We start from the raw sequence: 45,890 nt of genomic DNA, 5'->3' as shown, positions 1-45,890 counted from the left end.
TGGGTTGAAGGAGATGGGTCCCAATGTCATGCACTGCGTCGGGCGCTACCGAGCCGCCGGGTTGCCCATCTCCTACCCATTTCTAAAAATAGACTAATGAAGGGGTGATTTTCGTCCTTTTTAAATATAGGACCGAGCCGATCTGTTGGGGCTTGAGCGTAGCGAAAGACCAGCCTTCCCCCTTGAAAAAATGCCCGCTTACGCGGGCGTGACAACCTTGTTGTTGATTGTGCTCAAAGCGACCCTGTAAGGGGTGCGACCTCATACCTCGAAGGACCGAAGGTCCGTGCTCATCGCTCTTACAGCGTTGCTTGGAACTGGTGGAATTTTTCCAAGAGTTCGGCGTAGGTCTTGGTGGATTCGAGTTGCGGGAACTGGGCTACGATGGAGTCCGGGGCGCAGAAGAAGCAGCCCTTGTCGGCCTGCTTGAGCATGCCCGTGTCGTTGAAGGAATCGCCGCTGGCGAACACCTTGAAGTTGAGGTCTTGCAGGTGCTTCACGACTTTTGTCTTCTGGTCGTTGAGGCGCAGGTGGTAACCCTTGATCATGTCGTTTTCGACTTCCAGGTTATGGCAGAAGATAGTCGGGAATCCGAGATTCTTCATGATGGGGTAGGCGAATTCCTGGAACGTGTCCGAAAGAATAATCACCTGGGCTTCGTCGCGGAGTTTGTCCATAAAGTCGCGGGCACCGTCGAGAAGTCCGAGGTTTGCAATCACGTTCTGGATGTCCGAAAGCTTGATGTTTTCGCGTTCGAGAATCTTGATGCGGCCCTTCATGAGCACGTCGTAGTCGGGAATGTCGCGTGTAGTCAGGCGCAGGTCCTTGATGCCGGTCTTCTCGGCGACGGCGATCCAGATTTCAGGGGCGAGGACACCTTCAAGGTCCAGGGTAACGACACATTGCTTGGTAAACATAGGGCTATTTCTTTCGTTCGTTGATGATGGAGCGCAAATCCGCAATCGTAATCTGGTACGGGGTGCGGCAGAAGTCGCAAATCACTTCGAGGTCCTTGCCTTCTTTTTCGAGGTCCTGCAAGTCCTTGAGCGGGAGTGTTGCAAGCGTTGCCACGGTGCGTTCGTGGCTGCAGGGGCAGTAGGCCTTGGGGTCGATTTCTTTGACGATGTCGATTTCGTAGGGGCCGCGCAGCTGGTCCAACAGTTCGTCGAGGTCAAAGCCTTCGGGCGTGTTCATGTCGCAGAACTTCGGCAAGTTCTGGATGATGACCTCGATCAGGTTGATGTCCTTGTCTTCGAGGTCGGGGAAGGCTTCGATGTAGAAACCGGCGGCGTAGTCGAGCTTACTCGGGTCTTCTTTGTTGAAAGCGGCTTCGATACCTACGGCCGAGCGGATCTGTTCGGACTGCAAAAGGTAGGTGGCGAGGTTCTGGCCCATGGATACGGCGGGAGCCTCGATAATGCTTTCATGGACGCGCTTGCCCTGTTCGTTCAGCTTGACGACGCGGACGCTTTGCGGAATGAGGACGGGCTCGTTACCGCCAACCGCCTGGAGTTCCGGCTGCGGAATCATGGCGCGCACCAGGCCCTGCGGCGTGGAGTCCGACTGCACCAGCGTGATTTCGCCTGAAAAACGGGTAGTAAAGCTCACGGTGCCCGGGAACTTGAGCGAGGCGCTCAAGAAAATGCTTGCGATGGAGTTTTCGGCGAGGAGCTTGAGGGCGAAACCCTGTGCGTTATGCTTTTTGCCGATTTCGTTCATCGTCGCGGTCAAGTCGACGACAATCAGGCGGAAGGGCGTCTTCTTGCCCGTAGCGCGGATAATGCGGTCCTTGAAATTCATGGCCCAAATTTAGAAAAAAAAGACCCGTTATGTAACACGTCATTCCTGGCTGGACCCGGAATCTTTGCTATCTCGCCACAACCTGCTCACGAATCTTTTCGCAGATTTCGCGACCCGCTACTTGAGCGAGGCATTCGAAGGCGAATTCTTCGGCGGAGCCGGCACCGCAGCTGGTAATCACGTTGCCGTCGACCACCACGCGGTCGGTGAGGAACTGCTTGCAGACGAGGTCTACTTCGCAGCCCGGGAAACAGGTGCACTTGCGGTCTTTCAGGAGGCCTGCCTTCGAAAGCACCAGCGGTGCCGCGCAAATGGCGAATAGCCATTTGCCCTGGGCGTCAAACTGCTTGATGGTTGCTTCGACGGCAGCGCTTGCCGCAAGGTTCTTGACGCCCAGCCCCCCACCGGGGAGCATCACCGCGTCAAACTGCGCAAGGTCTGCATCCTTCAGCAGAATGTCAGCTTGAATGCGGAGCCCGAGCTTACCCGTTACGGACAAACTGTCGCTAATGGATGCGAGCGTCACATTGAGGCCGCCGCGCTGCCAGTAATCGAACGGGGTAACGAATTCGGTCTCTTCGAAACCATCTGCCATCAAGAAAAGAATCTGCATAAAACCTCCGTGAAAGGATGTTCAAAAGGTAATAAAAAAACGAACGGATTGTTTGCGGTGGGTGGGGGTGGTCGTCTATTAAAGAAAATTTCGCATTTTGCGTTACGCATTTTGCGAAATTTAGTTATATTTAGGGTATGAATACGAATCCGTTCTTTCTTTATGGGTACAATGGTCCCGAATACTTTTGCGACCGTGTCGAAGAAACCAAGTATATCCTCTCGGCTCTCAGCAACGGGCGTAATATTACGCTGCTTTCCCCGCGTCGTATGGGAAAAACGGGGCTGATTTTCCATATTTTCAATGCCATCCAGAAAGAAGACAAAAAGGCGGCCTGCTTTTATATTGACATTTTTCCGACAAGATCGCTGGAAGATTTCGTCTATAATTTGGGCAAGGCTGTTGTCGGCAAGCTAGATTCTGTCGGAAAGAAGACTGCAAAGACCGCATTGTCGCTTTTTAAAAGTTTTAAGGTCGTATTATCTACGGATCCCGTGACGGGGAATCCGCAACCGTCCATTGAATTTGCCCCGCAAGAAACAAAAAATACGCTTGCGGAAATTTTTGCTTATCTTAAGCAGTCTAACCGTGAATGTTACATTGCCATTGATGAATTCCAGCAGATTGCGGAATATAAGGACGAAGGCGTAGAGGCTTTGCTTCGTTCGTATATCCAGTTCTGCCCGAATGTCCATTTTATTTTCTCCGGTAGTAAACAGTACCTGATGACGGAAATATTCGGGTCGGTATCGCATCCGTTTTATCGTAGTACCGAAATCTTCAATTTGACGGCAATCGCCGAAGAACATTACTATGCATTCGCCAAGAAATGGATGGCAAAAAATTCTATCAAGCTGCCCCAAGAAATCTTTGCTGGTCTCTACAGCAAATTTGATGGTCATACTTGGTACATGCAGCGCGTATTGAACCGTCTTTATGAAATGGCTCCGTCTGCGGTAGAAATTTCAGACGTGGAGCAATGTGTCGCTGCCATTATAGAATCTGAGAAAGAAATTTACCAGAGGCTTTTGGCAACTCTTACTCGGAACCAAAGCCAGTTGCTGATTGCTATCGCCAAGGAAGGTTGTGCGACGGCGATAAATTCTTCGGCATTTGTGCAGAAATACCGCCTAAAAAATGCAAGCAGCATCAGCCGCGCGATTGATTCGCTTCTTTCGCAAGAATTCGTGATGAAAAACCAAGACGGCTACATTGTCTATGACCGTTTTATGGCTTTGTATCTGAAGGGGTTGTAGCTAAAAAACAATCTCGTTTTTAGATCTATCTTTTTTCATGTACTTTTGCCGATACTGTATTTGCGACTGGACTTTAGGGAACTTTTCAAGGTCTCCTTGGAATACTTGCTTTGGAACATCCATATCGAAATAATACAGTCGATAATCATCAAGTTCATCAAAGTAAACGGCAGCAAAGAAATTCATTCCGCCATAGCTGACAAGAATATCAGGGCATTCCTTTTGATTTAGTGCAGTAACTGGGTGTCCTCCGCTAAGTTGGTTGTAATCATAGTAACAGTCTAAGGCCTTTTTATTATTTGCGGCAATTCTTACTAGGTGAAAGACAAACGCATCTGCACAGGCAAAATTTCTTTCCATCGGACCATATACAGAACCAATGTACGGACATTTGTATTTACCGTCAACAACCATAGGTATGGTCTTGATAGGCGTTATCGTACTTGTTTCCGATGAAGTTTGAAGGTAAATTAGAATATCCTTTTTTGAGAAGGGTGGCTTAACAACAATAGCCCAAAGAGGAATTGCTAGTAGGAAAATAGTTGTTAATATTTTCATTGCGAGTACCTGTACCTATAATTTAAGCGGACAAACTTAGAGCAAAAAACAAGATGAAAAATGGCAAAATGAAAATCCACACGCCCCTAAAGTACAATGCAAGGTCGGCGTCGCTCATGGTTGAATGGTCTATCAGTGAAATCACCAAATACCAAAGCCCGATATTCGCCCAAATAGAATGACCTCCAGCCCAAATAACGCGAAGCAACACAAAACCGAGTACAAAGCCTACGAGAGTCGGGGCCACTGCGGTCAGTGCGTGCTGCACAGCCTGAATGAACCAGGGACCGCGTGAACGGTAACTGATGTGTCCGATGTGACCTTCGCCACTTTCAAACATGCAGATTTCGTGTACTTCTGCTCCTGTGATTACGGCGAAGCAAAGGTGTGCCATTTCATGGATGAACGTTCCTGGGAAAGTGACGAAATTTACAAAGAAATAGGCAAAGTCTCGATTTATTGTTTTCAAAACGGCGATTTGCAAACGTTCGAGAGCAAAAAGCAAATACCCTGCAACGATAGGAGCAAGTATCACAAACACTGTCAATATGGCGCTGATTCCAGCCAAGGCTCCGATTCCGTTTCCCCAACCAAACCAGACAATTATTTGTTGCATCGTCAAGAAAGTCAAAGAAGTAGATCTCCTTTACTTGCATAGAACAAAAATATTCCGGAGCCGACTCTGACTTTTATATACAATTGTTGCTATTAAAGCGATTATCGCGATAAGGGATAAAACACCACATCCAGCATCTTGTTTTATACCAAATACTATAAAAAGAAGACTCAAAAGAAGGAATGGAATGCCGAATATGTATGCTCCGGCAGCTAAGGCAAAGCCCGCAAATAATCCTAATAATAAAGCTAAAACAGCTAAAACAACCGCTTTAGTTTGCTTTTTATCTTTTCGAGCCTCCTGATTTATAGTTGACAAAACCTTTGGATTATTTGAACATTTGGGACAAAGAAGGTAACCATATTTGTAACGCCATCCTTCAGAAATTGCGGAACTAACAGTATTCCAACAGCCGTTGCGATACTCTTCTGTTATGAATTTTATTCCTGTTCTATTGCAAAAACTGCATTCGATATTTTCTTTCCTTTCTCTTGACATAAGACAATCTCCTTGTGGTTAATAACTTTGTTTTTAATGGAATTAACAGCGATGCTATTTGGGGTCAATTATGCTTGAAAAAAATTTCTCAATCTGTTTTGATAATCTTGGACCAAATTTTTTAACGTGTTTTTTAGTTATTCCGTTTTCGCAATAATCACAAGAATCTTTATCGTAATGACATTTTATTTCTATAGATCCTTTGAGTTTGTTGTGTTTTAGCAAACAAAGTTCTGTTATCAAGGCGATTGAATTTGGATCATTTTTCGTTGCAATTTTTAATTCATAGAAATTCGGATTCTGTTGTTTAAATATTTTGTTTAATTCTACGCGAAGTTTATTAAAAAAAATGTAAACATCATTATTCTTCACGTCATATTTCTTTTTAAGGCGTTCATTTTTCTTTTGCATTTGTTTTTCTTTCATATCGTTTTTGATTTTGTCATTTTTTTCATTAGTTAAAGCTTGTTCTAGAGAACAACTCGTGTTTTTCTTTACATTCACTGCAAACTCCTTTTTTCATATTTGACATATGAACAAACCTGTTTACAAACATTCACGAGTTTGTAAAATCCCACGGATCCTTATTTTGGTCAAAACCGCAATGCTTGCAAAATTTTGCGTTGACAGGAATTTGTTCTAGACACCGAACACATTCTTTTGTTTTTGATGTTGATTTTCCACATGCTTCACAGAACGAAGCATCTGCATCAATTTCTGTACCGCAATACATACATTTGGGCATATTTATGCCTCCTTATTTTATCCCCGCAGGTTGTTGCACACTATGCCGTGCGGGTTTCAGCACAGTGTGTTTTGCGTATGCAAAGTCTTTCGCCAGATTTGCATCTGGTGTCAGCCCTTGCCGAGCAAAGAATCTTGCCAAATTTTGTGAGAATACAAAAAAGGCGTAAGTCGTTGCATTTATCTGGATGAGGCTCTCGAATGCCTTTAGACGATAAACGCAAACGACCCACGCCCCAAACGGGCGACAGAACTGTTTTGTTAAAACAGTTTGTCGAAATACACCTAAACAAGCCGCTTTAGGCAGCTGTTAAAAATGCATCTACGTGAGCGTTCGCCCTGTCCTCGTCTAAGGAAATTTTCGAGATTTCATCCAGAGAACAAGAGCTAAAACTCTCTATTTTCAAGAGTAAAATAACATATTTTTAAGAAGATGGGGACCTTTTTTGCAAAAAAAATTGAAGTTTTATGCTCCAACTTGGAGTATTGCACGCTTTTTTGTATATTTCCCCTTAGTCGGAGACTCCGATGCATTAGTATATCCCCCGACAGGGGCCCGTTCAGGGAAATGCGTTCCATAGGAAAGGCTATGGAAAAATCTAAAGTAATAGATTCCGGTTCAGAGACCGGAATGACGAAAATGACGCCGAAACCGCTGGTTTCGACTGGAGAAATTGTGCTTTACCAGCCGGAAGGTGAGGTTAAGTTGGAAGTTCGTGTTGAAAATGAGACTGTGTGGCTCACGCAGGCTCAAATGGGGATTCTATTCGAAAGAGAGCGTTCCGTTATCGCCAAGCATATCGGAAATGTTTTCAAAGAAAAGGAACTCGACGAAAAAAGTAATGTGCAAATTTTGCACAATACTCTTTCAAAGTATAAACCGACATCTATTTATTCGCTTGATGTAATCATTTCCGTTGGCTACCGGGTAAAATCGCTCCGGGGAACCCAGTTTCGTCGTTGGGCGAATCAGGTGCTTAAGGAATACATGCTCAAAGGCTATGCCGTAAATCAGCGTAAGGTTGCAACCGATTTGCAAATTGCTGATCGTTTACACGAGCAAAAACAGTTGATTGAAAATCAAAGCGCAGAAATTAAGAATGTCCGAAAGTCGATGGCTGAACAGAATGCACGGCTTTCTGCAGTTGAACAGCATATTGACTTCTTCGTTCATGCAAGCCAAGCTCCTACGGGAGGCGTTATCGCACCAAATACAAGGTTCGATGGGTTCATTCTGATTGGAGACCTTGTGAAAACAGCCAAACGTTCTGTCGTATTCATTGATCCATTCGCCACGGTAGAGGTGTTGAAATTTGCGGCTATGCGGGCGAAGGGTGTTTCCGCGACCATTTTCTCTCCCCGAATCACCTCCGAGTTTAAGGCGGCTGTTGACTTGCACAACAGGCAATATCCTGGACTGGAACTCAAGACCATGCGGATGATTCACGATCGGTTTCTGCTCGTTGACGATACGGTTTATCATTTCGGCGCATCGTTCAAAGATATGGGCGCAGAGTTTTCTGCGTATAGTGTATTGAACTTTGTGACGCCGGAAGAAGTTATAGAAAAGGTGAAAGAAAGTACTAAAGGACAGGCGAAAATCACTCTTTTGTAAATCATTGTAAAATTTCTCGGAAACAAGGTTAAAAATGTCCGAATTTAGCGTGTATAGTATATGGAACCCCAAAACGCTAAAAGGACAATTATGAAAAATTCTAAACGGATTGATTCCGGTTCAATGACTGGAATGACGAAATTTGAACAAAATCCACTGGTTGCGACGGGTGTTGAAAAAATGATTTTTGTCATTCGGGATAAGCAAGTGCTACTCGACCGTGATTTGGCGACACTCTATGGGGTAGAAACAAAGCGAATCAATGAACAGGTAAAGCGTAATATTGATCGTTTTCCCGAAGATTTTTGCTTTCAATTGGATGAATCGGAATTTCGCGAACTGGTCGCAAATTGCGACCGGTTCAAAAAATTAAAGCATTCCTCGTCCAGGTCATACGCATTCACTGAACAAGGGGTGGCAATGTTATCATCCGTTTTGAAAAGTGAATCTGCCATTCGTGTAAATATTGCAATTATGCGAGCATTTGTGCAACTTCGTCATCTTATGATGAACAATGTAGGCTTGATTAGTCGTATTGCCAATTTGGAAAGCAAAGAAATTGAACATGATGTGCGCTTGCTTGAGCATGACTGCAAAATTGATGCTCTTTTTGAGGCTATGGATCGCAACGAACTCAAAACAAAAGGCATCTTTTATGAGAGCCAAGAATTTGAGGCCTATGCGTTTGCATGTGGATTGATACATCAAGCCAAGAAGCGAATAGTCCTAGTGGACAATTATGTAGATGAAACTACACTTCTGATGATGCAAAAGAGAAACAAGGGTGTTTCGGTAACGATTTACACCTATGATAAGAGCAAAATTTTTGAGTTGGATTTGCTGAAATACAACGAACAGTATGCCGACTATCCGATAGAAATTCTCCCCAGTTATGGGATGCACGACAGGTTTTTGTTTATCGATGATGTCGCGTACCATTTTGGAGCATCGCTAAAAGATCTTGGGAAAAAGACATTCTTTTTCAGCCGTGAAGATTTTACGTTGGAAGAGGTTCTGAAACAAAGTAATCAACACTCTGCTGAAATCACAGAATGTAATCAACAAACGGAATTTTAAGAATCGTTACCCGACGCTGTGTTCGAGCTTCAGCGTCAGCAGTTGCCTTGCTTCGGTGGCGAATTCGCCGGGGAGTTCCTTGAACACGTCCTTACAGAAACCGCCGACCATGGCCTGGATGGCGTCTTCGCGCTTGATGCCGCGGCTTTCGAAGTAGAACAACTGGTCTTCGCTAATGCGGCTGGTGGTGGCTTCGTGTTCGGTGGTGGAGCTCGCGTTTGCGACAGTGATATAGGGGAACGTGTGAGCAGCACTCTTGTCGCCCACCAGCATGCTGTCGCACTGGGTGTAGTTCCGGGCTCCCGTGGCCGACTTGCGGATGCTCACTTCGCCACGGTAAGCGTTGCTGCTGTAGTCCGCACTGATGCCCTTGCTGATAATCGTGCTCTTGGTGTTCTTGCCGATGTGGATCATCTTGGTGCCGGTATCGGCCTGCATGTGCCCGTTGGTAAGGGCCACGCTGTAGAATTCTCCGACGGAGTTGTCGCCCAGAAGCACGCAGCTCGGGTACTTCCACGTGATTGCGGAACCGGTTTCGACCTGCGTCCAGCTGATGCGGCTGTTCTTGCCCGCGCATTTGCCGCGCTTCGTGACGAAGTTGTACACGCCGCCGGCGCCCGTTTCGCGGTCGCCCGCGTACCAGTTCTGCACGGTGGAATACTTGATGCTTGCGTTGTCCTTCGCCACAAGTTCTACAATCGCACTGTGCAGCTGCTTGCTGCTGAATTCCGGCGCGGTGCAGCCTTCGAGGTAGCTCACGCTGGCGCCTTCGTCGGCGATGATCAAGGTGCGTTCGAACTGGCCTGCTTCCTTGTTGTTGATGCGGAAGTAGGTGGAAAGATCCATCGGGCACTTGACTCCGGGCGGAATATAGACGAAGCTTCCGTCGCCAAAGACTGCGCTGTTCAAAGCCGCAAAATAGTTGTCGCCTGCGGGCACCACGCTTCCCAGGTATTCCTCGATGAGTTCGGGGTATTCCTTGATGGCGTCACTGATGCTGCAGAACAAAATGCCCATTTCCATGAGCTTGCGCTTGTGGCTGGTGTAAATGCTGACCGAGTCAAAGACCGCGTCCACGGCTACGTTCGCCAGGCGCTTTTGTTCGTCCAGTGGGATGCCCAGCTTTTCGAAGGTGGCCAAAAGCTCAGGGTCCACGTCTTCAATCTTTTCGTGGCTTTTCTTGGTCTTCGGGGCGGAGTAGTAGACGATGTCCTGCAGGTCCACCGGTGCAAAATGCAACTCGCCCCAGTTGGGCTGCTCCATGGTCTGGAGTTTTTCATACGCTTTCAGTCGGAAATCGAGCATGAACTGCGGTTCGCCGCGGAGCTTGGAGGCTCTCCGGATGACATCTTCGTTCAGACCTTTCTCGAAGGCCTCGTTTTCGATATCCGTGACAAATCCGTATTTATAATTTTCGCTCATTTTACACCTTTTTGCGCGAGCAAAGATAGAATTTTTTGCTGAATCCCGCTACCTGATGCGCGATACCTATCTATATTTTTAGCCATGAATAGCAATCGAGAAAGTTTTGCATCCCGTTTAGGTTTTATCCTTATATCGGCAGGCTGCGCCATTGGCCTGGGTAACGTGTGGCGGTTCCCGTTTATTACCGGGCAGTACGGCGGTGCCGCTTTTGTGGTCATCTACCTGTTTTTCCTACTCGTATTCGGGCTTCCGATTCTAATGGCGGAATTTGCGGTGGGCCGTGCCACACAGCGAAGCGTCGGCCGAGCCTTTGAACGCCTAGAACCAAAGAAAACCAAATGGCATTTGGCCAAGTGGCCCATGATTGCGGGTAACTATCTGCTCATGATGTTTTACACCACGGTCTGCGGCTGGATGCTTTACTATTTCTACCGCATGGTGGTGGGAGACTTTGAAAATGTGACGCCTGCGCAGGTGGGCGCCATGTTTGGGGAGACTTTGGCTAGCCCCGCGATACAGGTGGGTTGGATGATTGCGACGACCGTTATTGGTTTTGGCATTGTGTCGCTTGGTCTTCAGAAGGGCGTTGAACGCATCACCAAGTGGATGATGTCGTCGCTATTCGTCATTATGATTCTGCTTGCAATCCGTGCCGTGACGCTTCCCGGTGCCGACGAAGGCCTGCGCTTTTACCTGTTGCCCAATTTCAATAACCTTGTGAAAAATGGCATCGGGGAATCTCTCTTTGCTGCGTTGGGACAAAGCTTCTTTACGCTGAGCCTTGGCATTGGTGCCATGACCATTTTTGGTAGCTACATCAAGAAAAATCACTCAATTGCAAAAGAGGCTGCAAATATTTGCGCGTTGGATACGGGCGTTGCCTTGCTTGCGGGGCTTATCATCATCCCGAGCTGCTTTGCCTTTGGACTTGAACCGAATGCTGGACCGGGCTTGATTTTTGTGACGCTTCCGAACGTGTTCTCGCAGATGCCTGCGGGTAGACTTTGCGGAGCGGCTTTTTTCCTGTTCCTTTCTTTTGCGGCGCTTTCGACCGTGGTGGCCGTGTTCGAGAACATTACCACCTTCTGGCGTGATGCCCGCCGCTTTGACCGCAAGCAAGTCGTGTGGGTGAATGCGGTGCTGATTGTGCTGCTGTCGCTCCCGTGCGCACTCGGTTTCAATCTACTTTCGGGCTTCCAGCCGTTTGGCGAAGGCAGTTGCGTGCTGGATTTGGAGGACTTCCTGGTCTCTAACACGCTCCTTCCGCTGGGCTCGCTCCTGTTCATTGTGTTCTGCTGCTACAAGCGTGGTTGGGGCGAAGAAAAGTTCTATGCCGAAGTCAATACGGGCAAGGGCTTCAAGATTCCGACCTACAAGATCGTTCGCTTCTATGTCAAGTGGGTGATTCCCGTTGTGATTGCGATTATCTTGATACAGGGGTATTTCCAGAAGTTTGCCTCGGAATTGTATAATAAGATATTTGGCTAAAAAGAAGGTTTATTTAAGAGTACGGCGGGCGAGTCCCGCCTTTTTTTATGATTACAAAATGACAATTTCTGTCATAAATTTTAAGGTATATTTGTTTGCGTAAAAGAGAGGTAAATTATGAATCGTTTTAGCATCGCAAACAACAAAGTCCTGTTTTCCGCCCTACTCGTCTTAGCTCCGGCTGTGTTTGGAGTCATGTTCTACGGTTCGGGTAGCGTTGTCGCGTCGGTATCGGCCGCAGTCGCCTATTTGAGCCTAGTCATCGGGGAACGCCTGGATTCTGCGCAGAATTCCTAAAACAAGAAAGCCCCGCGTTAAAGCGGAGCTTTTCTAGATTCCGGCGGTGGCCGGAATGACGATTTGTCGCATTAGCGACGTCTTTCAGCCATCTCTTTTTTGAGGATGTCCATGACGGCGCCGAGGTCTGCCGGGGCCTTGAACACGGGGTTCGCGAACTTGGAGCAGATATTCTCGAGCTTCTTTTCGTGGTAGCCGACCTTGAATTCGGTGAACTTGAGGCCGTGTGCCGTGCTGATGACGACCACATTCTCTTCCTTGTCGATTTTGCCTGCGGCTACGAGCTTTTCAAGTGCGCCAAGGGCTACGCCGGTGTGCGGGCAGCAGTAGAGACCGATGCGGTCACCGCGGTGGGCGGCGTTCGCCAGTTCTTCTTCGGTAACGCTCACGACCATGCCGTTCGTCTTCTGGATGGCGCGTACTGCCTTCGGGTAGCTGACCGGGTTACCGATCTGGATGGCGCTGGCGAGAGTCTTCTTTGCCTGCATCGGAACCAGCTTGTCGAAGCCGCGTTCGTAAGCCTGGTAGAACGGGTTGGCGTTCTCGGCCTGCGCGACGATAATGCGCGGAATGCGGTCGATGAGGCCCATGGCCTTGCAGTCTTCGAAACCCTTGGCCAAAGCACTCACATTACCGAGGTTACCGCCCGGGATAATCACGGTGTCGGGAACCTTCCAGCCCATTTCTTGGCAGATTTCCGGAGAAATCGTCTTCTGGCCTTCTACGCGGAGGCTGTTCATGGAGTTCGCGAGGTAGATGCGGTTGTCGGCGGTGACCTGCTGCACAATCTTCATGCAACCGTCAAAGTCGGTATCGAGGGCAAGCACGATGCTGCCGTTAGAAATCGGCTGGATCAGCTGGGCAACGCTGGTCTTCCCGGCGGGGAGGAACACGATGCTCGGGATGCCGGCCTTTGCGCAGTAGGCGCTGAGGGCTGCGGAGGTGTCGCCGGTAGAGGCGCAGGCCACGGCGTCGATTTCGTGAATCTTTTTCTTGATAATGTGGTTCACCTGGCTCACGAGAACCGTCATGCCGAGGTCCTTGAAGCTGCCCGTGTGGGAGTTGCCGCAAAGCTTCACCTTCAGGCTCTTGATGCCCATTTCTTTTGCGAGCGGGGCCGCGTCAAAGAGCGGGCTCCAGCCTTCGCGCATCGTCACGATGTCTTCGAGGGGCATGTCGGGAAGCACCATTTCGCGCTTGCTCCAGATGCCGCTCATGTCGGCCGGTTCAAAGCTCATGCGGCGTTCGGCAAAGAGCTTCTTCCATTCTTCGGGGCTCTTCTCGGCAAGGGCTGCACGGTCGTGTTCCACTTCGAGCAGGCTGCCGTCCACCTTGCTCCTGTAAATGACGTCGGTCAGCGGGTAGGTATCGTCCCCGTTGATGTTCCTAAAATGGGCGTTGAATTGGGCCATAATATCCTCTTGATTTTTACGGGGGTAAAGATAGTAAAATATAGCCCATTTCAGCCCGTTCTGGAGCCTTCAGTTTAGTTGATTTTTACTAAATTACACTCGTTAAAGCTTAAAAGGAATCCTTATGGAAAACATTACGCAGATTTGGAAAAAGATTCAGTCCCCGGAATTCAATCCCGCAACGGACATGGGTTTGGTTGAACAAGTGAAGCAGGTCGCCCTGACCTCCCAGGAGCCCGCCAAGGTGAGCTTTGGTACCTCCGGCTGGCGTGGCGAAATCGGTTCCGAATTTACGCTCCGCAATCTGCAGGTGGTGGGTGCCGCTATTGTGCGCCTCTATAAGGAAGCTACACCGGAACTTTTCGAAGCTCTCGGCGTGAAGGATTTTGCCGAACTCCAGAAGAAGGGCGTGGTCGTGGGTCACGACAACCGCTTGCTCGGTCACGAATTCTGCGAAGCCGTGGCTGACCAGTTCGCCAAGGCCGGCGTGAAGGTCTACTACGGCGGCGAAATGCCCACACCGGAATTCAGCGCCGCAATCGAGATGCTCGGTGCCGCTTGCTCTATCAACATGACCCCGAGCCACAACCCGAGCCACTACAACGGTATCAAGTTTAACCCGGCCGACGGCGGTCCTGCCGGTCCGGAAATCACCAACGTCATTACCAAGCTCAGCAACGAAATGATGGCCACCTGGAAGTTTGAACCGGTGGGCAAGGTTGACTGGGAAATTATCGACTCCCTCAAGATCTACAAGGAATTCCTGGTCAAGCAGGGAACCATCAAGTTCGACCGCATCAAGGACTTTATTAAGAAGGGTCGCCTGACTCTCGTTTGCGACCACGTGCACGGTTCTACCCGTCGCCGTCCGGCCGCTCTTCTCGACAATCCGGAATGCCTCATTACGCTCCGTAACGAAGACGATTCCCTGTTCGGCGGTATCGCCCCCGAACCGTCCAGCAAGAACCTGGAAAAGGTCCGCAAGGTGCTGGACGAAAGCAAGTCCTGGTTCCGCCTGGGTGCCATTTTTGACCCGGATGGAGACCGTATCCGCTTCTACGACGGCACTCGCGAAATCGATATGAACCAGTTCGGCGCTATCGCTTTCCACTACATGGCTACCTGGCGCAAGGAACAGGGCTGCGTGGCTAAGTCCGTCGCGACCTCCAACTTTGTGAACATCATTGCAGAAAAGCTCGGCGTGCCCGTGATGGAAACTCCGGTGGGCTTCAAGAACTTCCGCCCGTGGCTTTCCCGTAACGCCAAGCAGAAGGCTCTCGTGGCATTCGAGGAATCTGACGGTATCTCTGGCCTCAACAACACGCTGGAAAAGGATGCCCAGTTCGGCCTCCTCATCGCTCTTGAAATCATGGCGGTGACCGGCAAGAACCTCGGCGAATACCTCGACGCCCTGTACGAAGAATACGGCCGCTTCTATCCGACCCGTTCGGGCTTCGAAGTGGACAAGTCCCTCGTGGGTGAACCCTTGAAGGCTAAGGTGAACGCCATTGCCGATATCGCGAAGCCGGGTGCAAAGGTCATGGTCGGTAACAACGAAAAGACCGTGAAGCAGCTCCTCACGCTCGATGGCGTGAAGGTCATCTTTGACGATGATTCCTGGATGCTGGTGCGTCCGTCCGGTACCGAACCGAAGGTTCGTATCTATACGGAATGCCGCAATCCGGATGAAAAGGACCCGATGTTCGAGGCAGCCAAGGCTCTGTTCTTCAAGAATTAATAAGCTTTTCAAGGGAGGTTCCTTATGAAAAAACTTATCGCAGTCCTCTTTCTCGCTTTTGCAGTGATTTGCTCGGCGCAGTCGTCCATCAAGCCTGAATTCCAGGCTTTCTCGGGTGCGCTTCTCAAGTTGAAAAAAGTGGAGAAGGGGTATCACAAGTTCCGCCTGAAGGTGGATGTCAACCCGTGGGCCTTCCAAGCCGATGGTGAAGTGCAGGCTCCGGGCGGAGACGGCGATGCCCTGATTACGGGACTCTTCGATGGCGATGTCTATGCGGTTCTCGCCTATGTCCCTTCTACCGCGGCAGGTTCCGACGGTAAGGAATACCAGGTGGGCCTCTTTGACATGATGCTCTACTTCGATGACGAACCCACAAAGATTCGCAACCTTCGCTTCAAGTTGTTGCCGCCGGCAAACGATGAATGGGCGATGGGTATTCTGAAGGACGCTCTGGAATCCGGTTCGCTTTTGGGCAATGTCTGGGGTGGCAAGTACGAACGCGCCATTACCAAGGCTTCTGCCGATCCTATGGACAAGGCGAAGCTCCGCGCTCTCCAGAAGAAGAGTGGCAAGAAAATTGACGAAGATGCGACCATCAATGCTCGCAAGCGTCGTGTCGAGGCTGACGAAGAAGTCGCTCCGAAGAAGAAAAAGAAAGCGGCGATGGAAGAGGACGCTTCGTTCAACAAGCGCAAGCGCCGCGTCGAGGCCGAAGAGGAACCAGCTCCGACCAAGAAGAAAAAGAAGAAAAAAGTTTCTGGCGATGAATGCGACGATCCGAGTCTTTCTGTCAAGGAAAAACGCCGTTGCCAACTCAAGAACAAGTAATTTTTTAACTAAAACCAATTAGAGGTAATCTATGTCCGGTCACTCCAAATGGGCCACCACCAAACGCAAGAAAGCCAAGACTGACGTTGCTCGTGCCAAGGCTTGGAACAAGCTGATCAAGGAAATCTCCATTGCTGCTAAGCTCGGCGGCGGAAACCCGGATGCGAACCCGCGTCTGCGCGCTGCAATTCTCAAGTCCAAGAGCCAGAGCCTTCCGACCAAGAACATTGAAAGCGCTATCGCCAAGGGTACGGGGGCGAACTCCGGTACCGAAATGACGGAACCGCTGTACGAAGGACGCGGCCCAGGTGGCATTGCCATCATGGTGCAGTGCCTGACCGACAACAAGGTCCGTACCGTTGCTGAAATCCGCAACATCTTCAACAAGAACAACGGCTCCATGGGCGAATCCGGTTCCGTGTCTTGGGCATTCACCTACAAGGGTGTGATTGTCGTCGACGCTGAAAAGTATCCGGAAGACCAGGTGATGGACCTCGTCTTGGAAGCGGGTGCCGAAGACATGTCCACCGAAGACGGCGTGCATGAAATCTCCACCAGCCCCGAAGCCTTCGACGCCGTGTCCAAGGCTCTCGAAGCTGCCGGTATCGAAATGATGAGTGCTGAAATCACCTACGTCGCTAACGACCCGGTGAAGCTCGGTCACGAAGATGCCCAGAAGCTCCTGAAGCTCATCGACAAGTTCGAAGACCACGACGACGTCCAGGATGTTTATCACAACGCCGAAATCGACGAAGCCGACTTGGACGCTGAATAGAGGCTTGAGGTCGGGCTACGCCCTTTGGGGTGTGAGCTCGGTCGCAGGCTCCCTTTGAGTAAAGTTTAAAGCCGATTGCGATTGCAGTCGGTTTTTGTTTTTGAATATTTAAGCTCTGAGTTTTGCCGATGGCCTAGACGCTATCGACCGAGTGTTTCGCGGTAGTTGTGGACGGCGGCCTTGTAGGTGCTGACAGCTTTAGCGACGCGGGCTGCGATGTCTTCTTGCGCCTTGATCGTCGTCATGTAGGCTTCTTCTTCGGGGTTGCTGATGAAGCCGATTTCAAAGAGGACTGCGGGCATGAGCGCACCTACGAGCACCATGAATCCGGCACCGCCGACGCCGCCTCCCTGGCGCTTGATTTTTCCGCCGTCGAAGGCCTTGAGCATTTCTTCGGTGAACATGTAGCTGTTCTGCTTGTACTTTTCCAAGCGGGCTTCAAGCTTGAACCATTCGAGCGGTGAAAGTTCTTCTTTGGCGTTCTTTTCGCCGTAGAGGGTTGCCACCTTGTTTTCGCGGCGGGCGATAGCCTTGTCTTCTTCGCTTTCGGGGGCGCGGAGCACATAGACGTGGAACCCCTTGATCTGTTTCTTGCGTTCGGGGGTCGCATCGATGGCGTTGCAATGTAGGCTGATGAACAGATCTCCGTCCCACTGGTTTGCGAGGTTTGCGCGTTCGCCGAGTTCGATGAACACGTCCTTGTCGCGAGTCATCTTGACGTTGAAACCTTCCTTTTCGAGTTCCTTTTTCAGGAGCTTTCCGACGGCGAGCACGATGTCTTTTTCGTTGGAGTTCTTGCCCTGGGCGCCAGTGTCCTTGCCGCCGTGGCCCGGGTCGATCACGATGGTCTTGACTTCGCGGGTGCCTGCGGTTTCGTTTTTCGGCTTAGCGGTAGAAGTTGCTGCTGGGACTGCGGCGACTTTTGCTGAAGATGAGGAAACCTTCGCCGCGGAGCTGCTGCTTGCGGGGGCGACCGGTGATGTTTGCGCACTGTCTGTTTTGTACAAACTAACGACATCTGCGGAATCTAGCAGAATGTGTCCGTCTGTAATTTCGGGTGCGTGCTTAAGCTCAATGGAGTTGCCGTGGCTGCTCACATAGGGAAGTCCGATGGCGAACTTGAGCGTGTCGCTTTCGCCTGCGAGCAGGAATGTCCTTTGAACGGGGAACCAATGAAAGCTTGCCTTGTGTTCCTTGGCGACTTGTTCGGCGTCAACCTTGTTGCTTGCCCAAGCAGAAGCTGCGAGAGCTGCGCAAAGGAGGATGTGCCAAACAAGTTTTTTCATTATTTGTGAGCCTTTGCCGCACGGGCCATTTCGAGTTTTGCGTCGCGGTTGATGATATCCTGACGCTTGTCGCGCTGATCTTTACCGCGGCAGATTCCCATTTCGAGCTTGGCGCGGCGATTCTTGAAGTAGAGCTTCAGGGGAATGAGCGTGCAGCCCTTCTGTTCCTTGGCCTTGCGCATCTTGGCGATTTCGTGCACATGGGCGAGGAGCTTGCGGCGCCTAGCAGGGAAATGGTTGAAGCGGTTCGCGAACAGGTATTCGTCGATGTGTGCACCTACGAGCCAGATTTCATTCTTGCTCTCGTCGATGTCGATCCATGCTTCGCCCAAGGTGCACTTGCCATCGCGGATAGACTTGACTTCCGAACCGATGAGCATGATACCTACTTCGAAGGTTTCGTCGACAAAGTAGAGGTGGTTTGCCTTGCGGTTTACGATGACCGGAGTGCTTTGTTCCTTTTTCGCCATTCGTTAAGCCTTCTTCTTGCTTCTGGCAGCTTTTGTTCCGGTGGCCTTGGAGCCTGTTTTAGTAGAGCTTTTCGCTGCCGAGGCTTTGCTCTTTGCGATTTTTTTGCCGGTGCCGTCGATGCCGGTGGTAGCACTGCTGAGTTTCTTGCTTTCCCAGCCGACCTTCTTCTTCTGCACGTGGGGCACGGCTTCGTCCAGAGCCAAGGTGAGTTCCTTGCAACCGTCACCTGTTACGGCGGAGGTTACGATGACGGCTTCCTTGTGGGCCTTGAACTGCTTGATGGCGTCATCGATGCCGAGGTCGCTCTTGTTGAGGGCGATTACGTAGGGCTTCTTGGCGAGCTTCGGGTGGAACGCCTTGAGTTCTTCCTTAAGAACGGAGAACTGCTCGTAGGCGTTTTCGGCAAAGCCGTCAATGACGAACAACAGCGTGTGCGTACGTTCGATATGCTTCAGGAACTGGTGACCGAGGCCCTTGCCTTCGCTGGCGCCTTCCAAGAGACCCGGAATGTCTGCGACCACAAAACTGTGGCCGTTCAGCTGCACAATGCCGAGCACCGGTTCGAGAGTGGTAAACGGATAGTCGCCGACTTTCGGGCGTCCGCTCGAAATTTTGTTCACAAGGCTAGACTTGCCTGCGTTCGGGAATCCGACGAGGCCCACGTCTGCCATAAGCTTCAGTTCCAAGAAAAGTTCGCGACGTTCGCCTTTTTCGCCGGGAGTGCACTTGCGCGGGGCCTGGTTGGCAGGCGTTGCGAAATGCTGGTTACCCATGCCGCCCTTGCCGCCGCGAGCCGCAATCCACTTCTGGCCGGGTTCGGTAAGGTCTGCCAAGATGCGACCTTCGGCATCTTTCACGATGGTGCCGCGGGGAACGTCTACAATCAGGTCTTCGGCGCTACGGCCGGTGCAGCGCTTCGCGCCGCCTGGTTGTCCACTCTGGGCCTTGTACAGGCGAGCGTTACCCATGTCGAGGAGGGTAGAAAACTGTTCGTTCACCTGCAGAATCACGTGACCGCCGCGACCGCCGTCACCGCCATCGGGACCGCCGAGGGGTACGAACTTTTCGCGGTGGAAACTGCAGATGCCATCGCCGCCCTTACCGGAGCGAATTTCAATTGATTTTTCGTCTAGGAACATGTCACAAATGTAGAAAAAAGGCGGCCCGCTTGCCGAAAAAAGGGAATATTTGCGAGTGTAGATTGACGCCTTTGAACGTTGTGTGAAAAAAATATGCTAGATGCGGAAATTTTTTTATATGTTTACAAATGGATATAGAGGTGCTATTATGAAAAAAACAAAAATGCAGTGGTTCCTGGTATTGACTCTTTCGGCGTTGTGCCTTGTGGCTTGCAAGGAACGTGAAACTCGCTACGAATATTATGAGGACGACCCCAAGAAACCTTACAGGGTGTATGAGGTCGACAAGCAAACTGGAAAGCTGGATGGTTCTTATAAAGAGTACTATGAAGATGGAACCCTGAAGATGGATGGCTCCTACAAGGACGGACGCCTGGACGGCCCCCGCAAAGCCAAGGAACCCGAATTCTATGATTATATGCTGATTGTGGAAGATTTCTACAAGGATGGCCTTTTGGAGGGCACCCGTAAGAAGTATTATATAAAAGGTGGCGTGAATGGTAATGAAAAGGGAGTTTTGCGTTCGGAAGAAAACTTCAAGAACGGGCGCAAGAATGGACCGTTCAAGTGGTTTAACGAAAATGGAGTTCTGATGGGGGAAGAATCCTATAAGGATGACTTGAAGGATGGAATCTTCAGGGAGTATGATGAAAAGGGAACCTTGAGGAAGGAAAAAAACTACAGGGACGGTGCCTTGGTGGGATCTCTCAAGGTGTATAGCGAGGACGGCAAGCTCGTATCCAAGGGAAAGGATCACGAACTGTATTTTACGGACCCGAGAGACAATCAATCGTACCCGGTAGTTACCATAGGGGAACAAGCGTGGATGTCGGCGAGACTGAACTATAAGACGAGCGACAGCTATTGTTACCAGGACCTTGAATTGAATTGCGACAGGTACGGCAGGCTTTACACATGGAATGCCGCAAAGAAGGCTTGCCCTGAGGGTTGGCATTTGCCGCGCAAGGTGGAATTTGAAACCATGCGAGCGGTTTTTGGCGAAGATGATAGAGACATCTTTTTCTCGGCACTCCCTGTAGGAGAAACTGTTAGTACCTATACCGGGATTAGGAATGATGACGGATATCACGGCCAGCGTGAGGAGGAAAATCAATTTTCGAATTTCTGGAGCTCGACGGATGTTGGCGGCGGTCTTGCGTATAGTGTGTACGTGTTTATGAGTTGTTGCGATATTGGTGCAGGTCTTGATACCGTCTATAAGAAAGATGCACTATCCGTTCTTTGCGTGGAGGGAGACGATGCCGGAGATCAGTCGTATGCCGGTTATTGGCTAGGCGACGGGAATGATATCTTTGAGGTCCTTACTGAAAACGGAAGAGAGTTCATTATCAGGAACGATTATGGCGACCTCGAGGCAAGAATCAAGGATGGTGCCCTGCGCGGGAAAAATTCGGCAGGCGAGGAAATCTTCATGGCAGTAAAGGGCGACACAGCCTTCTATGATAACGGTAGAATGCTCAACGGTTACAAGCGTATCACTAGGGACGAATACTTCGATATTAAAACCAAGATGGACATAGACAAAGTTCTAAAAGAAGTTTACTCGGAATGATTTGAAAGACGGAATTAAGAACGAATAAATTCGAATCCGCTAAATGCTAAACATTTAAGCCAGCCCGCTTCGGACTGGCTTTTTTGTTGACTATAGCTTGATTTTTAAACCAGACTGATGCTCTCGTCGAGGCCGAGGGCGATATTCATGTTCTGGATGGCTGCACCGCTTGCGCCCTTGCCGAGGTTGTCGATAATAGTCGTCACCTGCATCACGGTTTCGTTGCCGAATACCTGGATGCGGGCGTTGTTCGTGTCGTTACAGACGGTGGCGTCAAGGCGGCCGTTGAACAGCACGGGGGCTGCTTCGTAGGGCATCACCTTCACAAAACGGGAACCTTCGTAGTGCTTCGCCAGGATTTCGGTGAGGCCTTCGGGGCCCACCTTCTTGGTGAGTTCGTTTGCGAAAATAGCGACCGTGACCGCCATGCCCTTGTAATAAGGGCCAAGCACCGGGTTGAAGAACGGAACGTTCTCGAGTTCGCAGTACTTCTTCATTTCGGGGAGGTGCTTGTGAGTAAGCGCGAGCGCGTACGGGGCGGGCGCCATGATGGCCTTGGATTCGCCGGCAGCATGTGCAAGTGCTGCCGCTTCTTCGTATTCGGCAATCAGCTTCTTGCCGCCGCCGGAATAGCCGGTGATGCTGTAGGCGGCGAGGTTTGCACTCTTCGGCAAAATGCCTGCGGCAACCAGCGGATGTACACCGAGAATAAAGCCCGAGGCATGGCAACCGGGGTTCGCGATGCGCTTGGCCTTTGCAATCGCTTCGCGCTGGGCAGGGCTCAGCTCCGGCATCCCGTAGGTCCAGTCGGGGTTTACGCGGTGAGCAGTCGATGCGTCAATCACGCGGGTGTTCGGGTTTTCGCAGAGGGCTGCACTTTCGACAGCGGCAGCATCGGGCAGGCACAGGAACGTTACGTCGGACTCGTTGATGAGTCGCTTGCGTTCGTTAATGTCTTTGCGGAGTTCGGGAGAAATGCGCAACACTTCGATGTCGGTGCGCTTTGCGAGTCTCTCATAAATCTGCAGGCCGGTGGTACCTGCTTCACCATCTACGAAAACTTTGAACATTATTTTTCCTTCGGAAAAAGGTTTTGGGGTCGTACCTGCGGTGCTTCGAGGTGTGAGGTCGTCACTCCGTGCCTTTGAGTTTGCGCCTATGGCGCGATTATTGTTGCTCAAAGGGAGCTTGGGCGACCGCGCTCATGCCTCAAAGGGGCGAATGCCCCGTGCTCTTGCCTGTCTACTTGTTAGCGCCGCAGCACTTCTTGTACTTCTTGCCGGAACCACACGGGCACGGGTCGTTGCGGCCAACAGACGGGCCCACGTTGCGAACCGTTTCCTGCTTCACGGCGCGGCCGTCGTAGAAGAACCATGCGCCGCCGACCTTGTGGAATTCACCGAGCTCGTGGTGGTTACGGGTGATGTTGCCTTGCTTGAAGCGTGCAATGAATTCGACCCAGCCGATGTTCTTTTCTTCTTCGGTCTTGGTCTGCTTGATTTCGATACCGAGCCATTCGGAGTCCTTGCTCCAGGCGGTCACGCTGGCTTCGTCGAAGTCGCTGCGCTGAGTGGGTTCCAGGGATTCCTTGAGCCATTCGATTTCCTGCTTCACGTAGGCGGTGTAGCGGGAACGCATCAAAGCTTCGGGACTAGTAGCGAGGGTCTGCTTCTTGATGATGGGTTCGCAGCATTCGCCGTAGGTCTTGCCGGATCCGCAGGGGCATAAATCGTTTGCCATATAAATACCTTGATTCCTTATGTTGTTCATCGGGCGGACATAGCCGCCATGGGTTGATTAAAATCGTTGCTAAAGGTAGAAAAAAATGGGCGGCTCCTTGCCGTCCATTTTTTAAATGTTGCTCAATTTGAACGTGCTATTACAGGCACTTCTTCAGAAGCCAGATTTCTTCCTTGCCTTCACGGCCGGGCAGACTATTTGTGGGCTTGATGCGTTCGACAATGTCAAAGACGCCGCCGAGGCGTGCCATGAGTTCGCCTTCGCTGGTGGCGTGCGGCGGACCCTGCAAGGTCTTGCCGTTCATGAGCGGATAGAGGAAGAGAATCAGCAGGCCGTCATCCTTCATCATCTTGTAGCAGACTTCGAAGAACTCGTCGCGACGACCCGGGTGAATTGCCGTAAAGCAGCAGTAGTCGTAAACGATGTCGAAAAGCTGACCGCCGCGCTTGTCGTCCTTGGGTGACAGCGAGAACAGGTCGAGGTCCAGGGAACGCAGGTTCTTGTGCTTGCGGCTCAGATGGTCAAGTTCATCGACTGCAGAGGGGGCGAAGTCGACTGCCAGCACGTCGTGTCCGCGGAGTGCCCAAGCTTCGGCGTCGTAGCCAAAGCCTGCGCCGGGTACCAGAACGGAACCTGTGGCGGGACAAGAGGGGTGCTTGAAAAATTCCGTCAGAGCGGGCGTCACCTTCTTGAGATTCCAGTAGTCCTTGCCTTCGGCATAAAGATTATCCCAGAAATCCGGGAGGTTCTGCGTTAACATTATTTACCTTCCTTTTGTACGCAAGCTGCCCGCAGGCGGCGAGAATGTCGCGGCCGCGCGGGTTGCGGATCGTGATTTGAATTTCGGCAGCCCTAACCATCGCCAAAAAATCTTCTACCTGCTCCGGCGTGGGTGCGTGGAGCGTGGGGTCGTCTCCGTCGTTGAGTACAATGGCGTTCACCTTCACGCGACGGGGGGCGCAAATGCGTATGAGCTCCTTGGCGGCCTTGGGGGTGCAGGTGATGTCCTGTATCAAGACAAATTCAAACGTTACATAATTATCGGTTCTGCGAATGTATTCGTCAACCGCTTCCAAAAGTTTTTCGATGGGCCAAGTCTTGTTGACCGGCATGACCGACGAACGGTATTCGTTGTTCGTGCTGTTGAGGCTTACGGCGAGGCAACAGGGAGTATTGCGGTCCACCAGTTCCTTGATCTTGGGAACGACTCCGCTTGTACTCACGGTCATGCGCTTTGCGCCCATGTTGAACAGGCTCTGGTTATGCAGCGTACAACAGACGCGGTGTACGTTTTCCAGGTTGTTCAAAGGTTCGCCCATGCCCATAAAGATGATGTTTGTCACCTGGGCTGTCTTGCCTTCTTCGTTCAAAAGGCCGGATTCCTTCAGGTACCAGTTGACATTGATGATTTCTTCTAGGATTTCACCGGCTTCGAGATTTCGGGTGAAGCCCATTTTGGCAGTGCGGCAGAAGGCACAGTTCATGGCGCAGCCCACTTGGGTCGAAACGCAAACGGAAAAGCGACCGTTTGCAGGAATCATCACCGTTTCGATATGGTGGTCGTCGGATGTCTTGAATAGCCATTTGACGGTGCCGTCGACCGATTCCATGCGCTGCTCCACGATAAGGGAGCGGAGCTCGAATTGCTTGGCGAGCTTTTCGCGGAGGGCGGGGGAGATGTTGACCATCTCGTCGTAGGTTTTAACCTGTTGGCAGAAGAGCCATTTCTGGATTTGGCTTGCTCGGAACGGCTTTTCGTTTTGCTCGCGAAGCCATGCCTTCAGCTCGTCTTCGTTGAGCGTCTTTATGTTCCTTTGCCATTCCATCGGGGGATAAAGATAGCAAAAAAATACCTTTTTGTTAAGGGTAAAAACACGATGAAAATATAGGCCCGTATGCCTAAAAATAGGCTATTGGGAGTGCTTTTCAGCTTTTATTTTTTTTGCGTTTTCAAGGTAATCATCTGCAATCTTGCTCGGTTCGGCGGCCTGGAGAATGTCTCGAGCAAATACAAAGTCGCCGTTTTCTAGCAGAAGGTAAAGCCTGTCTACTTCCTCGAAAAAGGCGGTCAGGGACAGGTTGTAGGCGTTTGCAAGGGCGCAAAGCGTGAAAATGGAAGGCTGCCGTTTTCCGCCTTCGACTTGCGAGATGAACTGCCTTGTGATGTTCGAGATGATGGAAAGCCTGTTCTGTGTGAGTCCGCGTTTGTGTCGACTGGCTAGGAAAACGAGACGGACTGCTTCTTGGATAGTGCGGTTGTTGTATTCCATTTTTCCATGTGGATTTAAGGTTTTATCCCCCAACACTCTCGCCCTTGCACTCTCGTATCGCTGTCAATTTTAGTATAACATTTTGGTAATCCGTGCAAACAGTAGTTTGCAAAGTTTGAAAAATAATCTTAACAGAAATGTTGGTTCCAGTTTCTCGCCTGCTTTCAACAAAAAAAGAAAAGGCCAGTCTTATCGACTGACCTTTCCTTTCTGCGGGTGCCAGGACTCGAACCTGGAGCCTTTTGGTTCGTAGCCAAACGCTCTATCCAGTTGGGCTACATCCGCGTTATTGATGGCCCAAATATAGCTTAATGCGTGTTTTTGTCAAGGGGGCTTGACGAAAAATTGTTATTTTTTCTCAAAATTTTTTCTGTTGAATCAAAATGAATAAAGTCAAATCCGTTTTGTTGGCTCTGCTTGGCGTTCTTAAGGGCTGGTTTACCGACCGTAGGGTGGTCAAGTGGCTGATTATCTTTGCCATTCCCGTGGTGCTGGCCTTTGTTGCCGTAGTGGTGGTCTATAACCATTTTGCTCCGGAACTGCCTTCGCTTTCGCAGCTCGAACAGATCAACCCGAAGCTCGTGACTAACATCTACGACATGAATGGGAAAATCGCCCATGAATACTTCGTGGAACGCCGCGAATGGACCAGCTTCGACTCAATACCTGAAAATGCGATCCACGCCGTGATGGCTACCGAAGACCGCGCCTTCTACAGCCACTGGGGCATGAATGTGTGGGCGATTCCGTCGGCTATCATGGAAAGTGCCTTGTCGGGCAAGAAACTCCGCGGTGCATCCACCTTGACCCAGCAGCTGACCAAGCTTTTGTTCCTCACGCCGGAACGCACGATTTCGCGTAAGATCAAGGAAATGATGACGGCCATCCGCATCGAACAGACTTATACGAAAGAAGAAATCCTCGAGTTCTACATGAACGAAGTCTACCTGGCTGGCGGTAACTACGGTTTCCAGGCTGCAGGCAAGTTCTATTTTGGTCGTCCGCTCGACAGCCTTACGATTCCGGAATTTGCCGTGCTGGCGGGTATGCTGCAACGCCCTGAAGCCTACCGACCCGACCGTCACCCGGAAGCCTCCCTTGAACGGCGCAATACGGTGCTCTACGCCATGCGCGATGCGGGTTACATCAACGACGACGAATACCACGAATACATCAAGACTCCGATTGAACTTGCGAAGAAGGAAGTCTCGAACGAATCGGGCCTTTATTTCTACGAAGAAATCCGCAAGTACATGGAAAAGAAGTACGGCGAAAATTCGCTCTATGCCGATGGTGTGTCCATCAATTCAACGATTGATCCTGACATCCAGGCCTACGCCGACAGCGTTGCCCGCGTACAGGTCGAAAAGGTCCGCCGCCGCGTCAAGTACCGTGCGACCCGCCGCCTTTATCTGACCAAAAAGTATAACATGCCCGAAGACAGCGTGGTCGCTCACTTCGACAGCGTCTATACGCTCTTCAAGAAGGAATATTTGGCCGATGACCTGAAACGCGATGCCAAGCACCGCCGTTTCCCCGATAGTATTCTATACCACCACCCCGAAGTGGCGGCGATCCTGATTGAAAACGAGACGGGTGCAATCCGTGCCATGGTGGGCGGTTCCGACTTCAACCAGTCCCGCTGGAACCGTGCGGTGCAGTCCCTGCGTCAGCCCGGCTCGTCGTTCAAGCCGATTGTGTATTCGACGGCCATGGACAACGGTGCAAGCCCCTGCGACTCGGTGAACGACCAGCCGGTGAGCATTCCCGATCCGGATGACAAGGACAAGAACAAGGTTTGGCGCCCGGCGAACTTCGAACACGACTTCGAAGGCATGATGACGCTCCGCCGTGCCCTTTACAAGTCCAAGAACCTGCCGGCAATTCTCACGGGCATGAAGTACGGCCTCAACAACGTGGTGAACTACGCCCGCAAGTTCGGCATTGTGCGCGCCCCGCTGATGGCGGTCCCGAGCCTTGCCCTAGGTTCTGTGGGTGCAACCCTTATGGAAATGACCTCTGCCTACACCGTGTTCCCCAACGGCGGTAACCGCATCGAGCCTTACATGATCGAATCGATTGTGGACCGCAACGGCGAAGTCATCGAGAAGAATTCCAAGGTCGAGCACGAAGTGCTGCGCCCGGCGTCGGCCTACCTGATGGTCGACATGCTCAAGGACGTGAATGTGCGTGGTACGGCAGCCCGCGTATGGGCCAATGGCTTTACGCACCCGAGCGGTGGCAAGACCGGTACCACGAACGACTATACCGACTGCTGGTACATCGGCTTCACCAAGCAATATACGATGGGCGTGTGGGTTGGCTCCGACAGCCCGGGCACCTTGGGCGCCGGCCACACCGGTACCGAAGATGCGCTCCCGATTTGGATTGCCGTGATGAAGGAACTTCACAAGGATCTGCCGCGCAAGTCTTTCCCGGTGCCTAGCGGCGTGGTCAGCAAGGGCATTTGCAATCATACGGGCAAGGTGGCAGGCGAGTTCTGCTCCGAAAAGACCTATTGCCTCTATACGGCAGGTTACGCTCCGACCGAAACCTGCGACGGCAACCACTTCGAAGTCAAGACCAAGTCCGCAGACGACGCAACGCTCTTCAGCAACAAGGGCGCAAGTGCGGCCCCCAAGCCGAGCAGCGGCGGTCCTGCCAAGAAGAATACGCGCAAGATGTTCTAGAGGTCGCGTCCTATGGACGCTTTGAGCTATGAGGTCGGTCGCTGAGGCTCCCTTTGAGGGGACCTTGCTTTATATGGTTTTGTGACTAAACGAAAAGTGCCCCGGATAGGGGCACGTCCTCATTCCTCAAAGCCACGTAGTGGCGAGCTCTCTTGCTACTTAAGCATGTTGTTGAGCGTGGCGCGCATGTGGTTCATGTTCGCTTCGTTCAGCGTTTCGTAGCGGTAGAAGGTTCCGTCTTTCTGGACAATGTAGACGACCGGAATGTAGCCTGTGCCGTAGGCGGGGCCGAACTTGTAGTCGCTGTCTTGGAATACGGGAATCGAAACGTGGAACTGGTCGATGAACAGGCGAATGTCATTTTTCTTGATTCCGCCACCGAGGCCGATGGCGATACCGGTCAGGCCCTTCTGCTCGTATTCCTTGACAAGGTCCTGAATTTCGGAAATGTGGCGCTGACAGTGCGGGCACTTGGGACTAAAGTAGTAGATCAGAAGCGGCTTGTTGGCAAAGTGGCTGAACAGGATGCCCGGATCGCTGATTCCGGAAAGCGGCTTTGAAAAGTCCATCTTCATGGGCTGGTTTGTGGTGGTATCCTGCATCAGCTTGACATCGGCCATCTGTGGTTCAGGGGCTAATTGCGCAAAAGGGGCTACTGCTGCGATGGTGATGACGCCTAAAAGTTTCGACAAGGTTCGCATAAAAACTCCAATACTCTGAGCCGACGAATGGTTTTGCCATGCGCCGCTCCTTATGGATGCTAAAATATCAAAAAATGAGGCGAAAAAACAAGTTTTTTGCAAAAAAATGCAATTTTTTGCCGTTATGGTTATTCCAAGTTGGAATATATCGGTACTACCAGGTTACAGGTTGTAGGTAGTTATAATCGAATAGTGGCATTCGCCCTTGCGCACGCCGTTCAGGGGAATGCTGACATCAAACTTGTTGATGAGTCGACTGATGGACTTGGTTTGAGCAAATCGGATTCCAAATCCAGTGAGGTAGACGAGGTCCTTGCGGTTGATGTCCTTGAATTCCCAGGCAGTTTCACCGACGCTTCCGAATACGGCGATGACGGGCATGAGCGTTGCTATTTCAAATCCTGTAAAGTAGCGCTGTTCGAGGTTTGCGAATACGCGAGCCTGTCCGGCGTAGAATCCGGTGGGGAAGCCGGCAAAACCGTTGATGCCGCCGAGCGTGAGCTGTCTGCCGTAGCGCGAATCTTCGTAGAAGTCGGCAAGTCCCGTAAGGACTGTCGAAAGCTGGTTTGTGGGGTGGAATATGTATTCGCCCGAAATTCTTCCGTAGTAGTCGTGGCTTTCGCCGTGGTCAAGATAGAAGTTCATCTCGGTATTGAGCGTCAGGTGGTGCATGCGCCTTCCAAGCATCAGGCTTGTCCAGAAGTCAAGTCGGATGTCGTTGTCGAGTGCTCCGAGCTGCTCGTAGTTCTTGGAAATCTGCGCCTTAATCGAATAACCCTTTTCAATGTCTTCGGTCCACTTGGCGTTGTGGAAGTTCTTGATTTTTTCGTAACGGATGTTCGAAAACATCAGGTACAGGCCGAGCCTAGAATCCTTCTGTTCGGGGAACCAGTCGCTGTAGGCAAAGCTTGAGTCGATGGCGTAGGTGGTGTCTCCATGTGTAAATACATAGCGGTAGAGTGTTCCCTCGCTTGCCGTTTGATGGCGGTAGTCGTAAGTGGCGCCTAGATAGAACTTGCGGTAGGTGCCGCCAAAGGAACGGCTGAACCTGAAACTCAGCGAATCGTCGATGAAGTCTTCAACCTTCATCAGTTTCATAGCCTTCTTGCCATTGTATTGAGAAAGCGAACCTAAGTAGCGTGTTCTTGCAATCGAATCGATTTCGTGGTTGCTAGCATGCTTAAAGAGGGGCTCTTTACGAATGGCGTCCAGTTGGTCAAGGAATCCCTTATTTTGTTCGTAACTGTATGGAGTGGCGCCCGGAGGCAGCTCGCCGCTCCCATAAAAGTAGGCGAAGCGTTTGTTCTTTAGGCCTTCGAGCGTGTAGGCCCACTGGTTCTGGCTCCTGGTCAAGAAGGGTACATACATTTTCCAGCTGGCGAGGTACCCGTCGGTGTTGTAGCTATAGAGAAAGTCCAAATGGTTGTAGCGGAACAGGAAATGCGGGTCGCCGTATTCCACTTGCCACATGTCTCGGAACTCGTCATGCCCGAAGTAGAAACCGAGCTTTTGCCCAAGACCCAGGAAGTTGCTTTCCTGGACGCCGACGCCCCAGTTCAGGTTATCGTAGCTCCACTCGTTGCCAGAAAAGCCGATGCTTGTGGGAACAGCGAGGGTCCAGTTGTCGCTGGTGCTCACTGTGGCGATGTTCTTGCCGTCTTCGTTCGAAATCTTGATGCTTGCATCGGAAAGGTAGCGCTGCGTGCGCAGGAATCGTTCTGCTTCTTGTATCTGGAGGTCGTTCACGACGTCGCCTTCGTTAAAAAGGAGCAACTTCTTGACCGTCGATTCGCGGGTTTCGATGTGGATCCAATTCAATAAGTCGTAAGCCCACTTGTCGTACTTGGTGTGGTACTTGGAGTCGTCAAAAGCGTCGCCGATATTGTATTGAATGGAATCAATCTTGAATGTACCGGGGGTGTCTTGCGCGAGGGCTGCAAGGGGTACAAACAAGAGAATGAATAAAATAAACGGCATTGCGGGGATAATATAGAAAAAAGTGTAGATTTTTTCTGTTTGCATAGATTGGAATTATGAACTTTCGAAAACGGAATCCATTTGGCTTTGGTATTTTTTCTATATTTGCCCCCGTACAAATCAAGGAGTAGCTAAATGCTCAAATCTACACTGCAACAGACCGATCCGGAAATCTACAACATCATCCAGGAAGAAGCCGAACGCCAGGAATATGGCATCGAACTCATCGCTTCCGAAAACTACACCTCCAAGGCCGTCATGGAAGCCATGGGCTCCGTGCTGACCAACAAGTACAGCGAAGGCTACGTGGGCAAGCGCTACTACGGTGGTAACGAAGTGATCGACAAGATGGAAGCTTTGGCCATCGAACGTTGCAAGAAGCTCTTTGGTTGCGACCATGTGAACATCCAGCCGCTTTCCGGTTCTCCGGCCAACGCCGCTGTCTATTTCGCCGTCCTCAAACCGGGCGACAAGGTCCTCGGCCTCAAGCTCGACCACGGTGGACACCTTTCTCACGGCCATCCGGTGAACTTCTCCGGCATGCTCTACAACTTCGTGCAGTACGAAGTCGACAAGGAAACGGGCCGCATCGACATGGACAAGGTCCGCGAAATCGCTCTCCGCGAAAAGCCGAAGATGATCCTCGCCGGTTTCTCTGCCTACAGCCGCAACCTCGACTGGAAGCGCTTCAAGGAAATCGCTGACGAAGTCGGCGCCCTCACCATGGCCGACATTTCTCACGTCGCTGGCCTCATTGCCGGTAAGGCAATCGATTCTCCGGTGCCGTACTTCGACATCGTGACGACCACGACCCACAAGACTCTCCGTGGCCCGCGTTCCGCTATCATCATGTGCAAGGACCGCACCATCCAGAAGATGGTGAAGGGTGAACTCAAGGAAGTTTCCCTCGCCAAGGAAATCGACAAGGGCGTGTTCCCGGGCATGCAGGGTGGTCCGCATGACCACATCAACGCCGGTAAGGCCGTTGCATTCCTCGAAGCTCTGCAGCCGGAATTCCAGACCTACGCGAAGAACGTCATCAAGAACGCTCAGGCTATGTGCGCCGAAATGCAGAAGCTCGGCTACAAGGTCATTAGCGATGGTACCGACAACCACCTCATCGTGGTGGACATGACCTCCAAGGGCGTTTCCGGTAAGGAAGCCGAAGTGGCCATGGAAAAGGTTGGCATCTCCTGCAGCCGTTCTACAATCCCGTTCGATCCGCGCAAGCCGATGGATCCGTCCGGTGTCCGTCTCGGTACTGCCGCTATCACGACTCGTGGCTTTGACGAAGAAGACACCCGGGTCGTGGCCCGCATCATCGACCGCGCCATTCAGGCCAAGGACGACGATGCCGCTCTCGCCAAGATCCGTCAGGAAATTGTCGAACTCTGCAAGAAGCACCCGCTGTATAAATAACCGCTCGCGCCCAATCGTACAAGTACGTACCCAGAGCGCTCGCTCTCGCCTCCGCCACAGCTTAACGCTTGTGGCTTTGAGGCTCACAGAGCCCGCTCGCGGAAAACATTTAAAAGCTCTCGGTTCAAAGCCGGGGGCTTTTTTTGTATAATTGAATTAAGTCAATGAAAAGAGAATGTTTAGGAAATGTGATGAAACGATTTGTTTTTATTCTTGGATTTATTGCTTTGTTTTACGGTTGTAGTGATGAAACTAAAGTTCAAATTGCCCCATTCCATAATGATTTGGATGAGTCTGCCACGGAGGTGTATTCCGTATACGAACTGGGAAATTGCTCCAAGAATCGTAATGGAGATTCTGTATGGGTTATGCAGGATTCCGCTTTTTATATTTGCTTCGAGAATGAGTGGAATGCTGTGGAAGCCGTCTTTGAAGATGTTTCGAGTTCTTCTGTAAAAAGTTCGGCATCTGGAAGAAGTTCGTCTTCTGAAAACCGTTCTTCCTCCGAAGGTGGTCCTGCTGTTAAAGAAAGCTCTTCGTCTAGAGAAGAAGCTACTTTGGACGATGACGATGTTGCGGATCCGGCAAAGGTTGTTTACGGTTCTTTAGAAGACCCTAGAGATGGAGCGGTTTACAAGACCGTGAAAATCGGAAATCAAAATTGGATGGCTGAAAATCTAAACTTTTTGAACGACACTATTTATTCCGGTTGTCTTCCTGAAAGTTATGGCGGTTGCGCAAAATATGGTAGAGGGTATATGTGGTTTTCTGCGATGGAATTAATGCAAAAGGTGAATTGCAGTGATGATTCACTTGATGTCGTTGAAGAATTTATTAATCCTCAGCATCGCGGAGTTTGTCCAGAAGGCTGGCACATTCCCAATAATGCAGAATGGAATACCTTGATTGATTATGTGGAGGCTCACAATGGCAAAGAAATGGCAGGTACAAGCCTTAAAACGGATGATTGGGTGGATGTCGATGGCCTGCCAAAGGGAACGAACCGCTTCGGTTTTTCTGCAAAACAGGGGGGACGTATGGATCCTGAACGTACCAGCAAAACTGCATGTGGCTATAATGGAATTATAATGACTTATGCCAAGTATCCCTCTGAAAATGCTCGTAAAATGTTCTCTCCGCGTGTTGATGATTATGATCATGTTGCTTATGGCGCGACATTTTGCAGTGCAGATGGATATATTTGGACTGTGGGCATGAGCGCACAATTCCATTATGATGAATTTGTTTATCCTGAACGCAGATACTTTGGCGGCTGTTATGTCCGTTGTGTGGAGGATAAGTGATGATTGAGAAAATTCTTTTTTTGCTCGTATGCGCTTTTTTGCTTTGTTGTGGCGAAACGGAAACAGTCTCGCGCCCGGTTGATGTGAGTTCTATTTATAATTTGGGTCGGTGTACAAAAGAAAGGGAAGGTGAACAGGCTTTTGTCGTAGACAAAAATTGCCTTTATACTTGTAAAGAAAATGACTGGGTTTCTGAAAATGGCGAGGATAAATCTTCTACTTCCTTAAAAACGCTCATGTCATCTGATGATTCTAAAAAGGTTGAATCTTCCTGTTCTTCTACTGATGAACAGGTTGACGGCGAATCCAGTTCCTCTAAAAAGAGCGAAACTTGGGAATTGGATCCTTCGGCTTCAAGCAGTTCTTCAATCGCTCTGTCGTCTTCTTCAGTTGTAATTATCGACGAAAATGAGTTTTTAGACACACGAGATGGTCATGTCTATAAAACTGTGAAAATTGGAACGCGTACATGGATGGCCGAAAATCTGAAATACGCCTATAACGAAGGTAAGCAAAGTTTCTGCTATTTGGATCGCGAAGAAAACTGCGAATATTTAGGTAGGCTTTACACGTGGTCTGGTGCAATGGCCATGGAACAGAAATACGATAGCACTTATAAGGTAGAAATGAAATTGCCTCATCAGGGAGTGTGCCCTGAAGGTTGGCATGTCTCGACGGAAGACGACTGGAGTGACCTTCATGCTCACGTAGATTTTGAAAATGGGAAAGAATCTGTTGGTGAAAACCTGATAGACAATGTGGGTTGGAATGTTTCGAATTATCAATACGGCGGTACGACTGTGAGCATGTTTGATTTTAATGAGGCGAATCGAAATAAGTATGGATTTGCCCTGCGTGCCGGATTTCGTTGGTATTCTGGAGATTACAGGGAAGCCGCGATAAGTTCGCTAGTATGGTTAGCGACAAATAATCCTTTTATTGAACATGTTGTTATGTCCGTTCGTGGCTTTGTCCTTGATTTGGTCTCCTGCGATTATGATGATTTCTTTTCTTATAGAGATTGCCTTGATGAAAATGGTGGTGTGACAAATAATTGGGACTATCGTGCGAAAAATTACAAATCTGAGGGTAAGTTTGTTCGTTGCGTTTCTGATACGTTTTTACCGGAATCTATATCTCTAGTGAAAACAAAAACAACTGCTGAAGGTGAGAGTGAATACGATGAGACTGCTCAAACTTTGTTGGACAAACGTGATGGGCAAGTTTACAAAACGACGAAAATTGGAGAACAGGTCTGGATGGCTGAAAACCTGAATTTCAAGACTTCGGGCGGAAATGCCGACGATCTGGAAGGAAGCCTCTGTCTTGAAAACAAGGCGGAAAATTGCGAGGAGTTTGGTCGATTGTATAATTGGAATGCTGCCATGGATATTCCTCAGGAATATGAATCCGCTCGCTATTTGGTTTTGGAAGATTCAAGGCAGGGAATTTGCCCTGGAGGTTGGCATTTGCCACAGGATCAGGAATGGCAACAAATGATTGACTTCGTAAAGGCGGACTATGACGAGGAATCGTTCTTGGATGCTCTGCAGGACGAACCATATCCAAATACTTATGGACTATCTTTGCCTTTACCAACATCTGGTTTTGCTACAATGAAGGCTAAAGGAAACGATGTTGCGAAAAGCAAATATTTCTATTTTTGGACTTCATCAAACAGTGCAGAGATGTTCCTTGTTTTGGCTAGAGGATACAATGGTGTTGATATGGAACATGGTAAGCCGCGCTCCCCAAAACAGACCTTTGCCGCTGTCCGCTGCATAATGGACTAGTTTTTTTCTTTACAAACCCATAGATATATTGTCCATAATTATGAAACTAGGGAATGTTATTCTGCCTTGGAAAAGGTTAGATTACGGGTAAGGAGTTTTTATGGAATGTTTGAAAGTTTCGCTTGGCGCGGCGTTGTCATTTGCTGCCGTTTCTGCGGTTTCCGCTTTCGCCGGTCCCATTACCACGGTGCCCTGGAATGGTCACCCTGGTGCAGCCAGTTTCACCTTTGACGATGGTTTGCATTCGCAGACGAATAACCTGACCTTCTTGGACAATATGCCCGATGTGTCGGTGACGTTCTTTGTCTGTACGAATACCATGAATTTTGCGTCCAATTCGCAACCGCACTTGAATTATGCGAAGAAGGGGCACGAAATTGGTAACCACACGATGAACCACAAGAACTTGACTCAGGAGAGCAATCCGTCTTCGGAAGTGAGCGGGGCTGCGCAAAAGTTACGTGGCATGGGCCTTGAGGCGACTTCTTTGGCGACGCCGTATTGCGCCCAGAATGCGACGGTCAAAAATGCTATCAACCAAGAGCACTTTATTAACCGCGGGTGCGGTGGCAGTGGCCTTACGGGTTGGGATAGCGAACCGGATTGGATGCAGATTGATTCCCACTACTGGCAGACGAGTAGCAATGTGTCCGCTTTTAAGAGCAGTTCCGATCAGGCGGCAAGTAGCAGCAAGTGGCATGTGCAACTGAACCATGGTGTTGGTGGCGACTGGGATGCTATTTCGGCGGCAGACATCAAGACGCTGATTGAATACGCCGTCAGCAAGAATTTGTGGGTGGCGAGTTTCTCGACGGTGGGCGCCTACCTGCGTGCACACTTCACGATTGACAAGGCGATCGCAACGAACACCTCTAGCGGTTTCAAGGTGACGTGGACTTCTCCGCATGCGCACATGCCGAAGAGCGTGCCGCTGCGCGTGAAGATTCAGGGTGCCCAGGGACAGACCGTGAGCCAGAAGGGCAAAGAGGTCAAGCCGAATTCCGACGGCACTTACACCATTGAATTCATGACGCTCGAACTCGAAGTTTCGGGTGAACCCATCGAAGTCAAACCGTTCAAGGGTGCAATCGAAATTCCTGGAACTCTCGAAGCTGAAAATTACGACACCTATGCTTATAGCGATGCTGACGGCAAGAGTGACGAAACGGGCTACCGCAGCGACGATGCAGGAATCGTGAAGGCGGGCGACGGTTATGCCCTCGGCTATACCTCTGCAGACGATTACTTTGAATACACGCTCGATGTAAAATCTGCAGGCAAGTACAAATTAATTATCAACGGTGCAACGGGCAACTCTACGGCATCCAGCGTGACGGTTTCTGTGGGCGACCAAAAGGTGCAAACTGAAATTCCTTCGCAAGGCGACTGGAACACTTATTCCGAAGTTGAGGCGGGAGAATTGGAACTCGCCGCAGGTAAGCAGACGCTTCGCCTGACCATCAACACCAATTATGTCAATGTGGACTGGATCAAGTTTGTGGATGCTTCTGCTCCGGAGTCATCCAGTTCTTCGGAAACGACTTCTATTGCTAAGGGGATTGCTTTTGAACAGGGCTCTCGAATGGTTCGCTGCCAGGTGTTCGACATGAATGGCAAACTAATCAAATCCGTGAATGTCGTGGCGGGCTCGGAAAGCGAGGTGTGGAACGGTGTCAAGGCTTCGCTGATGAATGGCGTCTACATGATGCGCTACGGCGAAGTGGACGGTGGCAGCATGCACATGGTGCAAGTACGAAAGTGACAAGGATACAGACCTGAAATAGATTAGTCCCGGCATTGCGTCGGGGCATTTTATTATCTTTGTAATCTAATTGGAGAAATTTTATGCAGTCCTGGATAGAGATCAAGAAAATCGAGAATCCTACCGAAGAGCAACAGCTGGAAGCCGTCAAACTCAACTGGTTCGCAATCAGCCTGATTGCAAATCCGACTCCTGCGGTGCAGAAAGCGGCCTTCGAGCAGAATGTGCAGGCGATTCTCTATGTGAAGAATGGACTGTGCGAAGACTTAAAGGCGGCTCTCAACGCTCTCGACGAGCCTACACTCCTCGCTGCTGTGAACGGCGACCCGAACATCCTCAAGTTTGTGACGAATCCGGAGCTTCTCAAGGCGGCTATCCGTGCCGACTGGAAAATCGTCAAGAAAATTGAAAATGCGAGCGATGAACTTTGGGCCGAAGCCGTGCGCGTGAGTGCCGATGCACTCAAGTTCGTGCGCGACCCTGGCGAAGCAGTGTTGGTGGCAGCCGTGGAACGCGACTGGACTTATCTGCAAGAAATAGAACATCCGACTGCTCTCGTGGTGGTTGCCGCTGTCAAGCAGGATTACCGCGCCTTTGAATACGTGAGCATCAAGAACCGCACCGAGGCGGTCCAGATGGCGGCAGTGCGCACCGATCCCCGTTGCATCCAGTATCTGCAGCGAGCCTCTGAAAAGGTGCAGATGGAAGCGGTCCGCAAGGACAAGGGTGTGTTTCCGCTCATCAAGAATCCGAGCGAGGCTGTTAAGGAATTCTGCAAGTAATTAGTTGCAGTGCGCGATGGAAAACCCGCTGGTAAAAGTCGAGAACGTTTCGTTCCGCTATCCGAAATCGGATGTGGAGGCGCTTTCGTCAGTGTCGCTTGAAATTCCGCAGGGAAGCTTCTTTGCGCTGCTGGGCCCTAATGGTGCCGGTAAGACCACTCTTTTGCGCTTACTTTGTGGTCGCTTCGCTAAGTTTTCGGGAAGTCTTGAAATTGCTGCGGATGTTCGTGGCACAAATGGATTCTTGAATCCGCTTGCATGTGGCATTCTACTTGAAAATCCTGGAATTTATCCGAAACTTTCGATTGCTGAATACGTAGATTACTTTGTCGGTTTTTATGCGGCGGGCAATCCCGTCTGGAAAGCTTCTTCAACCCGCGATCGAATTGCCGCGCTTGCTCAAAAGCTGGAACTCCCCAGTCTTGATACGCGCATGGGGAAGCTTTCTCTTGGAAACCGTCAGAAGGTGCAACTGCTGCGCGCCATGGCATCTAATCCGCGTCTTTTGATATTAGATGAGCCCGTTGCAAATCTCGACCCGATTTCGAGGGAAACGGTGTGGAACCTGATTGCGGATTGGCGGCGAAACGAGGGGGGCACGGCGATCGTCTGTTCGCATATCCTTGCCGAAATGGAAGAAGAAGCCACGGACTATGCGATTATCGACCGCGGGCGGGTGTTGAAAAATGGGCGAGTCGCGGATCTTGCGACCGTTACGAATACATTCAAAGTAGAAACTGCTGCCGGCGTGACCTTGGAACAGGTGCGTGCGGCACTTGCTTCGGCGGGGCTTGATGTTGATGTTAACTCCGCCAATTCAAACCTTGTGAATATTTATCGGGATGTTGTAGACCATCGAATCTAGAACGTCTGCGACAAATCAAACGCAAACCTTCCCCAGCCGAACGCTTCCGGATTCCAGTTGCTCAAATCCTTCTTGAAGGCATAATCGAGACGGAATGTCAGGAACTGCCAGCGGTAACGAATGCCGAAACCGAAGCTTTCGCATTCGCGTTCCTTGTAAACGCCTTCGCTGTCAACGACGCGCGTCCAGTCGTAGAATTGAACGATTTGCCAGCGTTTCCAAGTTTTCCAGGGGAATGTCCAACGGATTTCTTCGTTCATTCTGAAATAAAGTGGCGTCAGACCCGTATTGATGGCGGTGACGGTATCGGTTTCGCCGGTATCTTCGTTATACTCGGTGTAGGTGCTATCGTAGCTTGCGTAAATGCTGCGGAAGCGGTAGCCGCGTACGGAACGCGTACCGCCCTGGTAGAATACGCGGGCGTCGTCTTCTAGCGCCTTGGCGAAGAACTTGCCGACGCTTCCGCTGATGGCGCCGTTGAAAGTCCAGAACAGTGGATGGTACAGGTTGACCGTCATCTCGCCGTAGGTGTAGGGGTTTCCGACCATGGTGAGCGAATAGATGTCACCATTCCAGTTGGTGCCCGCGCCTACGGTGGGTGCAAAGCGGATTCCCTTCACCGGGTTGAAGTAGTCGTCGGTATAGTCGAAGGTGAGAGCCACTTCGCCTTTCAGCTTGAAGAGCCTGTCTCGGTTCTTATCAACATAGCGGGTATCGAGCGTGCCGCGGAAACGGATGTTTTTTGTAATGCCGAAGGTCAAGTCGCCACGGTTAATCACTTCGTAGCGCTCTTCGATGCTGTCGGGGTAGGCGGGCGGGTTCGTCTTTTCATGGTTCAGCGTAAGGCGGTCGTCGAAGCGGATTGCCGTCGGAATGAAGCTGAATGCCGTTCCGAACAAGAGCGGGTTTGCGTAGCCGATTGATGCTTCTTGCTTGTGCTGGGCGACGAGCGCACCCGTAGAAAATTCGTGGAATCGTCCAAAGAAATTCTTGTGCTTTGCCGAAGCGTGTGCGCCGAATCCGTAAATTTCTTCGTAGAAGAAACCGTAATGCATCTCACCGGGAACGCGTTCGGTTGCATCCAGGTGCACGTCGGAAAGCCCGTCTTCGCGCAAGGAATCGCTCATCTTGATTTGAGTGAATAGCTGCGTAGAGAATAGCTTCGATCTGAAGGAGTGGTACTGGTTACCGTCGATGATTTTACCTTTCGGAATTCTCCAGAGTGAAGAGAGCCATGCCGTGTCGGTAAGTCCCATTTCCTGAACAGAATCCTGCTTGGAGTGTCTGTCGCGAGAACGAAGGCTTGCACTCACCATGTTACCCATGATGACCTTGGCGCCAGGGTCGATTGTAATCTCGACATAGATTTTCTTTTGGTTGGTGTCAACGAGTTCTACAGAAGATAGCGTCGTGTGCAGATAGCCTTCGCGGCGGTAAGCCTTCTGGATTTTTTCCATATCTTCGGCAATATCTTCGTGGTTGTAGTAGTGGTCTTTAGCCGTATTTAGGTCGGTCGTGTCGATTTCGACCGTTCGATCGGGGGGTACAATCAGCTTTACCCCGTTGAATCGGTAGCGTTCGCCGTCGCGGATTTCAATGAAGTAGCCGCGCACGGAGCTGTCCTGCGAAACGATGTCGCGGTGGATTTCCATCGAAAGGTCCAGGCTGTAGTAACCGCGGGAATAGTAGAGCGCCTTGATGTTTTCAAGAGAAAGGCGCATCATGAAGTCCTGTTTTGTCGTGTCCATTCGACCGAATTCTTCAGGTACATCAAGCTGCTCTTCCAGCTGGTAGCTCGAGAAAGCCTTGTTGCCCTCAATGTTGATGTACCAGGGGTGTTTGTCTTCTTCGGCGAAGCAGAACACGGCAACGAACAAGAGAAGGGTCGCTAATTTTTTCATTTGGCACCTTCCTTGGGTTTGTTTTGCATTTCTTCGCAGCGGCCCAGGCCTAGCAGGCACGGGTTCCAGAACTTGTAGACGTATTCGATACCGACATTCTTTTCGAGTCGTTCTGTTTCACCGCTTTCTGTACCGGTGTTGGTCAGGTACTGCTTTTGTATAAGCATGGCGTTCAACGACAGTGTCGGAGACAGGTGGTTCTTATGCGAGTATTCCGCTTCCTGGAATACGGGGAGTATGTAGTTCGCGCCGAATTGCAGCGACTGGTCGTAAGTGGGGTTTTCGCTCTGGTCCTGCGTGTAGCCAAAGATAAGACTCAGGTTCTTTACCCAGCGGTCGAGCGCCACCGGAATTTTGAAGTAGCTGGAGTCCTTGTCGCTAGTCGTATTGTTTTCGAAGAACATCACCTTCATGTCGATATCGCCGATGTAGTCGCCACCAAGGGTCTTGTTCGCCGTTGTCGAAATGACCTTTCCGATTGCCTTGCCCGCGAGCTTGTTCCAGTCGGTTTCTTCTCCGTTGTCGTCGGCGATACAGCCTAGCAATATGTTGTAGTAAATGGATGCAGACGAAGATTCCGTACCGCAGTTTGATGACGGTATCGCCTGCAAGTTCGTAATGGTGCCTTGCAAGTCGAGGTTAATGGGACAAGTCTCCTTGTCATTTTCCGAAGTTTCTGCGCAGTAGGGGAGTTCCTGGCTACTGGACACATCGATGACTCCCTTCTGCCAAGGCACATCGTTCCAAGAGAGCAAGAAGGAATTCAATTCGAATTCGTAGATGTCCTTGACGCCGATAAAGCCGCTGTTCGTGTTACTGATGTCGCCACGCAATAGCGGACGTGCCGTGTTGCCAAGAACCCAGATGTCTACGGTGAGAGGGAATGTGGCAAATGGTGTGACGACTGCGATGGAATCCATCTGGGAGTCACTTACGTGCAGCGACAGGTTGATAGGACTTGTAGCAGAAAGCTTTTCTTCTTGGGTTCCCTTCTTGCGGAGCTTAGCAACAAAGTTGTTGAACATGGTCAGGTACTTGTCGAGCGCAGACGGCGTGACATCTACCTCGAAGTCTCTGTAGAACACCATCTTGTCGATGGAAATGTTTCCTGTAATCGTGTTGTTCTGGATAATTCCTTCACGACGGTGCGGAACGATGAAACCGATGTTGCCTCTAGCGACGGCGTCTGCCTTTCCGTAGACTTCATCCTTGAACTTGTACGAAATTTTGGGAATGTTTGCAGTAATCAAAAGCTCGCCTTCGCTGTCGGTCATGCTGCTGTGAACATCCTCAAAAACCAGATAATGTGATCCACTCTGAATGGAATACCTATCGGAGTGCAGGTTGATACCTTCAAGCCGCATGCTGTCCAGATTGAACTGGAGCGTTGCAGAAATTTCTTCGTCGTTGTCGTTCTGCGTCTTTGCTTCGAAAATGTCTAGGAGTCCGTTCTCCAGGTGCCCGCGCATATAAATCGGGAATTTGACCTTGGTTCTGGGCGGTTCATATAAAGTGGAATCAAGTTTTAAATCGGCTGTAATTCCGTTGAGTCCCTTTCTTAGTTCGGCAGTCATATCGATGTGCAGGTCGGTGTTCGTGATTTCGCTTACGGTGCCAGGAATAAACCACGAGCCGTTCGCATCGACTGTGCCCTTGAATATGAAATCGTTGTCGATGAACCCTTCGGCCCAAAGAGTTCCGCCGTTGTCGCTGCCGTGAGAGAAACTCACATGGCGCTTGTCGCTGAAAATGTTGTTGATGATAACCTGCGTGTTACCGGTCCAACCGCCGCCACCAATGTCAAGGTAGGAGTTCAGCTCAATTTTGTCGTTCTCTGCGAATACGTTCAGCTTTCGAATGTTGAACAGGTCGCTTGGAATTTTGCGGAACTGGATGTCGAAGAAGTCCAGGTTGCCTATGAGCTTGTTTCCTTGGTTGTAGGTCAGGTCACCGTTCAGCATACCGGACGTCAGGGTGCTGTCGTTTAGACCTTCGAGTAGCAGGGGAATGCTGAATTCATGCGATGAAATATTGGCGTAGAGAACCTGGACTGGCAAGAAGCTCGTTGCCTTGAAGTCGGGGTTGGAATCGTTGGGCAAGATGAAGATTGTGGCTGCCGTTACCGAGTTCTTGTTGTGCAACGCCTTGAAGTGGTCAACGAATATGGTGTCCTTGTTCTTGCGGACGGAAGTTTCTAGACCGACCTGGAAGGATTCGACTTCTCCTTCGACGGAAAGATCCATGACTCCTATGTGGTTGTCGAAGTCCTGGTGCCAGGTTCCACTGACGCGGCCGACGATGTTTCTGCCGAGATTGATGTCGGAGAAGGGAATTGTTTCGTAGACCACCTTGTCCGCTTCGACATCGAGGGCGATGGTGTCACCGATGTGGACGTAGGCGCTCGCCTTGCCGCCGTGCTGCTGCCTTACATTCCAGGATGTATGCGGGTGTTCGTCGTTCCATTTGACGTCCCCGTCGAAATCGAATGTCTCCTTGGGGGTGTAGATCGTTCCGTTCGAAAAGTCGATGCCTTTCTTGTTAATGTCGAGCGTGACCTGCAGGGAGTCTGCGGCAATGTGGTAGGCGTTGATGATCGAGTGAATGTGCGCAAGAATTTTTAGCGAGTGTCCGTTGAAGGAGCCGTAGGCCTTGGATCTTGCGCCAAGCGTCAAGTTACCATTCGTCCAGTCTAGCGCCCATGGTTCGTGAGGGGATATGTCTCCGGTAAAGGTTAGCGATAAGGAATCCTTGAAATTGATGACGGCATCGACTAGGGATCCTTGTCTTGTTTCTGCGGACACGGTCAGCTCGTTGTTGTGTAATTCTCCCGATTTGATTTCCATGTCCAAAGGCATCATCTGGGGTCCGAACTGGGCGCTCATGTGACTGACTCGTCCGGTAAAGAACGCCTCCTTGTTCTTGTTGGCCGATCCGTTGAGCGAAATGCTTCCGCCTTCGTCGTTTTTGAGCAGACAGTCGAAATCGATGTTGTTCTGGTCGCCGGAGAGTTTTAAGGTGACGCTTTCGGCGAGCAGCGGCCAGAATTCGCCAATCCTGGTTTGTACCGTCGCATCGTATGTTGTCCTTTTCTTCTGAAGGTCGAACGTTCCGTTGGCCTTTACCTTGATAGCTCCGATGTGCGGGACCGCTGCGGGTAGGTCCGCGGGAATCCATTCCTTGGGATTGTTGATGGTCAGGTTCGTATTCGCCGAAACCTTTCCCAGATCGTCCTTGGGGGCTTCTATGTTGAGTGCGACGGAGTCCTTGGCGGTCTTGACGCTTCCGTTGACTTTCAGTTTTTCGCTTTCAAAGTCGGCGCGGATGTTTATTTTGGCGGGTGCCGAGATGAAGTCGCCCGAAGCTTCCCTCGCCTTGATAGAAAGTGACTTCTCGCCTTCGCTCTCGATGGAAAGATCCTTTGCCTGCCAACCCTTGCCGTCGGAGAGGTAGACCTGTGCATTTTTCACCCCGACCTGGACGGGGATGGGAAAACGGAGCTTTTCGGGAAATTTGGGTATTTCCTGCGGATCTTCTTTTGGTTTGGAATCGTCCTTGGGAGGGCCGACGACGGCGATGACCGAATCCATATCTAGGTTCACTCCCTTTGTGAAGCCGAGAATTGTAATGTCCAGGTTCGGATTGGCAATTTTGATGTCGGTGCCATCGACTTCGACTCGGATGGAGTCGAAATGGTGGGTTAGGAGCGATTCCATGCTATGCCCGTAAGGGGTTATGGTGACCCCTGCGATGGTATGTTCCGTAGAAAGGAATCTTTCTAAAAGCGCATGCAAGAACCAGGCGCCAAGGGCAATGACGCCAACCACAGCCGTTGTAAGGACGGCTGTTCCTACAAATGTCGTCGGTCTTCTGATCAACTTGATTTCAAGTATAGAAAATGCACAAAAAGTGGTCTTGGATTTATGGTGAAAAGTGTGTGTAAATCGTTGTCTGTCAATGATTTGCGTGAGCGGACGCGCTAACGGTTTGTACGCGCGGGGCAGCCTTGCTTGTTCCATGAAAATAAGAATGTATATCAGGAATTTTTTTCAACGAGGTGCTTTTTTGTGCATCATTTGTGGCGAGTGTCACTTTCTGTCGTGCATATTTAGTTATATTAGTGCACATGGTAGCACTAAATAAGTCGAAAGCGAAAAAAGAAATTGAGTTCCTTTGCACAGAGTGCGGCAACACGACTCCCAAGTGGGCGGGCAAGTGCCCTTTCTGTGGGGCGTGGAGTAGCCTCAAGGAACATGTGGTTGAAAATCTCGTAGAGGGTGGGCGTGCTTCGCGAGGGCTCGGTGGCCCAGTCCATCAGATAGTCCCGCTTAAAGATGTCGCTGCCGAAGACACGCGGCGGCTGAGCACCGCCAATGCCGAATTTGACCGTGTACTGGGTGGCGGGCTTGCACCAGGTTCCCTGGTGCTCATTGGTGGCGATCCGGGAATCGGCAAGTCCACCCTGGTGCTTTCGACGCTCGCCACCATGACAGCCGCCGGCGTCAAGACGCTCTACGTCAGCGGTGAAGAGAGCGCCGTCCAGGTGAAGCTCCGCAGCGAGCGCCTGAATGTCGCAGGTTCCGATATGCTCCTGCTCTGCGAAACGAGCCTTGAAAAAATCCTCTCGCAGGCAGGTGAAATCAAGCCGCAAGTGCTCGTGATAGATTCTATCCAGACCGTTTACAAGGAAACCCTTTCGGGGACTCCCGGGTGTGCCACGCAACTTCGCGAATGTACGCTTGACCTGATGGTATTTGCAAAGAACACGGGTTGCATCACGATTCTCATCGGGCATGTCACCAAGGACGGCCAGATTGCGGGGCCACGCATCTTGGAACACATGGTCGATACGGTCGCCTATTTCGAAGGAGACCGCAACCATCAGTATAGGCTCTTGCGCACCATCAAGAACCGCTTCGGTGCAACGGACGAAATCGGCGTCTTCGAGATGACGGGCCATGGACTCTCGTCGGTCGAGAATCCAAGCCGCGTATTCTTGCAAGAAAATGTCCCCCCGACTCCGGGAAGTGTCGTGTGCTGTACGCTGGAAGGCTCCCGTGCGATGCTCTTTGAAACGCAGGCGCTGGTGAGTTCGACGACTTTTGCCGTGCCGCAGCGTGTGGCGGCGGGCATCGACCCGAAACGCCTTACAATTATTCTTGCTTTGCTCGAAAAGTTCGGCGGGGTCATCGTCGGGGCATCCGACGTGTTCGTCTCCATTGCTGGCGGGCTGAAGGTCTCCGACACTTCGTCGGATCTCGCCCTTGCGCTCGCCATCGCGAGCAACCATCTCTCCATTCCGCTGGGGCGCCAGTCCATTGTCGTGGGTGAACTCGGACTGTCGGGCGAGGTCCGATCCGTGAGCCTGTTGGAAACCAGGCTCAAGGAAGCCCGCCGCCTGGGAATGACCGAAGCGGTTGTCCCTGCTGCGGGTCGCTTGCCCGAAAATACCTCCGGCATGAAGATTGTGCAGGTCCGCA

The 45,890-nt window shown here is 50.7% G+C and carries 39 protein-coding genes and 1 tRNA gene (1 of these 40 cut by a window edge); 17 read left to right on the top strand and 23 right to left on the bottom strand.

All coding sequences use genetic code 11. From position 1 onward, the window contains the following. Window positions 1-299: 299 nt before the first annotated feature. The 3 genes from thrH to ACKI61_RS13990 all read right to left on the bottom strand — a co-directional run bounded on the left by thrH (window position 300) and on the right by ACKI61_RS13990 (window position 2,413). Complete coding sequence (thrH, locus tag ACKI61_RS14000; protein ID WP_407458284.1) at window positions 300-917, bottom strand: bifunctional phosphoserine phosphatase/homoserine phosphotransferase ThrH; 618 nt, start codon at window positions 915-917, stop codon at window positions 300-302. Between the two features lie 4 nt (window positions 918-921). Next, the gene (locus ACKI61_RS13995) at window positions 922-1,800 is read right to left on the bottom strand and encodes an Hsp33 family molecular chaperone HslO (protein WP_407458283.1); all 879 of its coding nucleotides are present in this window, start codon (window positions 1,798-1,800) and stop codon (window positions 922-924) included. Window positions 1,801-1,867: 67 nt separating this feature from the next. Beyond that, window positions 1,868-2,413, bottom strand: coding sequence for a DJ-1 family glyoxalase III (locus ACKI61_RS13990; protein ID WP_407458282.1), 546 nt, complete (start codon window positions 2,411-2,413; stop codon window positions 1,868-1,870). Window positions 2,414-2,550: 137 nt separating this feature from the next. Between ACKI61_RS13990 and ACKI61_RS13985 the strand changes: the two genes are divergently transcribed. Beyond that, on the top strand, window positions 2,551-3,669 hold the full coding sequence (locus ACKI61_RS13985) for an AAA family ATPase (RefSeq protein ID WP_407458281.1): 1,119 nt from the start codon (window positions 2,551-2,553) through the stop codon (window positions 3,667-3,669). Here the strand turns inward: ACKI61_RS13985 and ACKI61_RS13980 are convergent, their stop codons facing one another. Genes ACKI61_RS13980 through ACKI61_RS13960 form a run of 5 tightly spaced genes read right to left on the bottom strand, consistent with a single transcriptional unit; the run spans window position 3,670 to window position 6,086 of the window. Then, complete coding sequence (locus ACKI61_RS13980) at window positions 3,670-4,227, bottom strand: hypothetical protein (protein WP_407458280.1); 558 nt, start codon at window positions 4,225-4,227, stop codon at window positions 3,670-3,672. Between the two features lie 22 nt (window positions 4,228-4,249). Beyond that, complete coding sequence (locus ACKI61_RS13975) at window positions 4,250-4,843, bottom strand: hypothetical protein (RefSeq protein ID WP_407458279.1); 594 nt, start codon at window positions 4,841-4,843, stop codon at window positions 4,250-4,252. Window positions 4,844-4,873: 30 nt separating this feature from the next. Beyond that, the gene (locus ACKI61_RS13970; RefSeq protein WP_407458278.1) at window positions 4,874-5,341 is read right to left on the bottom strand and encodes a hypothetical protein; all 468 of its coding nucleotides are present in this window, start codon (window positions 5,339-5,341) and stop codon (window positions 4,874-4,876) included. Window positions 5,342-5,395: 54 nt separating this feature from the next. Beyond that, on the bottom strand, window positions 5,396-5,845 hold the full coding sequence (locus ACKI61_RS13965; RefSeq protein ID WP_407458277.1) for a hypothetical protein: 450 nt from the start codon (window positions 5,843-5,845) through the stop codon (window positions 5,396-5,398). A 52-nt stretch (window positions 5,846-5,897) separates the two neighbouring features. Continuing rightward, a complete protein-coding gene (locus ACKI61_RS13960; protein ID WP_407458276.1) occupies window positions 5,898-6,086 on the bottom strand; it encodes a zinc-ribbon domain-containing protein in 189 nt (62 codons plus the stop codon). A 588-nt stretch (window positions 6,087-6,674) separates the two neighbouring features. Here ACKI61_RS13960 and rhuM point away from each other — a divergent pair. Both rhuM and ACKI61_RS13950 read left to right on the top strand, forming a co-directional pair. Next, on the top strand, window positions 6,675-7,700 hold the full coding sequence (gene rhuM, locus ACKI61_RS13955) for a RhuM family protein (protein ID WP_407458275.1): 1,026 nt from the start codon (window positions 6,675-6,677) through the stop codon (window positions 7,698-7,700). A gap of 90 nt (window positions 7,701-7,790) precedes the next feature. Then, complete coding sequence (locus tag ACKI61_RS13950) at window positions 7,791-8,777, top strand: ORF6N domain-containing protein (protein ID WP_407458274.1); 987 nt, start codon at window positions 7,791-7,793, stop codon at window positions 8,775-8,777. Between the two features lie 6 nt (window positions 8,778-8,783). Here the strand turns inward: ACKI61_RS13950 and sufB are convergent, their stop codons facing one another. Next, a complete protein-coding gene (gene sufB, locus ACKI61_RS13945; RefSeq protein WP_407458273.1) occupies window positions 8,784-10,199 on the bottom strand; it encodes a Fe-S cluster assembly protein SufB in 1,416 nt (471 codons plus the stop codon). Between the two features lie 84 nt (window positions 10,200-10,283). Between sufB and ACKI61_RS13940 the strand changes: the two genes are divergently transcribed. Both ACKI61_RS13940 and ACKI61_RS13935 read left to right on the top strand, forming a co-directional pair. Then, a complete protein-coding gene (locus ACKI61_RS13940; protein WP_407458272.1) occupies window positions 10,284-11,690 on the top strand; it encodes a sodium-dependent transporter in 1,407 nt (468 codons plus the stop codon). A gap of 117 nt (window positions 11,691-11,807) precedes the next feature. After that, complete coding sequence (locus ACKI61_RS13935; protein ID WP_407458271.1) at window positions 11,808-11,987, top strand: hypothetical protein; 180 nt, start codon at window positions 11,808-11,810, stop codon at window positions 11,985-11,987. Window positions 11,988-12,058: 71 nt separating this feature from the next. On the opposite strand, the gene thrC is transcribed toward ACKI61_RS13935, so the two are convergent. Continuing rightward, window positions 12,059-13,399 carry a threonine synthase gene (thrC, locus tag ACKI61_RS13930; protein ID WP_407458270.1) on the bottom strand — a complete coding sequence of 447 codons (1,341 nt, stop codon included), beginning with the start codon at window positions 13,397-13,399 and terminating at the stop codon, window positions 12,059-12,061. 124 nt (window positions 13,400-13,523) lie between these two features. On the opposite strand from thrC, the gene ACKI61_RS13925 reads away from it, so the two are divergent. From ACKI61_RS13925 to ACKI61_RS13915, 3 genes are read left to right on the top strand one after another with little or no spacing between them, the layout of a single operon-like run. Beyond that, the gene (locus ACKI61_RS13925; RefSeq protein WP_407458269.1) at window positions 13,524-15,137 is read left to right on the top strand and encodes a phosphomannomutase; all 1,614 of its coding nucleotides are present in this window, start codon (window positions 13,524-13,526) and stop codon (window positions 15,135-15,137) included. A 24-nt stretch (window positions 15,138-15,161) separates the two neighbouring features. Further along, a complete protein-coding gene (locus tag ACKI61_RS13920) occupies window positions 15,162-15,965 on the top strand; it encodes a hypothetical protein (protein ID WP_407458268.1) in 804 nt (267 codons plus the stop codon). A gap of 31 nt (window positions 15,966-15,996) precedes the next feature. Then, window positions 15,997-16,740 carry a YebC/PmpR family DNA-binding transcriptional regulator gene (locus ACKI61_RS13915; RefSeq protein ID WP_073318101.1) on the top strand — a complete coding sequence of 248 codons (744 nt, stop codon included), beginning with the start codon at window positions 15,997-15,999 and terminating at the stop codon, window positions 16,738-16,740. Window positions 16,741-16,880: 140 nt separating this feature from the next. On the opposite strand, the gene ACKI61_RS13910 is transcribed toward ACKI61_RS13915, so the two are convergent. From ACKI61_RS13910 to obgE, 3 genes are read right to left on the bottom strand one after another with little or no spacing between them, the layout of a single operon-like run. Next, window positions 16,881-18,026: an N-acetylmuramoyl-L-alanine amidase gene (locus tag ACKI61_RS13910; protein ID WP_407458267.1), complete on the bottom strand. Its 1,146-nt coding sequence runs from the start codon at window positions 18,024-18,026 to the stop codon at window positions 16,881-16,883. Beyond that, window positions 18,026-18,496, bottom strand: coding sequence for an SsrA-binding protein SmpB (gene smpB / locus ACKI61_RS13905; protein WP_072976871.1), 471 nt, complete (start codon window positions 18,494-18,496; stop codon window positions 18,026-18,028). Before smpB ends, ACKI61_RS13910 begins: the two co-directional genes overlap by 1 nt. 3 nt (window positions 18,497-18,499) lie before the next feature. After that, window positions 18,500-19,636 carry a GTPase ObgE gene (obgE, locus tag ACKI61_RS13900; protein ID WP_407458266.1) on the bottom strand — a complete coding sequence of 379 codons (1,137 nt, stop codon included), beginning with the start codon at window positions 19,634-19,636 and terminating at the stop codon, window positions 18,500-18,502. A 148-nt stretch (window positions 19,637-19,784) separates the two neighbouring features. On the opposite strand from obgE, the gene ACKI61_RS13895 reads away from it, so the two are divergent. Continuing rightward, window positions 19,785-21,209 carry an FISUMP domain-containing protein gene (locus ACKI61_RS13895; RefSeq protein ID WP_407458265.1) on the top strand — a complete coding sequence of 475 codons (1,425 nt, stop codon included), beginning with the start codon at window positions 19,785-19,787 and terminating at the stop codon, window positions 21,207-21,209. 104 nt (window positions 21,210-21,313) lie between these two features. On the opposite strand, the gene argC is transcribed toward ACKI61_RS13895, so the two are convergent. The 6 genes from argC to ACKI61_RS13865 all read right to left on the bottom strand — a co-directional run bounded on the left by argC (window position 21,314) and on the right by ACKI61_RS13865 (window position 25,504). Continuing rightward, the gene (gene argC, locus ACKI61_RS13890; RefSeq protein WP_407458264.1) at window positions 21,314-22,279 is read right to left on the bottom strand and encodes an N-acetyl-gamma-glutamyl-phosphate reductase; all 966 of its coding nucleotides are present in this window, start codon (window positions 22,277-22,279) and stop codon (window positions 21,314-21,316) included. 172 nt (window positions 22,280-22,451) lie between these two features. Continuing rightward, window positions 22,452-22,949: a YchJ family protein gene (locus ACKI61_RS13885; protein ID WP_407458263.1), complete on the bottom strand. Its 498-nt coding sequence runs from the start codon at window positions 22,947-22,949 to the stop codon at window positions 22,452-22,454. A 139-nt stretch (window positions 22,950-23,088) separates the two neighbouring features. Next, on the bottom strand, window positions 23,089-23,709 hold the full coding sequence (locus tag ACKI61_RS13880; RefSeq protein WP_407458262.1) for a methyltransferase: 621 nt from the start codon (window positions 23,707-23,709) through the stop codon (window positions 23,089-23,091). Next, complete coding sequence (gene rlmN, locus ACKI61_RS13875; RefSeq protein ID WP_407458261.1) at window positions 23,675-24,775, bottom strand: 23S rRNA (adenine(2503)-C(2))-methyltransferase RlmN; 1,101 nt, start codon at window positions 24,773-24,775, stop codon at window positions 23,675-23,677. The genes ACKI61_RS13880 and rlmN overlap by 35 nt, the downstream gene beginning before the upstream one ends. A gap of 84 nt (window positions 24,776-24,859) precedes the next feature. Beyond that, entirely contained in the window at window positions 24,860-25,219 is a 360-nt protein-coding gene (locus ACKI61_RS13870; protein ID WP_407458260.1) for a helix-turn-helix domain-containing protein, read from the bottom strand. A gap of 211 nt (window positions 25,220-25,430) precedes the next feature. After that, a tRNA-Arg gene (locus ACKI61_RS13865) sits at window positions 25,431-25,504 on the bottom strand. A gap of 98 nt (window positions 25,505-25,602) precedes the next feature. Between ACKI61_RS13865 and ACKI61_RS13860 the strand changes: the two genes are divergently transcribed. Continuing rightward, the gene (locus ACKI61_RS13860) at window positions 25,603-27,909 is read left to right on the top strand and encodes a penicillin-binding protein 1A (protein ID WP_407458259.1); all 2,307 of its coding nucleotides are present in this window, start codon (window positions 25,603-25,605) and stop codon (window positions 27,907-27,909) included. A 155-nt stretch (window positions 27,910-28,064) separates the two neighbouring features. On the opposite strand, the gene ACKI61_RS13855 is transcribed toward ACKI61_RS13860, so the two are convergent. Then, entirely contained in the window at window positions 28,065-28,610 is a 546-nt protein-coding gene (locus ACKI61_RS13855) for a TlpA disulfide reductase family protein (RefSeq protein ID WP_407458258.1), read from the bottom strand. 162 nt (window positions 28,611-28,772) lie between these two features. Continuing rightward, the gene (locus ACKI61_RS13850) at window positions 28,773-30,587 is read right to left on the bottom strand and encodes a hypothetical protein (RefSeq protein ID WP_407458257.1); all 1,815 of its coding nucleotides are present in this window, start codon (window positions 30,585-30,587) and stop codon (window positions 28,773-28,775) included. 135 nt (window positions 30,588-30,722) lie between these two features. Here ACKI61_RS13850 and glyA point away from each other — a divergent pair, with 135 nt between their 5' ends. The 6 genes from glyA to ACKI61_RS13820 all read left to right on the top strand — a co-directional run bounded on the left by glyA (window position 30,723) and on the right by ACKI61_RS13820 (window position 38,512). Next, window positions 30,723-32,006, top strand: a complete 1,284-nt coding sequence (gene glyA / locus ACKI61_RS13845; RefSeq protein WP_407458256.1) for a serine hydroxymethyltransferase — start codon at window positions 30,723-30,725, stop codon at window positions 32,004-32,006. 191 nt (window positions 32,007-32,197) lie between these two features. Continuing rightward, complete coding sequence (locus ACKI61_RS13840; RefSeq protein ID WP_407458255.1) at window positions 32,198-33,310, top strand: FISUMP domain-containing protein; 1,113 nt, start codon at window positions 32,198-32,200, stop codon at window positions 33,308-33,310. Further along, window positions 33,310-35,103 carry an FISUMP domain-containing protein gene (locus ACKI61_RS13835; protein WP_407458254.1) on the top strand — a complete coding sequence of 598 codons (1,794 nt, stop codon included), beginning with the start codon at window positions 33,310-33,312 and terminating at the stop codon, window positions 35,101-35,103. The genes ACKI61_RS13840 and ACKI61_RS13835 overlap by 1 nt, the downstream gene beginning before the upstream one ends. A 100-nt stretch (window positions 35,104-35,203) precedes the next feature. Then, window positions 35,204-36,865 (top strand): carbohydrate-binding protein, encoded by a 1,662-nt coding sequence (locus tag ACKI61_RS13830; protein ID WP_407458253.1) that lies wholly within the window; start codon window positions 35,204-35,206, stop codon window positions 36,863-36,865. 83 nt (window positions 36,866-36,948) lie between these two features. Continuing rightward, complete coding sequence (locus ACKI61_RS13825; protein WP_407458252.1) at window positions 36,949-37,647, top strand: hypothetical protein; 699 nt, start codon at window positions 36,949-36,951, stop codon at window positions 37,645-37,647. A 16-nt stretch (window positions 37,648-37,663) separates the two neighbouring features. After that, complete coding sequence (locus ACKI61_RS13820; protein WP_407458251.1) at window positions 37,664-38,512, top strand: ABC transporter ATP-binding protein; 849 nt, start codon at window positions 37,664-37,666, stop codon at window positions 38,510-38,512. On the opposite strand, the gene ACKI61_RS13815 is transcribed toward ACKI61_RS13820, so the two are convergent. Then, the gene (locus ACKI61_RS13815) at window positions 38,509-40,413 is read right to left on the bottom strand and encodes a BamA/TamA family outer membrane protein (RefSeq protein WP_407458250.1); all 1,905 of its coding nucleotides are present in this window, start codon (window positions 40,411-40,413) and stop codon (window positions 38,509-38,511) included. The two genes, ACKI61_RS13820 and ACKI61_RS13815, sit on opposite strands and share 4 nt — an antisense overlap. Continuing rightward, a complete protein-coding gene (locus ACKI61_RS13810; protein WP_407458249.1) occupies window positions 40,410-44,288 on the bottom strand; it encodes a hypothetical protein in 3,879 nt (1,292 codons plus the stop codon). Before ACKI61_RS13810 ends, ACKI61_RS13815 begins: the two co-directional genes overlap by 4 nt. A gap of 248 nt (window positions 44,289-44,536) precedes the next feature. Here ACKI61_RS13810 and radA point away from each other — a divergent pair, with 248 nt between their 5' ends. Next, window positions 44,537-45,890, top strand: the 5' portion of a protein-coding gene (gene radA / locus ACKI61_RS13805) for a DNA repair protein RadA (protein ID WP_407458248.1). The gene runs 41 nt beyond the window's last position; 1,354 of the gene's 1,395 nt are visible here — the first part of the coding sequence; its start codon is at window positions 44,537-44,539; the stop codon falls past the right edge of the window.

This window comes from Fibrobacter sp. (genome assembly GCF_045601785.1).
Classification (GTDB): Bacteria; Fibrobacterota; Fibrobacteria; order Fibrobacterales; family Fibrobacteraceae; genus Fibrobacter.
This window is presented reverse-complemented; position numbering and strand designations above follow the sequence as displayed.

What these genes read in the sequence shown, in the direction of transcription:
- ACKI61_RS13935 (WP_407458271.1), top strand. Translation starts at nt 11,808, where the DNA reads ATGAATCGTTTTAGCATCGCAAACAACAAAGTCCTGTTTTCCGCCCTA.
- ACKI61_RS13920 (WP_407458268.1), top strand. Translation starts at nt 15,162, where the DNA reads ATGAAAAAACTTATCGCAGTCCTCTTTCTCGCTTTTGCAGTGATTTGC.
- ACKI61_RS13985 (WP_407458281.1), top strand. Translation starts at nt 2,551, where the DNA reads ATGAATACGAATCCGTTCTTTCTTTATGGGTACAATGGTCCCGAATAC.
- ACKI61_RS13825 (WP_407458252.1), top strand. Translation starts at nt 36,949, where the DNA reads ATGCAGTCCTGGATAGAGATCAAGAAAATCGAGAATCCTACCGAAGAG.
- ACKI61_RS13960 (WP_407458276.1), bottom strand. Translation starts at nt 6,086, where the DNA reads ATGCCCAAATGTATGTATTGCGGTACAGAAATTGATGCAGATGCTTCG.
- thrC (WP_407458270.1), bottom strand. Translation starts at nt 13,399, where the DNA reads ATGGCCCAATTCAACGCCCATTTTAGGAACATCAACGGGGACGATACC.
- rlmN (WP_407458261.1), bottom strand. Translation starts at nt 24,775, where the DNA reads ATGGAATGGCAAAGGAACATAAAGACGCTCAACGAAGACGAGCTGAAG.
- ACKI61_RS13980 (WP_407458280.1), bottom strand. Translation starts at nt 4,227, where the DNA reads ATGAAAATATTAACAACTATTTTCCTACTAGCAATTCCTCTTTGGGCT.
- ACKI61_RS13840 (WP_407458255.1), top strand. Translation starts at nt 32,198, where the DNA reads ATGAAACGATTTGTTTTTATTCTTGGATTTATTGCTTTGTTTTACGGT.
- ACKI61_RS13990 (WP_407458282.1), bottom strand. Translation starts at nt 2,413, where the DNA reads ATGCAGATTCTTTTCTTGATGGCAGATGGTTTCGAAGAGACCGAATTC.
- rhuM (WP_407458275.1), top strand. Translation starts at nt 6,675, where the DNA reads ATGGAAAAATCTAAAGTAATAGATTCCGGTTCAGAGACCGGAATGACG.
- glyA (WP_407458256.1), top strand. Translation starts at nt 30,723, where the DNA reads ATGCTCAAATCTACACTGCAACAGACCGATCCGGAAATCTACAACATC.
- smpB (WP_072976871.1), bottom strand. Translation starts at nt 18,496, where the DNA reads ATGGCGAAAAAGGAACAAAGCACTCCGGTCATCGTAAACCGCAAGGCA.
- ACKI61_RS13995 (WP_407458283.1), bottom strand. Translation starts at nt 1,800, where the DNA reads ATGAATTTCAAGGACCGCATTATCCGCGCTACGGGCAAGAAGACGCCC.
- ACKI61_RS13830 (WP_407458253.1), top strand. Translation starts at nt 35,204, where the DNA reads ATGGAATGTTTGAAAGTTTCGCTTGGCGCGGCGTTGTCATTTGCTGCC.
- obgE (WP_407458266.1), bottom strand. Translation starts at nt 19,636, where the DNA reads ATGTTCCTAGACGAAAAATCAATTGAAATTCGCTCCGGTAAGGGCGGC.
- ACKI61_RS13895 (WP_407458265.1), top strand. Translation starts at nt 19,785, where the DNA reads ATGAAAAAAACAAAAATGCAGTGGTTCCTGGTATTGACTCTTTCGGCG.
- ACKI61_RS13940 (WP_407458272.1), top strand. Translation starts at nt 10,284, where the DNA reads ATGAATAGCAATCGAGAAAGTTTTGCATCCCGTTTAGGTTTTATCCTT.
- ACKI61_RS13860 (WP_407458259.1), top strand. Translation starts at nt 25,603, where the DNA reads ATGAATAAAGTCAAATCCGTTTTGTTGGCTCTGCTTGGCGTTCTTAAG.
- ACKI61_RS13880 (WP_407458262.1), bottom strand. Translation starts at nt 23,709, where the DNA reads ATGTTAACGCAGAACCTCCCGGATTTCTGGGATAATCTTTATGCCGAA.
- ACKI61_RS13970 (WP_407458278.1), bottom strand. Translation starts at nt 5,341, where the DNA reads ATGTCAAGAGAAAGGAAAGAAAATATCGAATGCAGTTTTTGCAATAGA.
- ACKI61_RS13885 (WP_407458263.1), bottom strand. Translation starts at nt 22,949, where the DNA reads ATGGCAAACGATTTATGCCCCTGCGGATCCGGCAAGACCTACGGCGAA.
- argC (WP_407458264.1), bottom strand. Translation starts at nt 22,279, where the DNA reads ATGTTCAAAGTTTTCGTAGATGGTGAAGCAGGTACCACCGGCCTGCAG.
- ACKI61_RS13925 (WP_407458269.1), top strand. Translation starts at nt 13,524, where the DNA reads ATGGAAAACATTACGCAGATTTGGAAAAAGATTCAGTCCCCGGAATTC.
- sufB (WP_407458273.1), bottom strand. Translation starts at nt 10,199, where the DNA reads ATGAGCGAAAATTATAAATACGGATTTGTCACGGATATCGAAAACGAG.
- ACKI61_RS13950 (WP_407458274.1), top strand. Translation starts at nt 7,791, where the DNA reads ATGAAAAATTCTAAACGGATTGATTCCGGTTCAATGACTGGAATGACG.
- ACKI61_RS13915 (WP_073318101.1), top strand. Translation starts at nt 15,997, where the DNA reads ATGTCCGGTCACTCCAAATGGGCCACCACCAAACGCAAGAAAGCCAAG.
- ACKI61_RS13820 (WP_407458251.1), top strand. Translation starts at nt 37,664, where the DNA reads ATGGAAAACCCGCTGGTAAAAGTCGAGAACGTTTCGTTCCGCTATCCG.
- ACKI61_RS13870 (WP_407458260.1), bottom strand. Translation starts at nt 25,219, where the DNA reads ATGGAATACAACAACCGCACTATCCAAGAAGCAGTCCGTCTCGTTTTC.
- ACKI61_RS13975 (WP_407458279.1), bottom strand. Translation starts at nt 4,843, where the DNA reads ATGCAACAAATAATTGTCTGGTTTGGTTGGGGAAACGGAATCGGAGCC.
- ACKI61_RS13850 (WP_407458257.1), bottom strand. Translation starts at nt 30,587, where the DNA reads ATGCCGTTTATTTTATTCATTCTCTTGTTTGTACCCCTTGCAGCCCTC.
- ACKI61_RS13815 (WP_407458250.1), bottom strand. Translation starts at nt 40,413, where the DNA reads ATGAAAAAATTAGCGACCCTTCTCTTGTTCGTTGCCGTGTTCTGCTTC.
- thrH (WP_407458284.1), bottom strand. Translation starts at nt 917, where the DNA reads ATGTTTACCAAGCAATGTGTCGTTACCCTGGACCTTGAAGGTGTCCTC.
- ACKI61_RS13910 (WP_407458267.1), bottom strand. Translation starts at nt 18,026, where the DNA reads ATGAAAAAACTTGTTTGGCACATCCTCCTTTGCGCAGCTCTCGCAGCT.
- ACKI61_RS13855 (WP_407458258.1), bottom strand. Translation starts at nt 28,610, where the DNA reads ATGCGAACCTTGTCGAAACTTTTAGGCGTCATCACCATCGCAGCAGTA.
- ACKI61_RS13835 (WP_407458254.1), top strand. Translation starts at nt 33,310, where the DNA reads ATGATTGAGAAAATTCTTTTTTTGCTCGTATGCGCTTTTTTGCTTTGT.